This is a genomic window from Hamadaea sp. NPDC051192 (genome assembly GCF_040682475.1).
Taxonomy (GTDB): Bacteria; Actinomycetota; Actinomycetes; order Mycobacteriales; family Micromonosporaceae; genus Hamadaea; species Hamadaea flava.
Map to the genome: position 1 here is coordinate 1 of NZ_JBFBAZ010000036.1, position 56,476 is coordinate 56,476.

General features: G+C 70.0%; 51 protein-coding genes, 1 tRNA gene and 1 other RNA gene (1 of these 53 cut by a window edge). 34 read left to right on the forward strand and 19 right to left on the reverse strand.

Features of this window, described 5'->3' with window-relative positions; genetic code table 11:
- From AB0M47_RS17575 to manA, 3 genes are all read left to right on the forward strand, one after another.
- Positions 1-965: SIS domain-containing protein (locus tag AB0M47_RS17575; RefSeq protein ID WP_363414334.1), on the forward strand; the 965-nt coding region annotated here is incomplete at its 5' end.
- Positions 966-1,074: 109 nt separating this feature from the next.
- The gene (locus AB0M47_RS17580) at positions 1,075-2,022 is read left to right on the forward strand and encodes a cation diffusion facilitator family transporter (RefSeq protein WP_363414337.1); all 948 of its coding nucleotides are present in this window, start codon (positions 1,075-1,077) and stop codon (positions 2,020-2,022) included.
- Between the two features lie 53 nt (positions 2,023-2,075).
- Positions 2,076-3,215 carry a mannose-6-phosphate isomerase, class I gene (manA, locus tag AB0M47_RS17585; RefSeq protein ID WP_363414340.1) on the forward strand — a complete coding sequence of 380 codons (1,140 nt, stop codon included), beginning with the start codon at positions 2,076-2,078 and terminating at the stop codon, positions 3,213-3,215.
- 13 nt (positions 3,216-3,228) lie between these two features.
- Here the strand turns inward: manA and ahcY are convergent, their stop codons facing one another.
- Positions 3,229-4,680 (reverse strand): adenosylhomocysteinase, encoded by a 1,452-nt coding sequence (gene ahcY, locus AB0M47_RS17590; protein ID WP_253760175.1) that lies wholly within the window; start codon positions 4,678-4,680, stop codon positions 3,229-3,231.
- A 432-nt stretch (positions 4,681-5,112) separates the two neighbouring features.
- On the opposite strand from ahcY, the gene efeU reads away from it, so the two are divergent.
- Genes efeU through efeB form a run of 3 tightly spaced genes read left to right on the forward strand, consistent with a single transcriptional unit; the run spans position 5,113 to position 8,398 of the window.
- Positions 5,113-5,979, forward strand: a complete 867-nt coding sequence (gene efeU, locus AB0M47_RS17595; RefSeq protein WP_363414344.1) for an iron uptake transporter permease EfeU — start codon at positions 5,113-5,115, stop codon at positions 5,977-5,979.
- Between the two features lie 18 nt (positions 5,980-5,997).
- Entirely contained in the window at positions 5,998-7,125 is a 1,128-nt protein-coding gene (gene efeO / locus AB0M47_RS17600) for an iron uptake system protein EfeO (protein ID WP_363414347.1), read from the forward strand.
- Positions 7,126-7,135: 10 nt separating this feature from the next.
- Entirely contained in the window at positions 7,136-8,398 is a 1,263-nt protein-coding gene (gene efeB / locus AB0M47_RS17605; RefSeq protein WP_363414350.1) for an iron uptake transporter deferrochelatase/peroxidase subunit, read from the forward strand.
- Positions 8,399-8,505: 107 nt separating this feature from the next.
- On the opposite strand, the gene AB0M47_RS17610 is transcribed toward efeB, so the two are convergent.
- Positions 8,506-9,465, reverse strand: coding sequence for an RDD family protein (locus AB0M47_RS17610; RefSeq protein ID WP_363414353.1), 960 nt, complete (start codon positions 9,463-9,465; stop codon positions 8,506-8,508).
- Between the two features lie 150 nt (positions 9,466-9,615).
- On the opposite strand from AB0M47_RS17610, the gene AB0M47_RS17615 reads away from it, so the two are divergent.
- Together AB0M47_RS17615 and AB0M47_RS17620 are read left to right on the forward strand one after the other, a co-directional pair.
- Positions 9,616-10,593 carry a stage II sporulation protein M gene (locus AB0M47_RS17615; RefSeq protein WP_363414356.1) on the forward strand — a complete coding sequence of 326 codons (978 nt, stop codon included), beginning with the start codon at positions 9,616-9,618 and terminating at the stop codon, positions 10,591-10,593.
- A gap of 35 nt (positions 10,594-10,628) precedes the next feature.
- Positions 10,629-11,180: a GNAT family protein gene (locus AB0M47_RS17620; protein WP_363414359.1), complete on the forward strand. Its 552-nt coding sequence runs from the start codon at positions 10,629-10,631 to the stop codon at positions 11,178-11,180.
- Positions 11,181-11,186: 6 nt separating this feature from the next.
- On the opposite strand, the gene AB0M47_RS17625 is transcribed toward AB0M47_RS17620, so the two are convergent.
- From AB0M47_RS17625 to AB0M47_RS17645, 5 genes are read right to left on the reverse strand one after another with little or no spacing between them, the layout of a single operon-like run.
- Complete coding sequence (locus AB0M47_RS17625; RefSeq protein WP_363414362.1) at positions 11,187-12,500, reverse strand: DUF58 domain-containing protein; 1,314 nt, start codon at positions 12,498-12,500, stop codon at positions 11,187-11,189.
- On the reverse strand, positions 12,497-13,492 hold the full coding sequence (locus AB0M47_RS17630) for a MoxR family ATPase (RefSeq protein ID WP_253760192.1): 996 nt from the start codon (positions 13,490-13,492) through the stop codon (positions 12,497-12,499). Before AB0M47_RS17630 ends, AB0M47_RS17625 begins: the two co-directional genes overlap by 4 nt.
- Positions 13,485-14,873: a DUF4350 domain-containing protein gene (locus AB0M47_RS17635; RefSeq protein WP_363414365.1), complete on the reverse strand. Its 1,389-nt coding sequence runs from the start codon at positions 14,871-14,873 to the stop codon at positions 13,485-13,487. The genes AB0M47_RS17630 and AB0M47_RS17635 overlap by 8 nt, the downstream gene beginning before the upstream one ends.
- On the reverse strand, positions 14,870-15,511 hold the full coding sequence (locus tag AB0M47_RS17640) for a DUF4129 domain-containing protein (protein ID WP_363414368.1): 642 nt from the start codon (positions 15,509-15,511) through the stop codon (positions 14,870-14,872). Before AB0M47_RS17640 ends, AB0M47_RS17635 begins: the two co-directional genes overlap by 4 nt.
- Positions 15,508-16,323 (reverse strand): hypothetical protein, encoded by an 816-nt coding sequence (locus tag AB0M47_RS17645; protein WP_363414371.1) that lies wholly within the window; start codon positions 16,321-16,323, stop codon positions 15,508-15,510. The genes AB0M47_RS17640 and AB0M47_RS17645 overlap by 4 nt, the downstream gene beginning before the upstream one ends.
- 134 nt (positions 16,324-16,457) lie before the next feature.
- Between AB0M47_RS17645 and mtrA the strand changes: the two genes are divergently transcribed.
- The 5 genes from mtrA (at position 16,458) to raiA (ending at position 22,370) form a co-directional block, all read left to right on the forward strand.
- Complete coding sequence (mtrA, locus tag AB0M47_RS17650) at positions 16,458-17,147, forward strand: MtrAB system response regulator MtrA (protein WP_253760207.1); 690 nt, start codon at positions 16,458-16,460, stop codon at positions 17,145-17,147.
- 97 nt (positions 17,148-17,244) lie between these two features.
- Positions 17,245-18,978: an MtrAB system histidine kinase MtrB gene (gene mtrB, locus AB0M47_RS17655; protein WP_363414374.1), complete on the forward strand. Its 1,734-nt coding sequence runs from the start codon at positions 17,245-17,247 to the stop codon at positions 18,976-18,978.
- The gene (locus AB0M47_RS17660) at positions 18,978-20,852 is read left to right on the forward strand and encodes a GerMN domain-containing protein (RefSeq protein WP_363414376.1); all 1,875 of its coding nucleotides are present in this window, start codon (positions 18,978-18,980) and stop codon (positions 20,850-20,852) included. The genes mtrB and AB0M47_RS17660 overlap by 1 nt, the downstream gene beginning before the upstream one ends.
- Before the next feature lie 3 nt (positions 20,853-20,855).
- Entirely contained in the window at positions 20,856-21,617 is a 762-nt protein-coding gene (locus AB0M47_RS17665; protein WP_363414380.1) for a ComF family protein, read from the forward strand.
- Between the two features lie 153 nt (positions 21,618-21,770).
- A complete protein-coding gene (raiA, locus tag AB0M47_RS17670) occupies positions 21,771-22,370 on the forward strand; it encodes a ribosome-associated translation inhibitor RaiA (RefSeq protein WP_253760212.1) in 600 nt (199 codons plus the stop codon).
- 257 nt (positions 22,371-22,627) lie between these two features.
- Here the strand turns inward: raiA and AB0M47_RS17675 are convergent, their stop codons facing one another.
- Both AB0M47_RS17675 and AB0M47_RS17680 read right to left on the reverse strand, forming a co-directional pair.
- On the reverse strand, positions 22,628-23,755 hold the full coding sequence (locus tag AB0M47_RS17675; RefSeq protein ID WP_363414384.1) for a GNAT family N-acetyltransferase: 1,128 nt from the start codon (positions 23,753-23,755) through the stop codon (positions 22,628-22,630).
- A complete protein-coding gene (locus tag AB0M47_RS17680) occupies positions 23,752-24,348 on the reverse strand; it encodes a GNAT family protein (RefSeq protein WP_363414387.1) in 597 nt (198 codons plus the stop codon). The genes AB0M47_RS17675 and AB0M47_RS17680 overlap by 4 nt, the downstream gene beginning before the upstream one ends.
- 151 nt (positions 24,349-24,499) lie before the next feature.
- Between AB0M47_RS17680 and secA the strand changes: the two genes are divergently transcribed.
- Complete coding sequence (secA, locus tag AB0M47_RS17685) at positions 24,500-27,346, forward strand: preprotein translocase subunit SecA (protein ID WP_363414390.1); 2,847 nt, start codon at positions 24,500-24,502, stop codon at positions 27,344-27,346.
- A gap of 49 nt (positions 27,347-27,395) precedes the next feature.
- On the opposite strand, the gene AB0M47_RS17690 is transcribed toward secA, so the two are convergent.
- A complete protein-coding gene (locus tag AB0M47_RS17690) occupies positions 27,396-27,902 on the reverse strand; it encodes a hypothetical protein (protein ID WP_363414393.1) in 507 nt (168 codons plus the stop codon).
- A 148-nt stretch (positions 27,903-28,050) separates the two neighbouring features.
- Here AB0M47_RS17690 and AB0M47_RS17695 point away from each other — a divergent pair, with 148 nt between their 5' ends.
- Both AB0M47_RS17695 and AB0M47_RS17700 read left to right on the forward strand, forming a co-directional pair.
- Positions 28,051-28,299 carry a helix-turn-helix domain-containing protein gene (locus AB0M47_RS17695; RefSeq protein ID WP_253760223.1) on the forward strand — a complete coding sequence of 83 codons (249 nt, stop codon included), beginning with the start codon at positions 28,051-28,053 and terminating at the stop codon, positions 28,297-28,299.
- Positions 28,300-28,399: 100 nt separating this feature from the next.
- Positions 28,400-28,882, forward strand: a complete 483-nt coding sequence (locus tag AB0M47_RS17700) for an Rv3235 family protein (RefSeq protein ID WP_363414396.1) — start codon at positions 28,400-28,402, stop codon at positions 28,880-28,882.
- A gap of 33 nt (positions 28,883-28,915) precedes the next feature.
- On the opposite strand, the gene AB0M47_RS17705 is transcribed toward AB0M47_RS17700, so the two are convergent.
- On the reverse strand, positions 28,916-29,833 hold the full coding sequence (locus AB0M47_RS17705) for a hypothetical protein (protein ID WP_363414399.1): 918 nt from the start codon (positions 29,831-29,833) through the stop codon (positions 28,916-28,918).
- Positions 29,834-29,994: 161 nt separating this feature from the next.
- Between AB0M47_RS17705 and pruA the strand changes: the two genes are divergently transcribed.
- Positions 29,995-31,623, forward strand: coding sequence for an L-glutamate gamma-semialdehyde dehydrogenase (gene pruA / locus AB0M47_RS17710; RefSeq protein ID WP_363414487.1), 1,629 nt, complete (start codon positions 29,995-29,997; stop codon positions 31,621-31,623).
- Positions 31,624-31,755: 132 nt separating this feature from the next.
- The gene (locus AB0M47_RS17715) at positions 31,756-33,987 is read left to right on the forward strand and encodes a helicase-associated domain-containing protein (RefSeq protein WP_363414402.1); all 2,232 of its coding nucleotides are present in this window, start codon (positions 31,756-31,758) and stop codon (positions 33,985-33,987) included.
- Here the strand turns inward: AB0M47_RS17715 and AB0M47_RS17720 are convergent.
- The 6 genes from AB0M47_RS17720 to AB0M47_RS17745 all read right to left on the reverse strand — a co-directional run bounded on the left by AB0M47_RS17720 (position 33,957) and on the right by AB0M47_RS17745 (position 40,782).
- Complete coding sequence (locus tag AB0M47_RS17720; RefSeq protein WP_363414405.1) at positions 33,957-34,946, reverse strand: BadF/BadG/BcrA/BcrD ATPase family protein; 990 nt, start codon at positions 34,944-34,946, stop codon at positions 33,957-33,959. The genes AB0M47_RS17715 and AB0M47_RS17720 overlap by 31 nt on opposite strands.
- Positions 34,943-36,265: a 6-phospho-beta-glucosidase gene (locus AB0M47_RS17725; protein WP_363414408.1), complete on the reverse strand. Its 1,323-nt coding sequence runs from the start codon at positions 36,263-36,265 to the stop codon at positions 34,943-34,945. Before AB0M47_RS17725 ends, AB0M47_RS17720 begins: the two co-directional genes overlap by 4 nt.
- Position 36,266: 1 nt before the next feature.
- A complete protein-coding gene (locus tag AB0M47_RS17730; protein WP_363414411.1) occupies positions 36,267-37,088 on the reverse strand; it encodes a carbohydrate ABC transporter permease in 822 nt (273 codons plus the stop codon).
- Positions 37,089-37,110: 22 nt separating this feature from the next.
- Positions 37,111-38,088: a sugar ABC transporter permease gene (locus AB0M47_RS17735; protein ID WP_363414415.1), complete on the reverse strand. Its 978-nt coding sequence runs from the start codon at positions 38,086-38,088 to the stop codon at positions 37,111-37,113.
- Positions 38,089-38,090: 2 nt separating this feature from the next.
- A complete protein-coding gene (locus AB0M47_RS17740) occupies positions 38,091-39,401 on the reverse strand; it encodes an ABC transporter substrate-binding protein (protein ID WP_363414418.1) in 1,311 nt (436 codons plus the stop codon).
- Positions 39,402-39,504: 103 nt separating this feature from the next.
- Complete coding sequence (locus tag AB0M47_RS17745; RefSeq protein ID WP_363414421.1) at positions 39,505-40,782, reverse strand: ROK family transcriptional regulator; 1,278 nt, start codon at positions 40,780-40,782, stop codon at positions 39,505-39,507.
- Between the two features lie 270 nt (positions 40,783-41,052).
- On the opposite strand from AB0M47_RS17745, the gene AB0M47_RS17750 reads away from it, so the two are divergent.
- The 8 genes from AB0M47_RS17750 (at position 41,053) to AB0M47_RS17785 (ending at position 48,753) form a co-directional block, all read left to right on the forward strand.
- A complete protein-coding gene (locus AB0M47_RS17750) occupies positions 41,053-41,568 on the forward strand; it encodes a PadR family transcriptional regulator (RefSeq protein WP_363414424.1) in 516 nt (171 codons plus the stop codon).
- Positions 41,569-41,676: 108 nt separating this feature from the next.
- Positions 41,677-42,798, forward strand: coding sequence for a peptide chain release factor 2 (gene prfB, locus AB0M47_RS17755; RefSeq protein WP_363414427.1), 1,122 nt, complete (start codon positions 41,677-41,679; stop codon positions 42,796-42,798).
- 97 nt (positions 42,799-42,895) lie between these two features.
- Complete coding sequence (gene ftsE / locus AB0M47_RS17760) at positions 42,896-43,576, forward strand: cell division ATP-binding protein FtsE (RefSeq protein ID WP_253760252.1); 681 nt, start codon at positions 42,896-42,898, stop codon at positions 43,574-43,576.
- Positions 43,577-43,627: 51 nt separating this feature from the next.
- Positions 43,628-44,647 carry a permease-like cell division protein FtsX gene (locus AB0M47_RS17765; protein ID WP_363414430.1) on the forward strand — a complete coding sequence of 340 codons (1,020 nt, stop codon included), beginning with the start codon at positions 43,628-43,630 and terminating at the stop codon, positions 44,645-44,647.
- A gap of 55 nt (positions 44,648-44,702) precedes the next feature.
- Positions 44,703-45,965, forward strand: a complete 1,263-nt coding sequence (locus tag AB0M47_RS17770) for a M23 family metallopeptidase (RefSeq protein ID WP_363414433.1) — start codon at positions 44,703-44,705, stop codon at positions 45,963-45,965.
- 50 nt (positions 45,966-46,015) lie between these two features.
- Positions 46,016-46,492 (forward strand): SsrA-binding protein SmpB, encoded by a 477-nt coding sequence (smpB, locus tag AB0M47_RS17775; protein ID WP_363414436.1) that lies wholly within the window; start codon positions 46,016-46,018, stop codon positions 46,490-46,492.
- Positions 46,493-46,575: 83 nt separating this feature from the next.
- Positions 46,576-47,394 carry a cellulose binding domain-containing protein gene (locus tag AB0M47_RS17780; protein ID WP_363414439.1) on the forward strand — a complete coding sequence of 273 codons (819 nt, stop codon included), beginning with the start codon at positions 46,576-46,578 and terminating at the stop codon, positions 47,392-47,394.
- 60 nt (positions 47,395-47,454) lie between these two features.
- Positions 47,455-48,753 (forward strand): SRPBCC domain-containing protein, encoded by a 1,299-nt coding sequence (locus AB0M47_RS17785; RefSeq protein WP_363414441.1) that lies wholly within the window; start codon positions 47,455-47,457, stop codon positions 48,751-48,753.
- 51 nt (positions 48,754-48,804) lie between these two features.
- Here AB0M47_RS17785 and ssrA read toward each other — a convergent pair.
- Positions 48,805-49,177: a transfer-messenger RNA gene (gene ssrA, locus AB0M47_RS17790) on the reverse strand.
- 202 nt (positions 49,178-49,379) lie between these two features.
- Here ssrA and AB0M47_RS17795 point away from each other — a divergent pair.
- The 4 genes from AB0M47_RS17795 (at position 49,380) to AB0M47_RS17810 (ending at position 54,307) form a co-directional block, all read left to right on the forward strand.
- Entirely contained in the window at positions 49,380-51,104 is a 1,725-nt protein-coding gene (locus AB0M47_RS17795; RefSeq protein WP_363414444.1) for a hypothetical protein, read from the forward strand.
- A 32-nt stretch (positions 51,105-51,136) separates the two neighbouring features.
- Positions 51,137-51,784: a hypothetical protein gene (locus AB0M47_RS17800; RefSeq protein ID WP_363414446.1), complete on the forward strand. Its 648-nt coding sequence runs from the start codon at positions 51,137-51,139 to the stop codon at positions 51,782-51,784.
- Positions 51,785-51,847: 63 nt separating this feature from the next.
- Positions 51,848-53,746: a cell wall-binding repeat-containing protein gene (locus AB0M47_RS17805; RefSeq protein WP_363414449.1), complete on the forward strand. Its 1,899-nt coding sequence runs from the start codon at positions 51,848-51,850 to the stop codon at positions 53,744-53,746.
- Between the two features lie 168 nt (positions 53,747-53,914).
- The gene (locus AB0M47_RS17810) at positions 53,915-54,307 is read left to right on the forward strand and encodes a hypothetical protein (RefSeq protein WP_363414451.1); all 393 of its coding nucleotides are present in this window, start codon (positions 53,915-53,917) and stop codon (positions 54,305-54,307) included.
- Positions 54,308-54,366: 59 nt separating this feature from the next.
- Here AB0M47_RS17810 and AB0M47_RS17815 read toward each other — a convergent pair whose 3' ends face one another.
- A complete protein-coding gene (locus AB0M47_RS17815; RefSeq protein ID WP_363414454.1) occupies positions 54,367-55,170 on the reverse strand; it encodes an S-methyl-5'-thioadenosine phosphorylase in 804 nt (267 codons plus the stop codon).
- 48 nt (positions 55,171-55,218) lie between these two features.
- On the opposite strand from AB0M47_RS17815, the gene AB0M47_RS17820 reads away from it, so the two are divergent.
- From AB0M47_RS17820 to AB0M47_RS17835, 4 genes are all read left to right on the forward strand, one after another.
- Entirely contained in the window at positions 55,219-55,791 is a 573-nt protein-coding gene (locus AB0M47_RS17820; protein WP_253760282.1) for a YqgE/AlgH family protein, read from the forward strand.
- 72 nt (positions 55,792-55,863) lie between these two features.
- Positions 55,864-55,936 (forward strand) — tRNA-Ala (locus AB0M47_RS17825).
- Between the two features lie 187 nt (positions 55,937-56,123).
- Positions 56,124-56,366 (forward strand): hypothetical protein, encoded by a 243-nt coding sequence (locus AB0M47_RS17830; protein ID WP_363414457.1) that lies wholly within the window; start codon positions 56,124-56,126, stop codon positions 56,364-56,366.
- A 61-nt stretch (positions 56,367-56,427) separates the two neighbouring features.
- A protein-coding gene (locus tag AB0M47_RS17835) for a hypothetical protein (RefSeq protein ID WP_363414460.1) crosses the window boundary here: on the forward strand, positions 56,428-56,476 show its 5' portion. The gene runs 236 nt beyond the window's last position; 49 of the gene's 285 nt are visible here — the first part of the coding sequence; its start codon is at positions 56,428-56,430; the stop codon falls past the right edge of the window.

Sequence of the window (56,476 nt, forward strand, 5' to 3'; positions counted from 1 at the left end):
CCCGCAGCGGCGACGTCCTCGCGACCGTCGCCGGGCCGCGCTGCCCGGTGCCGGTGCTGGCGCATCGCAGCTCGGGCGTACCGGGCTGGGTCGGCGCGGCCGACGTCGTGATCGCCGTGTCGGCCAGTGGCCGGTCCCCGGAAGCCCTGGCGGCGGCCGAGGCGGCCACTCGGCGGGGTGCTCGGCTCGTCGCGATCGGCGCACCCGACTCGCCCTTGCAGTCGGTGGCCGAACGGGGCCGGTCGCCGTTCGTTCCGGTGCCCCGGCGGGCCCCGGCGCGCGCCAGCCTGTGGGCGCTGACCGTCCCGGTGCTGCTCGCGGCGCGGGCGCTCGGCCTGGTGAAGGTCACGGAGGCGGACCTCGCCGAGACGGCGTCGCGGTTGGACGCCGACGCGGACCGGTGCCGCCCGACGGCGGAGAGCTTCGTGAACCCGGCCAAGACGATGGCGTTGTCCCTGGCCGGGTCGGTGCCCGTGGTCTGGGGTTCGTCCCCGCTGGCCACGATGGCCGCGCGCCGGTTCGGCGACACGTTGTCGGCGAACGCCCGCTATCCCGTGGTCACCGGCGAACTCGGTGAGGCCGGCCGGGGCCGGGTCGGTCTGCTCGACGGCTACTTCGGCGCGCTCGCAGAGTCGCAGCGCGACATCTTCGCCGACCCCGACGACGAGGAGGAGGCGGGCAGCCGCCTGTCCGTGACGCTGTTGCAGGACGGCGGTCTGGCCGACGACGAGATCAGCGCGCCGGCCGGCGTCGAGGAGCGCCGGATCGAGGCGGTTCAGGAGATCTGCGAACGCCGGGGGATTCGCTGGACCCTGCTCACCGCGGAGGGCGGTTCGGTGCTGGAGCGGTTCGCCTCACTGGTGGCGGTACCCGATTTCGCGTCGATCTATTTGAGCCTGGCGCACGGGCTCGACCCGATGGCGGTGCCGGCCGTCACGGAACTGAAGGAAAAGCTGCGCGGCTGAGAAAGCGCCGGTTCAGGGTTCAGTGTCTTGACGCAAGATCGGACACTGAACCCTGTTCTGCCGCCGGGGGGAGCCGGAGGCACGTGATCAGAGAGGGAATGAAGCAAGCGTGAGCGCTGGTGGAGGCACCAAAGCGGTCGTGGCGGCACTGGCCGCCAACTTGGGCATCGCGACCACGAAGTTCATCGCGGCGGCGCTGAGCGGCTCGTCGTCGATGCTGGCGGAGGCGATCCACTCGGTCGCCGACTCCGGGAATCAGGTGCTGCTGCTGTTCGGCGGGAAACGCGCCCAGCGCGCGGCGACTCCCCAGCACCCGTTCGGGTACGGACGGGAGCGGTACATCTACAGCTTCATCGTCTCGATCGTGCTGTTCAGCGTCGGTGGTCTGTTCGCCCTGTACGAGGCGTACCACAAGTGGCACGACCCGCACCCGATCACGGCGTGGGCGTGGCTGCCGATCGCCGTCCTGGTCGTCTCGATCATCTTGGAAGGCCTGTCGTTCCGGACCGCCATCAAGGAGTCCAACCTCATCCGCGGCCGGGTGAGCTGGGTGCAGTTCATCCGCCGGGCCAAGGCGCCGGAGCTGCCGGTGGTCCTGCTGGAGGACCTGGGCGCGCTGATCGGCCTGGTCTTCGCCCTGTTCGGCGTCTCGATGACGCTGCTGACCGACGACGGTCGCTGGGACGCGGCCGGCACGGCGATGATCGGCGTACTGCTGGTGGCGATCGCGGTGGTGCTCGCCGTCGAGACCAAGAGTCTGCTGCTCGGCGAGTCCGCGACAGACACCGACGTCGCCGCCATCGAGCAGGCGATCCTGGCCGGCGACGAGGCCGAGCGGATCATCCACATGCGAACGCTGCACCTCGGTCCCGAGGAGTTGCTGGTCGCCGCGAAGATCGCGATTCGGCACGAGGACTCCGCCGACCACATCGCGCATGGCATCGACGCCATCGAGCAACGCATCCGCGCGGCCGTGCCGATCGCCCGGGTCATCTACCTGGAGCCGGACATCTACGAGGCGGGCCGCCAGCCGAAGCAGGCCGTCGAGGAACACTGAAAAGCACCGACAAGCACAGCCGAGCACCGAGAAGCACAGAGGAAACACTGAGCATGCGACCCCTCGCCAGCCCGATTCAGCCCTACGCCTGGGGTTCCCGGACCGCCCTCGCCACGTTGCAGGGGCGGTCCGTGCCCAGTGCCGGTCCGGAAGCCGAACTGTGGATCGGGGCGCATCCCAGCGCGCCGGCCCGGCTGCCGGACGGGCGCGGGCTGGACGAGGCGATCGCCGCCGACCCGCGCCCGGCGCTGGGCCCAGCTCTCGACCGCTTCGGCCCGCGGCTGCCGTACCTGCTCAAGGTGCTCGCCGCGGAACAGCCGCTGTCCTTGCAGGCCCACCCCGACCTGCCGACCGCCCAAGCGGCGTTCGCGGCCGGGCATCCGAGCTATGTGGACGCCAATCACAAGCCGGAGCTGCTGGTGGCGGCCACGGAGTTCGATGCCCTGTGCGGCTTCCAGCCGGCCTCCGTGGGCGCGGCCCGGCTCGCGGGGCTCCAGATCGCCAAGCTCGACCCAGTGGTACGCGCACTGGCGGCCGGCGATCTCCGGTCAGCGGTCGAGCAGTTGCTGACGTGGCCGGAGCCCGACCGGGCCGGGCTGGTGGCCGACGTCGTCGCGGCGGCCGGCGAGCACCCCGAGTACGCGGTGGCCCGGCGGCTGGCCGAGTACTACCCGGGTGACGTCGGCGTCGTGGTCGCGTTGCTGCTCAACTTCGTCACACTCCAGCCGGGCGAGGGCATCTGGATGCCGGCCGGCAACCTCCACGCGTACCTGCGGGGGACCGGTGTGGAGATCATGGCGGCCAGCGACAACGTCCTGCGGGGCGGTCTGACGCCCAAGCACGTCGACGTCCCCGAACTGTTGCGGGTGCTGGTCTTCGAGCCGCTGCCCGACCCGGTGCTACGGCCCGTCCGGCTGGCCGAGGGCGAAGGGTGGTCCGTCGACACCTGGCCGGTGCCGATCGAGGACTTCGCGCTGCGCCGGGTCACCTTGACCGGAGCAGCGGTGCGGCTCGATCCGGTCGGCCCGCGTACCCTTCTGTGCCTGAGTGGCGAGGTGGTGGTCGCGGACCGCGCGGGCAGTGTGGACCTGAAGCCGGGTTTCGCGGCCTTCGGAAACGCCGACGCCGGCCAGCTGGAGCTGACCGGCGCCGGAGAGGTGTTTCTGGCTGAGGTGTCTCAGCCGCGGAGCTGACTTAGCCGATTGGCTAGTAGCGGTAGTGGTCCGCCTTGTACGGGCCCTCGACCGGGATGCCCAGGTAGTCCGCCTGGTCCTTGGTGAGCTGGGTGAGCTTGACGCCCAGCGCGTCCAGGTGCAGGCGGGCGACCTTCTCGTCCAGGTGCTTCGGCAGCACGTAGACGCCGATCGGGTACTGGTCCGTCTTCGTGAACAGCTCGATCTGGGCGATGGTCTGGTTCGTGAAGCTGTTGCTCATCACGAAGCTCGGGTGACCGGTCGCGTTGCCGAGGTTCAGCAGGCGGCCCTCGGACAGCACGATGATCGAGTGGCCGTCCGGGAACACCCACTCGTCGACCTGCGGCTTGATGTTGACCTTGTGGACGCCCGGCAGCTTCGCGAGGCCGGCCATGTCGATCTCGTTGTCGAAGTGGCCGATGTTGCCGACGATCGCGTTGTGCTTCATCTGCGCCATGTGGTCGGCGGTGATGACGTCCTTGCAGCCGGTCGAGGTGACGAAGATGTCCGCAGTGGACACGACGTCCTCGAGCGTGGCGACCTGGTAGCCGTCCATCGCGGCCTGCAGCGCGCAGATCGGGTCGACCTCGGTGACGATGACCCGGGCGCCCTGGCCGCGCAGCGACTCGGCGCAGCCCTTGCCCACGTCGCCGTAGCCCGCGATGACCGCGACCTTGCCGCCGATCAGCACGTCGGTGGCGCGGTTGATGCCGTCGATCAGCGAGTGGCGGCAGCCGTACTTGTTGTCGAACTTGCTCTTGGTGACCGAGTCGTTGACGTTGATCGCCGGGAAGAGCAGCGAGCCGGCGGCCTGCATCTCGTAGAGCCGGTGCACGCCGGTCGTGGTCTCCTCGGTGACGCCCTTGATCTGCCCGGCGACCGTGGTCCAGCGCTTCGCGTCCTCGGTGAGCGACCGCTGCAGCACCTTGAGGATGATCGCGTATTCCTCGGAGTCGGCGGTGTCGGGCGACGGGACGGCGCCGGCCGCCTCGAACTGCGCGCCCTTGTGGACGAGCAGGGTGGCGTCGCCGCCGTCGTCCAGGATCATGTTCGGGCCTTCACCGCCCGGCCAGAGCAGAATCTGCTCGGTGCACCACCAGTACTCCTCCAGCGTCTCGCCCTTCCAAGCGAAGACCGGCACACCTGAGGGCTGCTCGACGGTGCCCTCCGGGCCGACGACGACCGCGGCCGCCGCGTGGTCCTGCGTGGAGAAGATGTTGCAGCTGGCCCAGCGCACCTCGGCGCCGAGCGCCACGAGCGTCTCGATGAGGACGGCCGTCTGGATCGTCATGTGCAGCGAGCCGGTGATCCGAGCGCCGCGCAGCGGCTTCGTCTCGCCGAACTCACGGCGCATGGCCATCAGACCGGGCATCTCATGCTCGGCGAGCTGGATCTCCTTACGCCCGAAGGCGGCCAGAGAGAGATCGGCGACCTTGTAGTCACCGGTGGTCAGGATGCGGGTCATGTACAGAACTCCTGTCGGTCGGCTGACCAGTGCCGGGCTTCCCGGCGGTGCTTCCGAGTTGAGCGTACCGGCCGGTCCCCGGCCGCCTCGTCTCGGCAGGTACTGACGTCAGTTCCTCGACAGACATGCGTACGCCGGTGGTCAGCCGCTCGTGGACCTTCCACGATCGGGCGACCACCGGCGTACATCCCCCCGGTTTGGTTCCCCGCGCGTACCGCCGGGATCGCTCCCGGGTTAACGCTGCGTGGTTACAGCCTCACACCACGTAAGGGACATGTCAAGCAAAACGGAGAAATCACCGTCGCGTCCGGTGTGGTGCGGTTCATGTGCCGTTCCTCAACGGCAGCTTGACGTCCCCCGGGCCCTTGGCCTTAAGGTATGGCTGCCCTAACTTAGGTTCAGCTAACGTCCCTCGATTCTCCGGAGTGCGCCATGTCCGGCAACGTCTTCCTCCCGGCGTACCTCACCGGTCTCCGTGAGGGGCTGGAGGCCGCGCTGGTCGTCACGATCCTCGTCGGCTTCCTCGTCAAATCCGACCGCCGCCGTCAGCTCCCGCTCGTCTGGGCCGGGGTCGGGGTGGCGGCCGCGCTCTCGATCGGGGTCGTCCTCGCCCTCGGCTACGCCTCCGAGGTGCTGACCGGGCCGGGCCGGGAGCTGTTCGAGGCGATCACCTCGGTCGTCGCCGTCGTCTTCGTGACCTGGATGATCTTCTGGATGCGCAAGGCCGCCCGGTCGATCGCCGGTCAGCTGCGCGCCAAGCTCACCGACGCGATCAACCTCGGCCCGATCGCCGTCGTCGTGGTCGCCTTCCTCGCGGTCGCCCGGGAGGGCGTGGAGACGGCCGTCATCTTCATGGGCATCGTCCAGCAGTCCCCGACCGTGTGGCCGGTCCTCGGCATCACCGGCGGCCTGCTCACCGCGGCTGCGCTCGGCTTCGGCCTGTACGCCAGCATCCTGCGGATCAACCTGACCAAGTTCTTCACCTGGACCGGTCTGCTGCTGATCCTGGTGGCCGCCGGGATCTTCAAGTACGGCGTACACGACTTCCAGGAGGCCGGCGTGCTGCCGGGGCTGTCGACGAAGGCGTTCGACATCAGCGGCGTGCTCGACCCCACCACCTGGTACGCCTCGTTGCTCTCCGGGATGTTCAACATCACCCCCGAGCCGACCGTGCTCGAAGTCGTCGCCTGGGTCGCCTACGTGATCCCGGTCCTGATCCTGTTCCTGTTGCCCGCCAAGGCCAAGCGGCCCGCCCCCACCGGGCAGCCCGCCGGAGCCGCCCCCACGTCCGCTCGCTGAGCTCTGGAGACCCCGATCATGCGTAAGCACCTTCTCGTACCGGCCGCGCTGCTGGGCCTGACCGCGTTCGGCCTGACCGGCTGTGGCAAGGACGAGCCCACCTCGACCGGCGAGGCCGGCGGTCCGATCGCGGTCACGGCCAGCGACTCCGCCTGTGAGGTCGGGCGGGCCGAGAGCGCCGCCGGCACGGTCAGCTTCAAGATCAGCAACACCGGCTCGAAGGTCAACGAGTTCTACATCTACGCCTCGGGCGACCGGGTCATGGGCGAGAAGGAGAACATCCTGCCCGGCGTACCGGTGGAGCTGCACGTCGAGCTGCCGGCCGGGACCTATGAGGCGGCCTGCAAGCCGGGCATGGTCGGCGACGGCATCCGCAGCAAGTTCACGGTGACCGGGTCGGCCGCGCCGTTGACCTCCGACCAGAAGCTCGCCGACGCCACCACGAGCTACCAGCGTTACGTGAAGAGCCAGACCGACGCCCTGCTGGTGAAGACGGAGGAGTTCGTCAACGCCGTCAAGGCGGGCGACGTCGCGAAGGCCAAGGCGCTGTTCCCGGTCGCCCGTACCTATTGGGAGCGCATCGAGCCGGTCGCGGAGATCTTCGGCGACCTCGACCCGAAGATCGACGGCCGCGAGGACGTCGTCACCGAGGGCATGGCCTTCACCGGATTCCACCGGATCGAGAAGGACCTGTGGACGAGCGGGGACATCAGCAAGGACGGCCCGATCGCCGACCAGCTGCTGACCGACGTCAAGGAGATCGTCACCAAGGCCAATGCGGAGAAGTTGTCCCCGCTCCAGCTCGCCAACGGCGCGAAGGAGCTGCTGGACGAGGTCGCCACCGGGAAGATCACCGGCGAGGAGGACCGCTACTCGCACACCGACCTGTGGGACTTCGCCGCCAACGTCGAGGGCTCGAAGGCGGCCGTCGCCGCTCTGCGCCCGGCGCTGGAAGAGCGCAGCCCGGACCTGGTCACCAAGCTCGACGCCGCGTTCAAGACGGTGGAGACCACGCTGGCCAAGCACCGCGCGGGCGACGGCTGGAAGCTGCACAACCAGCTGAGCCAGGCCGAGTTGAAGGAACTGTCCGACGTGATCAACGCCCTGGCCGAGCCGATCAGCCAGGTCGCGGGCGCGATCAAGTAGGGGGCTGGGCATGGTTTCTCGGCGCAAGGCGCTGACGTTGGCCGGAGTCGGCGTGGCAGGCGCGGCCGGCGTCGCCGCCACCGCGTCGGTGCTCAGCGGCGGCGGCGAGTCCGCGACCGCGTCCGGCACGGCGGCGGACGCCATCACGTTCTACGGCGAGCACCAGGCCGGCATCGTCACCCCCGCACAGGACCGCCTGCACTTCGTGGCGTTCGACGTGATCACCAAGGATCGCGCCGACCTCATCGAGCTACTGCAGAAGTGGACCGCGGCGGCGGCCCGGATGACCGCCGGGCACGACGCCGGCGTGATCGGCGCCGTCAGCGGGATCGCCGAGGCGCCACCGGACGACACCGGCGAGGCGCTCGGCCTGCCGCCCAGCGGGCTCACGCTGACCATCGGCTTCGGCCCGAGCCTGTTCCGGACGGCCGACGGCGTGGACCGCTTCGGCCTCGCCGCCCGGCGTCCGGCCGCCCTCGACGAGCTGCCCGCCTTCCGCGGCGACGCGCTCAAGCCGGAGATCTCCGGCGGCGACCTGTGCATCCAGGCCTGCGCCAACGATCCCCAGGTCGCCGTGCACGCCATCCGGAACCTCGCCCGGATCGGGTTCGGCAAGGTGACCATGCGCTACTCGCAGCTGGGCTTCGGGCGTACCTCGTCGACGTCGCGCGCCCAGGCGACCCCGCGCAACCTCATGGGCTTCAAGGACGGCACGAACAACCTCAAGGCCGAGGACGGCGACCTGCTCACCGAGCACCTCTGGGCCGCGCCCGCCGATGGGACACAGTGGATGGCCGGCGGCAGCTACCTGGTCACCCGCAAGATCCGGATGGTCATCGAGACCTGGGACCGCACCTCGCTCGGCGAGCAGGAGGCGATCATCGGCCGGAACAAGGGCGAAGGCGCACCGCTCGGCCACGCCAAGGAATTCGACCAGATCGACTTCGCCCGCAAGGGAGCCGACGGCGGACCGGCGATCCCGATGGACGCCCACGTCCGGCTCGCGCACCCCGAACAGAACGGCGGCGTACGCCTCCTCCGGCGCGGCTACAACTTCGTGGACGGTTCGGACCCCCTCGGCCGGTTGGACGCGGGGTTGTTCTTCATCGCGTACCAGCGGGATCCGCGGAAGCAGTTCGTGCCGGTGCAGCGCGGGCTGGCCAAGTCGGACACGCTCAACGAGTACATCCGCCACGAGTCGAGCGCGGTGTGGGCGTGCCCTCCCGGCGTCACCGGACCGCAGGATTTCTGGGGCCGCGCCCTCTTCGCCTGACCGAGTTCCGTCGCCTCCGGCGTCGGCGCTGGATCACGGTTCTCAGTCGAATCTTGGCCCAAGATTCGACACGGAACCCTGATCCAGCGCGAAAGCAACCCGCGCGGCTAGGAGTGGGGGGCGGGCGAGCGGGGAGCCGGCGGGCGCACGGTGCCCGGGCTGCCGGTCGGGTAGGCCGTCGGCCAGGGGGCTGGGGCGGTCCACGGTTGCTGCGTCAGCGGCGGAAGCTGGGGGAACAGTTCGGGCCACAGGGTCGCGTGGGCGGCGCGGGCGGCCGACAGCCGCGCAGCGGTCCGGCGATGCCGCTCGCCCAGCACCGCGGCCAGGTACGCCCAGCCCGGGGTGTTCGGCGGGGGCGGCGGGTTCGTCTTGGCGAGCACCTCACCGGCCAGCCGCATGCCGAGCCTGGTCCGGAACGGTTCCTTCAGTTGCCGGCTGCGGGCCAGGAAGTGGCGTACCGACAGGGCCAGTTCGTCGTCGAGACCGGTCAGGTCGAGGGTCGCCGCCCAGGCCGCCAGCGGTGGTGGGGTGACCGGGATCCAGCCCCAGGTCGCCGGGGAGCGCTCGTGGATGACCAGCGTCCCGGCGGCCAGGTCGCCGAGGCGTTTGCTCTGTGGATTCGTGGCCATCGTGATGAGGCTGGCGGCCCAGGTGACCAGCGGCATCAACAGGCCGGGCCATTCGACCGCCGCACCGATCAGCGCCCGGACGACCGCGTGCCGGAACCTGATCGGGCCCCCGTCGTCCCGCACCACGCGCAGGCCCATCACGAACTTGCCGGGCGTGCGGCCTTGCGTCACTGTCTCCCACACCGCCTGATGCCCGACGAACACCGTCACGATGATGAGCACCCAGGCGGTCCCGCCCAGGGCGGCGTCGGCCAGCCCGGTCGCGGCCAGCCCGATCAGCGCGACGAGCGCCAGCACCACGAACGTCGCGAACTGCGAGATCATGTCGATGAGCAGGGCCAGCACCCGCGATCCGGCGCGTGCCACCCGGATGTCCAGGTGCACCGCCTCGCCGCTGACCAAGCCGTCCGTGGGCGGCTCGGCGATCGCCGTGGTCATCTGTCTCCCCATGTCGTACGCGGAACGCTCCCCAGGTCGTACGCGGACAGCGCGAGGGTCTGCCGAGCGGGCAGCCGCAGTCTACGCTGTGGCTGCCGCCGGGGAGTGCTCGCGCGAGCCGCCAGGAGTGCAGTCGGCCGGGGAGGACAAGTGGATCTTGACGCGTTCGTCGCGGAGCACACGGCCGAGTGGCGGCGGCTGGAGGTGCTCAGCCGGCGGCGTCGGCTGACCGCCCGGGAGGCCGACGAACTCGTGGTGCTCTACCAGCGCGCGGCCACCCACTTGTCGGTCGTTCGCAGCCGCCTGCCCGATCCCTCGCTCGTCGCGCGGCTGTCCCGCCTCGTGCTCACCGCGCGGGCGGCGGTGACCGGCGGCTCGGCGTTCTCCTGGCGCTCGGTCGGCCGGTTCTTCACCCACGGCTTTCCGCTGGTCGTCTACCGGGCCCGGCGCTGGTGGATCAGCGTCGCCCTGATCTTCGTCGCGGTCGCCGGGTTCTTCGGCTTCTGGTTCGGCACTCATCCCGAGGCGCTGGCCGTCCTGATGTCGGACGACGCCGCGCAGGCCATCGTGGACGATCAGTTCGAGAGCTACTACAGCACGTACGCCGCACCCAGTTTCGCGGCGCAGGTGTGGAGCAACAACGCCTGGGTCGGCGCGCAGTCGTTCGCCGGCGGCATCCTGTTGCTGCCGGCGGCGTACGTGTTGTTCCAGAACGCCTTGAACCTCGGGCTGATGGGCGGCCTCATGGTCAGCCGGGGGAGAGGCGACCTCTTCTTCGGGCTCATCGCGCCGCACGGCCTGCTGGAGCTGACCGCCATCTTCGTCGCGGCCGGACTGGGTCTGCGGATCGGCTGGTCGGCCATCGCACCGGGGCCGGAGTTGAGCCGGGCCGCCGCGGTCGCCCGATCCGCCCGGACCGGGATGGTGGGCGTACTGGGGTTGGTGGCGGTCTTCGCCGTCGCCGCGTCGCTGGAAGCCTTCGTCACGCCGTCGCCGCTGCCGCTGGTGGTCAAGGACGCGATCGGCGTACTGGTGTTGATCGGCTTCTTCGCGTACGTCACGATCCGGGGCCGGGCGGCCGAGGCGGAGTCCTTCGAAGCCGACGTTCCCGACGTTCCCGACGCCTGATCCCGCCACCAGCGCGGCCGTGATAGGAAGCTCGCATGCTGACAGGTGGCAAGGTCGGGCTCCGGGCCCGGCATGAGGACGACCTCCCGATCCTGCGGACCGAGCTGTTCAACGACGTGGTCAACGCCGCGCGGGCGGACGGCTCGCCGTGGCGGCCGATCGCGCCCGGCTCGACGGATCGACGGCTCGTCGTGGACGACAACAACCAGAGCGTCGTCCCGTTCTCCGTGGTGGAGCTGGCGGGCGGGACGCTGGTCGGCACGGCGACGCTGTGGGGAATCGACAACCATCACCGATCCGCACACATCGGCCTGGGGCTGCTGCCGGCCGCCCGGGGAAAGGGTTACGGCACCGACGTGGTCTCTGTGCTGTGCTACTACGGATTCGCCGTCCGCGGCCTGCATCGGTTGCAGATCGAGACGCTGGTGGACAACGCCGGGATGCTGCGCGCCGCCGAGCGCAACGGTTTCGTCCGCGAGGGGGTACTGCGGTCCTCGGCCTGGGTGCTGGGCGAGTTCCTGGACGAGGTGCTGCTCGGTCTTCTCGTCGAGGACTGGAAACCGGCCGCCCCGGACACCCGGAGCTGACCCGGATCAGAGTTTGCCGGTCGCCTTCAGCTCCAGGTAGACGTCGGTGACCCGGGAGGGGAACACGTCCGCCGCGGCGTCGAGGACGCGTACGCCGTGCCGCGTGAGCGAGCGGACCACGCGGTCGCGATCCTCCCGTGCCCGCAGTCCGGCGACCCGGCGGTAGACGGCGGTGGCGTCGGCCGGAGCCGTGCCGACCAGCTCGCCGATGACCGGGTCGTGCAGCGCGGCGACCAGGACGGTGTGCCGGGCGGCCAGCCGGGGCAGCACCGGCAGCAGACCCTCGCCGAGCGCACCCGGTTCCAACGCCGTGAACAGCACGATGAGGCTGCGCTTGCGTTCGGTCCGCAGCACTTCGCTGATCACCAGCTCGAAGTCCGTCTCGGCGGTCGCCGGATGCAGCGGCGCCAGCGCGTCGACCAACCGGGGCAGCAGCGTATGCCCGGTCGACCGGGTCACCTGAGCGCGTACGCGCTCGTCGGCGGCGATCAGGTCCACCTGGTCCCCGGCGTGCTGGGCGACCGTGGCGAGCAGCAGCGCCGCCTCGATGGCGTGCTCGATCCGGGGCTCGTCGCCGATCCGGACCGCGCTGGTCCGCCCGGTGTCGAGCACGCAGACGACTCGGCGGGACCGTTCCGGACGCCACGTACGCACGACGACGTCGTTGCGGCGAGCGGTGGCGCGCCAGTCGATCGACCGGACGTCGTCGCCGACCACGTACTCCCGCAGGGCGTCGAACTCCGTGCCCTGGCCGCGCCCGCGAATGGTGGTCGCCCCGTCGAGCGTACGCAGCTTGGCCAGCTTCTCCGGCAGGTGTTTGCGCGACTCGAACCGGGGCAGGACGCGTACCGTCCAAGGTGGAGTCATCGCGTCCGCCCGCGCGTGGCGTACCTGTCGGAAGGCGAAGCCCAAGGGACCGTAGGCCCGCAGCGTGACGCGCACCGCCGGGCGGTCACCGCGGCGCGTGGGCGTGATCGCGGTCGTGACCACCGCGGTGGCCTCCGCGGCCAGCTCGACCCGATGTGAGTAGGGCGTGGCGCCGGCCGACGGGGTCCACGCGTCGCGGACGTCGAGCCGGTACGCGTCCCCGGTCGGATTGCCCAGGACGAGCTGGACCTCGCCGGTCTCGCCGAGCCGCAGCACCGTGGTACCGGCGCGGCTGAGCCGGATCGCGCCGGGGTCGGCGGTGAGCAGCAGGTCCAGCAGGCACACGCCGGCCACCACGACGGCGACGCCGAGCAGGGCGAGCCACGGCCAGGGCCAGATCCACACGGTGGACAGGCCCAGCCCGAACAACAGCACCGGCCGCCAGGTGATCATCGGGGCGTCGGCACTCCGGCGAGGACGGTGTCGAGCACCGCGTCCGGGGTGACGCCTTCCAGCTCGGCTTCGGGCCGCAGCCGCAGCCGGTGCCGCAGGGTCGGCCGGGCCATGATCTTGACGTCGTCCGGGGTGACGTGATCCCGGCCGGACAGCCAGGCCCAGGCCTTGGCCGTGTTCAGCAGGCTGGTCGCACCGCGCGGCGACGCGCCCAGCTCGACGCTGGGCGTCACTCGCGTGGCACGGCACAGGTCCACCAGATACGCCAGTACGCCGTCGGCCACGGTCACCTTGCGGACGGCGTCCCGGGCCCCGGCCAGGTCGGCCGCGCCCGCCACGGCGGTGAGCCCGGCGCCGTCGAGGTCGCGCGGGTCGAAGCCGAGGTGGTGGTTCCGGACGACGCCCAGCTCCTCGTCGCGAGTGGGCAGCGGCACGGTCAGCTTCAGCAGGAACCGGTCGAGCTGCGCCTCCGGCAGGGGATAGGTGCCCTCGTGCTCGATCGGGTTCTGGGTCGCCGCGACGAGGAAGGGGTCGGGCAGCTTCCGGGCGACGCCGTCGACCGAGACCTGCCGCTCCTCCATCACCTCCATCATCGCGGCCTGCGTCTTCGGCGGCGTGCGGTTGATCTCGTCGGCGAGCAGCAGGTTGGTGAAGACCGGCCCCTCACGGAACTGGAAGTTCGCGCCGCGCGGGTCGTAGATCAGCGAACCCGTGACGTCGCCCGGCATCAGGTCGGGGGTGAACTGCACTCGCTTGAAGTCCAATGACAGCGCGGCCGAGAACGATCGCACCAGCAGCGTCTTGGCCACCCCGGGCGGGCCCTCCAGCAGCACGTGCCCACCGCAGAGCAGCGCGATCGCCAGACCCGCGACAGTGCCGTCCTGCCCGACGACGGCCTTGCCGACCTCGCCACGCAGCCGCGCGAAGGCCGCGCGGGCCGCGTCGGCGTGCACCGGGGCGGTGACCGGTTCGGCGGTGTTCAGCTCAACCACGGTTCTCTCCTTGGGGTGGTGCGGTCACCAGGGCCAGCAGGGCGTCCAGCCGGGCGGCCAGCGCCACCAGCTCGGCGTCCTTCTTCGGCAGGTCGTCGGCCAGAACGGCCAGGTAGTCGGCGGGATCGCCACCATGCTGGGTGGCGATCGCGGTGGCGACCGCTTCGGCCTCCGCCGTCGGCGGCAGTCCCACCGCGACCGCGATCTGCGGCCCGACGGTACGCCGCATGGTCTGCGCGCCGCTCAGCATGGCGCCGGCGCGTTGATAGAGCCGGGCGCGCCCGAGCACCGTCTCGGCACCGCGTACGCGGAACGGCAGGGGCTCGGCGACGGGCGGGCCGAGCCGACGGGCGGCCGCCACGGCGAGCAGCACGACGAGGAGCGCCAAGCCGGCCAGAGTCGCCCAGAACCACGGCGGAAGCGCGTCGAACAGCGTCGGCGGATCGGGCGGGGACGCACTGTCCTCTTCGGGTTGGCCGGATGCCTCGCCGGAGCCCTGCTCGGTCTGGCCTGTGCCGGATCCGGAGCCCGAGCCCTGGCCGTCGCCGGAACCTTCACCGGTTCCGTCACCCGTGCCCCCTCCGCCCGGCGCCAGCGACGGCGGTACGCCGTCCGAACCGGGCGAGGCGTTCGGGTCGACCTTCGGGCCGGGCTCGGTCTGGTGCACGTCCAGCCAGACGAGCTTCGGCTGTTGACCGAGCAGTCCGAGGGCGAACCCGAGGTTGTCGTTCTCGTCGAGCCGGTCGTTGCGGAACGGGTCGGCCGAGCCCACCGCGATCAGCTCGGTCAGCTGCCAGCGGACCGCCACGACGCCCTGCTCGTAGCAGTAGCGGCCGTCGTCGAAGGCGGCGTACGCCGAATGCCGGACGGCGGCCGGACCGGCCTGCGTCAGACCGGTGACGACGCAGCCGCCGGGCGGCACGACCGCGGTGGCCCACCGCCGGTCGACCTGCTCGATCGGGGCGTCGGACCGGGTGAGCACCCCGTTGTCCGGCTCGACCAGGACGACGCGCGTCGACGGCGGCATCGAGCGCAGCATCCGCAGATAGTCACGATGCATCAACTCGGGCGCGGGGATCAGCAGCGTCGCGTCCCCCTGGTACGCGGACAGCAGCGCGTCGGACGTGCGAGTCTGCCGCTCCACGTGGACGCCCCGCTCGATGAGGCGGTCGGCGAGGGTCGCCGAGCCCAGCCCGGCCGAGCTGATCGGGGACAGGAAGTCCGGGTCGTCGACCTCCGGCTCGTTGAGCGAGTGGAGGACGAGGGTCGCCACGATCAGCGCCAGGACGACGCCGAACGGGATCGCGATCCGGTGCCATCGACGCTTGGGCTTGGCGACCGGCTTCGCCGCTACCGGAACGGGCTTCTCCAGGACGGTCATCGCGGCGTCACCACACCGTGTACCGGATCGAGTCCACGATGGACCTCGTCGGCGAGCGTACGCATCTGGTCGTCGTGGCCGGCGGTGGCCGGGTGTTCGGCGTACCAGACCTCGCTGAACAGCGCGCTCGCCGAGCGCAGCGACCCGTCGACCTGCGGACGCGCCGAGCCGGCCGCCCGCGCCAGTTCGGTCACCGTCCACCCCGGACGGTTGTCGATCACGCCGTGCTGCACGAGGTCGCGGATGGCCGACCGATACCGCTCACGCAGCGCCTCGGCGTACCGGCCTTCGGCGGCGAGCCGGTCGGCCAGCGTCTGGTAGACGGCGGGCGGCACCTCGGGCAGCTCCTCCTCCGACGCGATCAGCTCCTCGATCTGCTGCTCGACGGTCACGCTCTTGGTCTTGGCCTTGCGCTTCCACGGCCAGCGGAACCTGGGCCGCCGCCACCGCCAGCGCCACTTGGGCCAGCGCAGCCGCCACTTGCGCTTCTCGCCCCGGCGGCGGCGGGGCAGCCAGGCCGGGAAGTAGTACCAGAGCAGCGCCACCGCGGTCGCCAGCAGCAGGAGGATCAGCAGGATCAGGGGCAGCGAGACGAGGTCGCTCAAGAGGGCGACGAACTCGCTCCAGGTGCGGCTCATCGGGCCACCACCAGATGCCCGGGCGTCAGTGCGCCGGGCACCCGGGTCAGCGCGATGTCCAGGCCCTCGGTCCGGATCCGCGTCTCCAGGTGCAGGACCGCGTCCAGACTCGCGAGGTTCGCGTACGCCATGGTGTTGACCAATGCGAAGCAGGCCGCGGTCGCCCACGGTCCGCTGACCCCGACGAGGTCGAGCGCGCTCGCGGCCCCGAATCCGAAGCCCAGGCGCAGCAACAGCCAGGCGAAATACCCCAGCAGGCGGATCGCGGCCGCGCGGGCGCCCGACCGCAGGACCATCTTGACGCCCCGCCCGATGGCCCGCAGTGGTCCGACCCCGTCGATCACCAACGCGGCCACGGTCAGTCCCATCAACGGGTACGCCGGAAGCCATCCCAGAGGCAGCAACGTGAGAGTGAAGGTGACCAGGAACGTCACGAGCACCAGGAGAGCCGCCGAGCCGATGCCGCGCGGCCGGAGCAGGTCACGTGCCCGGAACGGGACGCCGACGGCGGTCGCCGCGACCGCCCGGGCCGCCGGTACGCCGACGAGCGCGATCACGGCCGACTCCATTCCGGTGCCGAGGGCGACGCCCAGCCAGGCCGGGCCGACGATCTCGCCGATCCAGGGGAAGACCGAGCCGTCGAAGAAGTTCTCCCGGATCCATACCATCGCCAGCTGCTCCAGGACGGCCAGCCCGAAGGCGACCGGCAGCAGCACCCGGCCGGCGCCGCGGGTCACCTCCATCGCGGCGTCCAGAAGCTCGCCCACCGTCAGCGGGCGAAGGGGGAGGGAGGGGGAGCGCACGGCGGACATCGTGGCACGATGGCGCCAGCCGTGGGGGTCGGCGCAGGTCTTCTGGGCGAAATGCCGGAAATATCGATCGGCCGATGGGGAAGATCCGCCCGGCGGCTGCGGGAATCGCCCGCCAGGGTGCAATATTGGACGCCATGAGACCCCGGGTCCTGGTAGTCGACGATGATCCCGCGCTGGCCGAGATGCTCGGCATCGTGCTGCGCAGTGAGGGATTCCTGCCCGCCTTCGTAGCCGACGGCGAGCGGGCGCTCGCCGCGTTCCGTGAGGCCAGGCCCGACATCGTCCTGTTGGACCTGATGCTGCCGGGGATGAGTGGCATCGACGTCTGTCGCGCGATCCGGGCCGAATCGGGGATCCCGATCGTGATGCTGACGGCCAAGAGCGACACCGTCGACGTCGTGCTGGGCCTGGAGTCCGGCGCCGACGACTACGTGGTGAAGCCGTTCAAGCCCAAGGAGCTGGTCGCGCGGGTCCGGGCGCGACTGCGCCGCGGCGAGGACTCCGCACCCGAGCTGCTCACCATCGGCCCTCCCGGCAACCAGATCACCATCGACGTCCCGGCGCACACCGTCACCCGGGACGGCGAAGAGGTCAAGCTGACCCCGCTGGAGTTCGACCTGCTGGTCGCGCTGGCCCGCAAGCCCCGTCAGGTCTTCACCCGCGAGGTGCTGCTGGAGCAGGTCTGGGGCTACCGGCACGCCGCCGACACCCGTCTGGTCAATGTGCACGTCCAGCGGCTGCGGGCCAAGATCGAGCCCGATCCGGAGCGGCCGGAGATCATCCTCACCGTCCGAGGTGTGGGGTACAAGGCCGGAACGAGCTGAGCGTCCCACTCCGCCACCGGTCCTCCGCCAGCTACGCGAAGATTCACCCAAATGTCCAGGTGGCTCGACGCGGAATCGGAATTAGGCTGGGTGCCCCATGGACAACCCCTCGACCACCCCCGAGTCCAGCCCGGCCCAGCAGCTGCGCCGGGCTGTCGTCGTGGCCGTCAAACGGACCCTGCGCGCGGCCGGACCCGCCGGTCGGCGTACGGCGAGAGCACTGACCTCGGCTCATCGAGCCTGGCGGCGGTCGCTCCAACTGCGAATGGGATTGATCACGCTCGTCCTGTCCGGATCGCTGGTGGCCGGATTCGGGCTGCTCGTCGCCGAGCGGAACACCACCGCCCAGATCGACGGTGTCCGCCAGGCCACCCGGGAGCAGCTTCGGCTCGGCGCGGAGTACGCCCGCGACCAGCTCTCCAACTACTCGCCGGGGACCGCCGCGAACCGGCAGATCACCGCGATCGTCAACCAGCTCAAGATCACCCCTGAGCAGGGCGGCGGCGTGGTCATCGCGCTGCTCGACGAGGGCGGCCAGGCGACCGACGCGGTCTATCCGGACAAGGCGACGGTTCAGAACGCGATCACCTCCGGGCTGCGTCGCGAGGTCGTGACCAACCACAAGGTCGCCAGCCAGATCGTGTCGGCCGACATCGGCCAGAACGGCATCCGGACCTACCTCGTCTACGGCACCCCGGTGCCGACCCGGTGGGGATACCTCCAGCTCTACTACTTCCAGCCCATGGACAACGCCGAGAGCATCACCAGCGACTTCCGGACGTCGATGGCGTTGCTCGGCATCCTGCTGGTGGCGTTGCTCGTCCTCGTGGTGATGCTGGTGACGCGGCTCGTGGTGAATCCGATCCGGATCGCCGCCCGCACCGCGCAACGTCTGTCGGCCGGCCTGCTCGATCAGCGCATGGAGGTCCGCGGCGAGGACGACCTCGCGATGCTCGCGGCCTCGTTCAACCAGATGGCGGCCAGCCTCCAGCGGCAGATCGTGCGTCTGGAGGAGATGTCGCGGCTCCAGCGCCGGTTCACCTCCGACGTCTCCCACGAGCTGCGTACGCCGTTGACCACCGTCCGGATGGCCGCCGACCTGCTCTACAGCGAACGCGACACGTTCGACCCGGGCATCGCCCGCAGCGCCGAACTGCTTCAGCACGAGTTGGACCGGTTCGAGAACCTGCTCAGCGACCTGCTGGAGATCAGCCGGTTCGACGCCGGGTTCGCCATGCTCGACGCCGAGCCGACCGACCTCGGGCCGATCGTCCTGCGGGTGGTGGACCGGCTCGAATCGGTCGCCGAGCGGGCTGGGGTCGAGGTGGAGATCGCCGTGCCGGAGACGCCGGTCATCGCCGAGGTCGATCCGCGCCGGATCGAGCGGGTGCTGCGCAACCTCATCGGCAACGCGGTCGAGCACGCCGAGGGCCGCCCGGTCGTGGTCACCCTGGGCGTCGACGAGCACGCCGCCGCGGTGACCGTGCGCGACCACGGCATCGGGCTCAAGGACGGCGAGGAGAAGCTCGTCTTCAACCGCTTCTGGCGAGCCGATCCCTCGCGGGCGCGGCAGACCGGCGGCACCGGCCTCGGCCTGTCCATCGCGCTGGAGGACGCCCGGCTGCACGGCGGCTGGCTGGAGGCCTGGGGCGAGCCCGGCAACGGCGCGCAGTTCCGCCTGACCGTCCCGGTACGCGCGGGCGACCGGCTGGCCTCGTCGCCGCTCCAGCTCATGCCGTCGGCCGACGCACCGGTCGCCGACCTGCTCGACGCCGTCCCGAAACAGCCGTCCGAGCCGCCCACCCCCGCCCACCCCGCCGGAGTCGCCTGATGGATCGCCGTACGCTGCTGCGCCTGGCCGGAGCGGGCGCGACCGTCGGCGGACTGAGCGCGTGCGGCATCGCCTCGCACGACGGGATCGTCGTCGACGGCACCGGCCCGGCCCCGATCGGCGGCGCGAGCGGTACGCCGGCCCGTCGCCCCACCTGGGGCGTCGGACTCGAGGCGAAGGCGGTCATCCGCGACTTCTTCTATCAGCCGGCCGGCGACGACGGGCCGGAGCAGGCCCGCGCCCGCTGCCGGGCGTACCTGGGCGGCGAGATCGCGCCGACCTGGAAGCCGGGGAACGAGATCACCGTCATCTGGCTGGATCAGGAGCAGTTCGACGTCGCGATCCCGACGAGCAACGGCGACTCGACCGTGGTCCGGATCGAGTTCTATCCGCTCGGGCGGCTGACCGCCAAGGGCCTCACCCCACTGCCGACGACTCAGCTGATCACTGCGGACGTCTGGGTGACGCCGCGTACGCCGAACGGCAACGACAACGTCATCACGAAGATCGAGTACAAGTCGGGGAGCACCGCCGACGTCAAGAACACCATGCTGTTGTCCTCGTTCGCGCTCTCGCAGCTCTACGACTACCGGGCGCTGTACTTCTTCTCGGCGACCGCGACCAAAGAACTCGTCCCCGACGCGCGCTACGTCTACAAGGCGCCGGACACCCCGTCCCATCGCAAGGCGATCGAGCTGCTGGCGGCGGGCCCCTCGGACTGGCTGGCGGGCATCGTCGCCCAGCCGCTGGAGATGAAGCTCAAGGACACCCCGACCACCGACGGCGGGAAGATCGTCGTCAACCTCAGTCAGTTCGACGTCAAGGAGCCCGAACTCTTCGACCCACTGGTCGCGCAGCTGAGCTGGACGCTGCTCCCCGAGGTCAAGACGATCACCACGCGGGACACCTCGCCGGTCCAGATCAAGGTGGAGAGCGTCGTCAAGGCGGACGCGGGCAAGCCGTACAAGTCCTACAACGCCGCCGCGACAAGGCATCCGGCCAATCGGCTGTTCGCCGTGGCGGACGGCAAGGTACGCCGGATCCGGATCGGCGAGGCCCTCGACCCCAAGGTCACCTTCCTGGACGAGACCATCCCGAACCAGAACCAGGGCATCGAATGGGCCGCCTGCCTGGCGTCCAAGAACGCGCCGGAGGACATCGGCGCGCTCGCGGTCGTGCGGATCGAGGGCAACCGGCCGAAGCTCATCATCTATCCACGGACGGATTCCTCCTCCGAGCCGCGGCAGATCAGGTTCCGCTCGACGCCGGACAAGATCCTCCGGCCGGTCTTCGTCGATCGCGAGAACCTGCTCGCCGTCGCGGACGGAAAGCTGTTCCACGTCCGGACGACTATCGACGCGAATCCGGATCAGATCTCGATTCCGTCCATCAGCGATCCGATCACCGCGTATGCGTTGTCGCCGGAGCGCCGACGGCTGGCGGTGGTCACCTCGGACGGGCTGTTCGTGGTGGCGCTGAGCCGGGAGCTCGAAGGCGACAAGATCAGCGCGGCGGGCGTACGCCGAGTGCCGACCGTCCCGAGCAACCTGACCGGCGTCGGATTCACCGGCGAGTCCTGGCTGGTCGTCGCGGGCTTCCACCGGGGCAACGCGGGGATCATGGAGATCTCGTTGGACGGCGGCGTCATCGGCCGCTCCGGTGGGCAGACCTGGTTGAAGTACCAGGGATTCCCGTCGATCACCTCGCTCATGGCGTACCCGGACAACCCGGATCCCGAGCGGGGCGCCGGGATCGGCCGCGTCGTCTACACCGCGAACAACAGCGCGTACGAGACGCAGACGATCTCCCTCTCGGCGGACGTGATCGGCCCGAAACCCGAGGGCAGAGTGATCAACCCGTTCTTCTTGGAGTGACGCATGCGGGCGTACGAGGCACTGGTGGATCTGCTCCTTCCGACCTCCTGCGCCGGCTGTGACGCCGCCGGGATCTCGTTGCGCGGCGGGGTGTGCGGCGACTGCGTCGCGACCGTGGCCGCGATGCGACCGCACGAGACCCGGCCCACGCCCGCCCCACCCGGATTGCCGCTGTGCGTCAGCCTCGGCCCGTACGCCGACCCGCTGCGCTCGATGATCGTGAGCTTCAAGGACCGGGGCCGCCACCGGCTGGCCAAGCCGCTCGGCGCGCTGCTCGGGGCGGTGGTGGCCGAGGTCGCCGCCGGACGCCCGGTGCTGCTGATCCCGGTGCCCGACACGCCGGGCGCGGCCCGGGAACGACACGGCGACCACATGGCCCGGTTGACCCGGGCGGCTGCCCGGCACCTGCGCGCTGCGGGGACGGCCGCCCTGGTCGCGTACCCGTTGGCGGCGATGCCCCGCGCGGACTCGGCGCATCTGAGCGCCGCGGACCGGGTGGTGACCGCGCAGAGCGCGTTCATGATCCGCGACACGCGGGTAAACAATTTGCGCGCGGCGGCCCGGGGCCGATTGATCTTCGTGCTGGATGATGTGCTCACGACGGGATCGACGCTCGCCGTGGTCTCCAAACGCCTGGCCGAGGTGGATGTCGAGGTGGCGGCGGGGGTGACATTGGCGGCCACCGAACTACGTCGAGACCGTGCCGATTCATGGAGTATGGGGGGTGCCGACCCGAACGGGCGAATCCCAGTAAAACGGTCTTGAGACAAGGGATGACGAGAAGGCGACGAACAGCTAGCGTCAGAGGCCAGAGCAGTTCCACCCGAGAGGGTGAGGGACCAGCGGGAGGGGTTTAGAGACATCGCCCCGAGCGCGGACGCCGGGGCGCCACCACAGGTAGACCGTGGGAGGTCAGGCGTGGACATCGTCGTCAAGGGACGCAACGTCGAGGTGCCCGATCACTACCGGGTGCATGTCGCCGACAAGCTGAGCAAGGTCGAGCGATATGACCAGAAGATCCAGCGAATCGATGTCGAACTATTCCACGAGCGCAATCCGCGGCAGGCGGAGCGCTGCCAGCATGTCGAGATCACGTGTGTGAGCCGGGGGCCGGTCGTGCGGGCCGAGGCGATCTCCGGGGACTTCTACAGCGCGCTGGACCTCGCGAGCACCAAGCTGGAGCAACGTCTGCGCCGGGCGGCCGACCGCCGCCGCGTGCATCGCGGGCGTCGTGCGCCGGTGTCGGTCGCGGCCGCGACCGCCGGACTCGCCTTCGTCGAGCCGGAGCCGCTGGAGTCCGCCGTCCTCGACGACGCCGCCGAGCAGAGCGACGAGCCCTGGCACATCGTGCGCGAGAAGGAGTTCTCGTCCGAGCCCATGACGATCGACGACGCCCTGTACCAGATGGAACTGGTCGGGCACGACTTCTTCCTGTTCAACGACAAGGAATCGGGCCGTCCGAGCGTCGTCTACCGACGCAAGGCCTACGACTACGGCGTGATCACACTCGCGCCCTAGCTCTTCCATCGTCCGCCGTACCGCCGGCCCGCGCCGCGCTGGCCTGCCCGCCTCCGCCGCGCGGGCCGCGCGCCTCCGCCGCGCCGCGTGCCCGCCGTGCCGGCCGCGCGCCGGCCGCCGCGTGCGGCCGCCGCGTTGATCATGGAGTTAACTGTGGTCTCGACGGTGTGTCGTGACCGGAAACTCCATGATCAACGAAGGGGGCGGAGCCGGCGCGAGGCGCAGCGGGCGGCGCGAGGATCGCAGCGGGCGAACCGCTATGGCAGACGAACCCACTGGATGTCGTCGAGCCGGGTGCCGTCCGGGCCGGGCAGGCGGTGGCGCATGTGCGCCTCACGCTCGAACCCGGCCCGTTCGAGCACCTTCTGTGACGCGATGTTGCGCGGATCGGTGCCGGCGATGACGCGGGCCACCCCGGCCTCCTCGAACGCCCAGCGGGCGACCAGATCGGCGGCCCGGGATGCGAAACCGCGACCCCGGAACTCCCGGCGCAGGCTGTAGCCGATCATGCCCTCCTGGAGCCCCCGCATGAAGTAGTAGAAGCCGATGTCTCCGGCGAACTCCCCGGTGGCGGCGTCGAGGATGGTCATGTCGGCCCGGTCGCCGGCCAGCCACAGGGAGCCCACGTGGGCCGCCTTGGCCGTCATGTTCGCCAGGGTGACCTCGGCGTCGCCGAAGTTGGTCTCGGCCACCTCGGGCAGGGTGAACAGCGCCAGCAGGTCGGCGGCGTCCTGCGTACGCTGCGGGCGCAGGGTCACCGCCCCGTCGGTGAGCTGCCCGCCCGGCAGCGGGGGCAGTCCCGGCGGGACCGGGTCGCCGCTGTCGGACGCGAGGCGGACGAAGGCGATCAGGTCGTGCCGGGTGTCGCCGTCCCGCGAGAGCGCGGCCGATCGGCGTACGCCTTCCCGGCGGAAGCCCGCCCCCAGCGCGACCTTCTGCGACCCGACGTTCTCCCATTCGGCGCACAGTTCGATCCGGGCCAGCCCGGCCTCGAAACCAGCAGCCGCGACGGCGCCCACGGCGGCGGTGCCGACGCCTTTGCCGCGTGCCCAGGGCGCCACCCAATAGCCGGTCTCGGCCTGCGCCCGGTCGGCCTGCGCCCGGTCGGCCTGCGCCCGCTGCAGGCTCACCGCGCCGAGCAGGTCCCCGGTACGCCGATCGGTGGCGACGAACCGCACCCCACCGGCCGCCTCCAACTGGGCGTTGCTGTCCGGGCTCGCCCAGTCCTCGGCGAACGCGGCGGTCATCGGGATCGGCACGGTGGGCAGGAAACGGACGGCCTCGGGGTCGTCGAGCGCCCGCGCGACCTCCGGGGCGTCCGTCGCCCGGGGACGGCGCAGGAGGAGGTCACCGGCCTCGATGACCTCCCGGTAGACGTAGCTCACCCGAGCACCTCCACGGCGGCGTCGGCGGGCAGGTCGGCCGGGAGGAACGAGGCGATCCACTCGTCGACCCGGCGCCCGTCCTTGCTCCCGTACGCCCGCAGCGTCCCCTCGAAGGTGAAGCCGGCCTTCTCGGCGACCCGGCGGCTGGCGGCGTTGCCGACGTGCGCCTTCCATTCGACGCGCTCCAGCCCCAGGTGGAGCAGCCCGTACGCGGTCGCCGCCCGGAGCGCGGCGGTCATGTAGCCCTTGCCGCGGGCGGCCGGCCCGGTGAGGAAGCCGACGTCAGCGATCTTCGGATCGGCCAGCACCCGGAGGTCGAGCTGGGCGGCGTACGTGCCGTCGGCGTCCGCGATCACCCAGGCGGCGCCCTGTCCGCGGGCCCACCAGCCCGGGGCGTAGTCGGTGACGAAGCCGACCGCGCGGTCGCGGTCGTAGCCCGGCGACAGGGTGGTCCACCGCTGGCTCTCGGGGTCGGTGCAGGCGGTGAGAATGGCGTCCACATCGCGCATCTCGGCCGGCCGAAGCATGATCTTCTCGCCGCGGTCGGTGATCGCGCCGAGCACCGGTTGCGGCTGGTCATAGGGGCTGCTCATGGGTCGAGTCTGCCAGCTCGGGCAAGCCGATAAGTGTATGCCCAGACGCGAGGTTTATGCCGCTTTAGGGGCACCCGGCCGGGCGGGGGTGGGTGAACGGCGAAACTCCGCCTAGGATGGGTCGGCAGACCATCTAGGGGAGCGCTGACCCGTGTCGATTTTTGAGAAGATCCTCCGCGCCGGCGAGGGTCGCATGGTGCGCCGCCTTCAGGCGATCGCGACCGCCGTCAACTCGATCGAGGAGAACTACACCGACCTCACCGACGACGAGCTGCGCGAGCTGACGGTTCAGTACCGGGAGCGACTGGCCGACGGCGAAACCCTCGACGACCTGCTGCCCGAGGCGTTCGCCACGGTCCGCGAGGCCGCTCGCCGCGTCCTGCACAAGCGCCACTACGACGTGCAGATCATGGGCGGGGCCGCCCTGCACTTCGGCAACATCGCCGAGATGAAGACCGGTGAGGGCAAGACGCAGACCGCGCTGCTGCCGGCGTACCTGAACGCGCTGTCGGGCAAGGGCGTCCACATCATCACCGTCAACGACTACCTCGCCCAGCGCGACGCCGAGTGGATGGGCCGGGTGCACCGCTTCCTCGGCCTGACCGTCGGGGTGATCCTGCCGAACCGCCCGGCCGCCGAGCACCGCGCCGCGTACGAGTGCGACATCACCTACGGCACGAACAACGAGTTCGGCTTCGACTACCTACGCGACAACATGTCCTGGTCGCACGAGGAACTGGTGCAGCGCGGCCACAACTTCGCGATCGTGGACGAGGTCGACTCGATTCTGATCGACGAGGCGCGGACGCCGCTGATCATCTCCGGCCCGGCCGAGCAGTCGGCCCGGTGGTACCAGGAGTTCTCCAAGGTCGTCGCGCGCCTGGAGCGCGGTGTCGACGGCGAGGGCGACTACGAGGTCGACGAGTCCAAGCGCACGGTCGCGATCTCCGAGCGCGGCATCGGCCGGGTCGAGGACCGCCTCGGCATCGACAACCTCTACGAGTCGGTGAACACCCCGCTGGTCGGCTACCTCAACAACGCGATCAAGGCCAAGGAGCTCTACAAGCGGGACAAGGACTACATCGTCAACGACGGCGAGGTCCTGATCGTCGACGAGTTCACCGGTCGCATCCTGCACGGCCGCCGCTACAACGAGGGCATGCACCAGGCGATCGAGGCGAAGGAAAACGTCGAGATCAAGCAGGAGAACCAGACGCTCGCGACGATCACCCTCCAGAACTACTTCCGCCTCTACGAGAAGCTCTCCGGCATGACCGGTACGGCGCAGACCGAGGCGGCCGAGTTCAACAAGGTCTACAACGTCGGCGTCGTCTCGATCCCGACCCACCGCCCGATGGTCCGCAAGGACCAGCCCGACGTCATCTACAAGTCGGAGAAGGCGAAGTTCGAGGCGGTCGTCGAGGACATCGCCGAGCGGCACGACAAGGGTCAGCCGGTCCTGGTCGGCACGGTCTCCGTCGAGAACTCCGAGATCCTCTCCCAGATGCTGCGCCGGCGCGGCGTCCCGCACTCGGTCCTGAACGCGAAGTACCACGCGAAGGAAGCCGAGATCGTGGCGCAGGCCGGTCGCCGCGGCGCGGTCACGGTCGCGACGAACATGGCCGGTCGAGGCACCGACGTCCTCCTCGGCGGCAACGCCGAGTTCCTGGCCGCGGCCGAGCTGCGGCAGCGCGGCCTGACCGAGGAGGAGCACGAGGACGAGTACCTCAAGGCTCTCGAGGAGATCCTCCCGACCTGGGAGGAGGCCTGCGCCACCGAGGCCGAGGAGGTCACCGACGCCGGTGGGCTCTACGTCCTGGGCACCGAGCGGCACGAGTCCCGCCGCATCGACAACCAGCTGCGCGGCCGTTCCGGCCGGCAGGGCGACCCGGGCGAGTCCCGGTTCTACCTGTCGCTGCAGGATGAGCTGATGCGCCGGTTCCGGTCGGGCGCGGTCGAGGCGGTCATGGACCGGCTGGGCCTGCCGGACGACGTGCCGATCGAGTCCAAGATGGTCAGTCGTCAGATCAAGGGCGCGCAGACGCAGATCGAGGCGCAGAACGCCGAGATCCGCAAGAACGTCCTCAAGTACGACGAGGTCATGAACAAGCAGCGCCAGGTGGTGTACGCCGAGCGCAAGCGCGTACTCGACGGCGAGGATCTGAACGACCAGGTCCGCAACATGCTCGACGACGTGGTGTCCGGTTACGTCCAGGGCGCCACCGCCGAGGGCTACGCCGACGACTGGGACCTCGACCAGCTCTGGTCCAGCCTCAAGCAGCTGTACCCGGTCGGGATGACCGTCGACGAGCTCGTCGAGGAGTCGGGCGGCGAGAAGTCCAGCCTGGACTCCGACTTCATGCTGGAGCAGCTGAAGACCGACGTCAACGAGGCGTACGACAACCGCGAGGAGCAGCTCGGCACGGAGGCGCTGCGGGAGCTGGAGCGGCAGGTCCTGCTGGCCGTCATCGACCGGAAGTGGCGCGAGCACCTCTACGAGATGGACTACCTCCAGGAAGGCGTCGGCCTGCGGGCGTACGCCCAGCGCGATCCACTGGTCGAGTACCAGCGCGAGGGCTTCGACATGTTCGCCCAGATGATGGAGGGCATCAAGGAAGAGGCGGTCGGCTTCCTCTTCAACCTCGAAGTCCAGGTGCAGGAGGAGCAGCCGGCGCCGGTCGAGGTCGCGCAGCCCGGCCTCGCGGTGCCGAACTTCGAGTCGAACGTGGAGATCAAGGCCAAGGGCCTCGGCGGCAGCTCGCAGCCGCGGAACCTCAGCTACACCTCCCCGTCCGAGGGTGGCGGGACCAAGGTGGAGCAGGCTCCGGCCCTCGGCCTCGGCACCGCGGCGGCCCAGGGCCGCAAGCCCTCTCCGCGGGGCGGCGCGCGTACGAACGGCGCCGCGTCGGGCGAGTCGGTGGTCGCCACGTCGCGCAACGCGCCCTGCCCCTGCGGCAGCGGCAAGAAGTACAAGCGCTGCCACGGCGCGGCTTCCTGATCGAATCGGCCGACAGCCCCTCTCCAGTGCGGAGAGGGGCCGTCGTCGTTCACCGCTCCAGGACCTCGGCCAGCTCGCTGGGGGCGTACCAGAGCAGCTCGTGATCCTCCGCGCCGTCCACAATGAACTGAGCGTCCGGATCGCCGGCGGCCGCCTGGTCGACCACCTCGGCCGCCGCCGCCACGGCGGACTCCGCGTCGGCGTCGTCGACGTGGATAGCGGCCACGTCGGCGAGGCTCACCGCCGCCGCCACCTGGACCGCACTCGAACCCAGGTCGCCGTCCTGCTGCCGGACCGTCCGCCCGGCCACGTCGGCGGAGACCACCACCCGGCGCCGGGGCGCTCCCGCGTCCGCGTGTAGCAGCCGGAGCGCGTCCTGCGCCGCCCGGGTGAACGCGACGTACTCCAGCTCCTCCTCGTCGCCCTCGACGTACCACTCCCGCAGCGCGGGCGTGACCGCGTGCGCGGCCACCGCCGCCACCTCGCCGGCCGTGCGCGCCTCGGCGAGCATCGGCAGCGTCGCGGCCAGGTAGACCCGGACCTTGTCCTCGGCCACCCTTCCTCCTCCAACGTCGTTTCCCGCACTTTGTGCGGTGGTGCACGTTCTTCCTACACCCCGCCGCCGAGCGCCGGGGGGCGACTGGCTTGCATCCTTACCGTCGCATGGCAAACTGAAGCAAACGCAGGCTGGTGAGGTCTTCCGGATGGAACAACGCCGTTTCCTCGAACTCAACGACGTGGCCGAGGAGCTGAACATCTCCTTCGCCCAGGTCTACGCGCTCGTCCGGCGAGGGGATCTGCCCGCGATCAAGATCGGTGGGCGCGGTCAGTGGCGCGTGGAGCGCGCCAAGCTCGAAGACTTCATCTCCAGGATGTACGCCGAGACCGCCGATTTCATCCGCGACAATCCATTTGTCGGCGGCGATCTACCGGAGCTTGACAAAGGGCGCTAGTCTGTCTACACCACATTCTTGCAAAGGCAAACTGACGCAAACTGAGGGAACGCCGACAGCGGAACTCGGTAGGCGACTGAGGCGAAACGGAGGGTCTGCGATGACTCCCGTGCACCGGCTGCTCCCGGCACCGGCCCACGAGCCGCCCTGCGCGGACGAGATCGCACCGGCGACTGCGGCGGTGGCCGTGGCCGCCCCCGAGGAAGCGCTGCCGCTCGCCGCGCTCGTCGGCGCCTCTGGAGTCTGCCAGACCGCCGCGCGCCGTTTCCTGATGCTCTGCCTTGAGGTCTGCCAGGGCTTCCGGCCCAGCGCCCAGCTGGCGCGGATCTGCCGCCCGGCCGAGGCCGTCCAGATCACCGAGGAGATCTCCCGCCTGGCCAAGCGCGTCGGCGAGCTGCGTCCGCGAAACGCCGCGCGCGGTGCCGCCGTCAAGCCCCGCCGCCTGCGCGTCTGCGAACCGCGTCCGGGCATCGGCGAGGCGGCCGTCGTGCTGAACGCGCACGGCACCGTGATCGCGTTCGCCTTCCGCATCGAGCGGCAGGACGACGGAGCCTGGCTGGCGACCGCCGCCGTCCTGCTCTGATTCCGCTACCGTCCAGCTGTCGAGCCCGTGGCCTCAGGCCGCGGGCTTCTTGATGGTGCGGCCGTAGAGGATCAGCGACGCCAGTGCGCCGATGAAGAACACGACCAGCGCCTGGTTCGCCCGGTTCCCGTTGCCCCAGCCGAAGAGGACCTGGTCGTACTTGCTGAACGTGGTCGTCATGTCGATCAGCCAGGCGGCGCCGCCCCGGGTGAGGACCTCGCTGAGCCCGATGATCAGTCCGGGCAGCGCCCCGGCGAAGGCGTACGCCACGAAGACGATCCGGTTGTCCTTGATCGGGAGCGGGCCGCCCCGGCGTAGCAGGACGAAGGCCACGATGCCGGCGATGAGTCCCTGGATCAGTGCTTCGGTGAAGCCGATGTAGCCCGAGGCGCTGTAGCGCGAGGCGACCGTCCCGTCGTAGCCGAAGAGCTTGAGCAGCGGCTCGGAGAAGTGGCCGACGACGTAGCCGAGGACGATCACCGGCAACGTCACGATCAGCCCGGTCTGGAGCATCCGGGCCGGTCGCAGTGCACCGATGCCACCGCCGAGGAGCGCGGCGACCCCGATCGCGGAGGCGACCGCCGTCTCCAGGCCGCGTTCGAGTCCGTAGCCGAGAAGAACCGTGCCGAACGCGAGCACGCCGACGGCCAGCCCGGTCCCGAAGCCCGCGAGGACCCGCGTACGCGTCCGGGCGATCCCGATGGTCGTCGCGAAGCCGGCGGCGATCCCGGCGAACACCGCCGCTTGCACCAGGGCGGGGAGCGAGAGCGCGGCCGTGCTCAGGGCCACGTCACCGGAGCTGCCGTGCAGCGTCCCGCGGGCGACCGCGAGGGTGACCGCGAGCCAGACCAGGCCGACGGCCGCGAGCGCCGTGGGTACGCCGGTCTTGATCGCGGTGGTGTCCTGCGCGCTCTTGGCGGGGGCACGGTCGGCGATGCCGGTCTTGGTCATGGAATCTCCTTGATGAGGGGCGGCCCAAGCGTATCGACCCGGGCTGAGGGAGACGGATGGCGGTTGTCACACGGGCGTCCGGGACCCGATGTCAGGAACGAACGGGCATGCGAGGATGTATGCGAGACCTTGCCACCGCAGCCAACGTCTGGGAGCACACCATGGATGCCCTGTTCGTCACGCCGGAACCCCGGAACGAACCAGTGCGCGATTACGCGCCCGGCAGCCCCGAACGGGCCGCCCTCGAGAGCCGGCTGACCGAGCTGGCCGCCGAGCGGGTGGATCTGACGATGACCGTCGACGGGCAGCAGCGTATGGCGGGCGGAGAGGCGATCGATGTCGTCCAGCCGCACAAGCATGCGCACGTGCTGGGAGTCACCCACAATGCGACTAACGCCGACGCGGTGGCGGCGGTAACGGCGGCGAAGAAGGCCGCCCCGATGTGGCGCGAACTCTCCTTCGAAGACCGCGCCGGGATCTTCCTGAAGGCGGCGGAGCTGCTGGCCGGACCCTGGCGCAGCACGCTCAACGCCGCCACGATGCTCGGCCAGTCGAAGACGGCGTACCAGGCCGAGATCGACGCGGCCTGCGAGCTGATCGACTTCCTCCGGTTCAACGTCCACTTCGGCCACAAACTCCTCGGTGAGCAGCCGAACTCGTCGGCCGGGATCTGGAACCGCTTCGACCACCGCCCGCTCGAGGGCTTCGTCTACGCCGTGACGCCGTTCAACTTCACCGCGATCGCGGGCAACCTGCCGATGTCGCCGGCGCTGATGGGCAACACCGTGGTGTGGAAGCCGGCGCACACCCAGCAGTTCGCGGCCCACTACATCATGCGCCTGTTCGAGGCGGCCGGCCTGCCGCCCGGCGTGATCAACATGGTGACCGGCGACGGGATCGCCGTCTCCGACGTGACGCTCAGCGACCCGGACCTGGCCGGCATCCACTTCACCGGGTCCACCCGGGTGTTCCAGCACCTGTGGCGGACCGTCGGCGAGAACATCGAGAAGTACCGGTCGTACCCGCGGATCGTCGGCGAGACCGGTGGCAAGGACTTCGTCCTCGCTCACCCGAGCGCCGACGCGAAGGCACTGGCCACCGCCCTCGTCCGGGGCGCGTTCGAGTACCAGGGGCAGAAGTGCTCCGCGGCGTCGCGGGCGTACGTGCCGCGGTCGCTCTGGGACGGGGGCGTACGCGACGAGCTGGCCGCCACGACCGACGCGCTGACCTATGGCGACGTCACCGATCTGAGCAACTTCGGCGGCGCGGTGATCGACGCCCGGGCCTTCGCCAAGCACAAGAACGTGCTGGAGCTGGTGGCCAAGGACGACGCCTGCACCGTCATCGCCGGTGGCACCTGCGACGACAGCGTCGGCTACTTCGTCCGGCCGACCGTCGTGGAATGCTCCGACCCGACCCACGAGATCTTCACGACCGAGTACTTCGGCCCGATCCTGGCCGTCTACGTCTACGACGACGCCGACTTCGAGGCGACCGTACGCCAGGCCGAGAGCGCCGCGCCGTACGCGCTCACGGGTTCGATCTTCGCGACCGACCGGCGGGTCATCGAGTGGGCGTCGAAGGAGCTGCGCTTCGCCGCCGGCAACTTCTACATCAACGACAAGCCGACCGGCGCGGTCGTCGGCCAGCAGCCGTTCGGCGGCGCCCGGGCGTCGGGCACCAACGACAAGGCGGGCTCCTGGCAGAACCTCGTGCGGTGGATGTCGCCGCGGACGATCAAGGAGACGTTCGTCCCGCCGACGGATTACCGCTATCCCCACATGGGGTGACCTCTTCCGTCACCTCCTCGGGGCTACGCTGCGCGATCACGCAGGTCCGCCGGGGTGACGTCACCCCCGATGTTGTCCACAGCCCTCGCCGGGCGATTGACCGGCGAGGGCTGTGCCGTGAAAGTGGGCGACGTGACCGATGACGTTCTGCTGCACTGGCTCGCCGAGATGGACCGCGACCGGCTGGCCGGTCTGCTGCGACTGCGGCCGGGTCTGCTCGGGCTGGATCCATCCGGTGCGGTGGACTCGTTGGCGGAGTTGGCCGGCCGGCTGGCCGAGCCCGAGTCGGCGAGCGAGGCGCTCTCCGGGATGCCGACGCCGGTGTTGCAGGTCGCCGAGGCGGCCGCGGTGCTCGGACCGGGCCCCGTGCCTCGCGACGGGCTGGCGGCCCTGCTCGGGTTGGCCGACGACGATCCCAGCCTGGCGACGGCGTTGGAGCGGCTGGAGCAGATCGGCGTACTGGTGCCGTGTGGTGGGCTGCTGATAGCCCCGGCCGACCTGCGGCTGGTGTTCCGGGAGCCGCTCCGGCTCGGCCCGCCCGCCGCCGAGGTGCTGCATCCGTTGACCGCACCGCAGTTGACCGCCATCGCGCACGCGCTGGGGCTGCCGGCCGCCCGGCGTACGCGGGCCGACACGATGGCGTCGTTGCTGGACTTCTTCGCCGACCCCGACCGCGTCCGGCAGCTCGTCGCGCAGGCTCCCGAGGCGACGAAGGCGTTGCTGGAAGGCATCGCCGTCCGAGGTGTGCAGCCGCCCTACGGCGTGCTGCTGGACGCGTACGCCTCGGCGGCGCGTGAGGTGATCTGGGCGGAGGAGCGGGGACTGCTGACCAGGTTGCACGGCTGGGGCTACGCGCTGCAGATGCCGTCGGAGGTCGGATTGGCCGTGCGCGGCCCGACGTACCGGGCGCCGTTCTCCGCCGAACCGCCGGCAGTGCCCACTGTGGAGATTCCGCGTGGGCTGCCCGAGCGGGAGGCCGCCGCCGCGCTGACCGCCGCGATCGACCACGTCATCGGGGTGGTCGACGCCTGCGATCAGCACCCGGTGGCGCTGCTCAAAGCGGGCGGCGTCGGCGTACGCGAGGTCCGGCGGCTGGCCAAGCGGCTGGACGTCGCGGAGCAGGAGACCCGGTTGTGGCTGGAGATCGCGGGTGAGCTGGGCCTGATCCTCGCCATGGACGCCGCTGAGGCCGCCGTGCTCGTGACCGAGGAGTTCGACACGTTCCGCCGGCTGTCCCCGGCCGAGCAGGCCGATCGGATCGTGCACGCCTGGCTGACCGTCGGCGCGCTGCCGACCTGGCTGCCTCCAGAGGGCCGGCAGGAGCCGCCGTTGTCCTATTTCGCCGGTGGCCCGTTGCCCGCGTTGCGACTGACCGTGCTCGGGGTCGCCGGGCAGGTCCTCATCGACGTCGACGGTGAGCCCAGGGGCTTGTCGGACTTCGCGGACCTGGCGGCGGCGGTGCGGTGGTTCGCGCCCGTGCTGTCGGCCGATCTGGCCGACGGCGTACTGGAGTCGCTGTGGTCGGAGGCCCGGTCGCTCGGGCTCGTCGCGCACAACGCCCCGACGACGGTGGGGCTGGCCGTGCTGGCGACGGCCGATCCCGAGTGCCCCGTCCGAACCGCAGCCGAACAGCTGCTCAGCCCGGCCAGCGCGGCCGGGATCTTCCAAGCCGACCTGACCGTGGTCGTCCCGGGCAGCCCGTCGGCGGAACTGGCCGATCTGTTGGACGCGACCGCCGATCGGGAGGGCCGGGGCGCGGCCTCGGTGTGGCGGTTCAGCGCCGCTTCGGTCCGCCGGGCGCTGGACGACGGGATGAGCCCGGAGGAACTGGAGAAGGCGTTGACGGAGGTGTCACAGTCCGGCGAACTGCCGCAACCGTTGCGCTACCTGATCGGCGACCTCGCGCGGCAGCATGGTGCCGTTCGCGTACGCGCGGCCGGCTGTGTCATCCGGTCGGCCGACGACGCCTTGCTGGCCGAGGTGGCGGCGACGAGCCGGCTGCGGGACCTGGGATTGTGGCAGCCCGCCGCGGGGGTGCTGATCTCCTCGGCGGCGGCCGATGAAACCCTGCGGCGATTGCGTGAGGCCGGGTTCGCCCCGGTGGAGGAGGGGGACCACGGGGAGGTGAAGGTGAGCCACCGGCCGGTCCGCCGTGTCACCGCGCCCGAGCGGATGGCCGCCGCCGCGCTGGAGCTGCCGGAGGTGGCGAACTGGAGTCTGGTCGACCCGGAGGAGCTGGCGGACCGGTTGCTGACCCAACCGTCCGCCGGCTCCGCCGAGGGGCACCGGCACCAGGCACGCCGCCCCGAGGTGGACGATCTGGAAGAGATCGCCTACCTGGAGCGGCTGTTCAAAATGGAGTGACGGGCCGCCGCCTTGGCCGCCGGGGACGCTCCGAGCGCGTCCAGTCCCAGCAGGACGGCGCCCGTCACCGGGGCCGTGTCCAGCACTGTCGGCCGGGCGCGCGGCACCTCCTCGGCCAGTCCGGCCACGACGGCCTCGTGCAGCATCGGGTGCCGTGCGCGCAGGACGCCGCCGCCGAGGACGACGTCCACCGGCCGGTTGCGCAGCCCGAGCCGGCCCGCCGCGACCGACGCCAGGGCCACGATCTCCTCGGCTTGACGCTGCACGACGCAGGCCGCGACGCCGTCGCCGCCGGCCGCCACCTCGAACAGGACCGGGGTAAGTTCGGTCAGCCGGTCGGCGGGGATGTCCCCGAAGTGCAGGGCGATTCCGACGTCCTCGACCGTCGGAAGGCCGAAGTGCGCGGCGATGGCCGCCACCAACTCCGTCCCCGGGCCGCGCCCGTCCTCGCCGCGTACGGCGTGCCATAGGGCCAGCTGCGCCAGGTGGTGGCCGCCGCCCCAGTCGCCGGAGACCGGGCCGAGCGCCGGGAAGCGGGCGTACGCCCCGGCTTTGGTGCGGCCCAGGCAGTTGATGCCGGCCCCGCAGACCACGGCGATGGCATCGGGATGATCCGTGCCCGCCCGCAGCAGCGCGAACAGGTCGTTGTCGACGCGGTGCTCGGCCGCCCAGCCTGCCTCGCCGACCGCCGCCATCAAGGTGGCGACCTCCACCGGCAGGTCGGCCCCGGCGAGGTAGACCTCGGCGCGGTCGAGCGGAACGTCCGGGGCCAGTCCGGCCTCCTTGCGTACGCGCTGGATCAGGTCGCCCAGCAGCGCGATCGTCCCCGGTACGCCGATGTTGTGCGGGGACGAGGTCGGGCCGCGTACCGCCGCCAGCACGACGCCGTCGCCGTCGGCGAGGATCACGTCGGTCTTGGAGTTGCCGCCGTCGACCGCGACCAGGAGCGGGGCGCTCACGCGTCGGCCCAGTTCAGGTACGCGTGGTTGGCCGCGAGCAGCCGGTCGGTGAGTTTCTCGGCGAGGTCGTGCTGCCCGACGAGCGGATGGGCGAGCAGCGCGTGGTAGACACGGTCGCGTCCACCTTGGACGGCCGCCGCGACGGCCAGCTCCTCGTACGCGCTGACGTGCGAGATGAGACCGCGCTGGGACGGTTCGAGCCACCCCCGTGGTTCGGGCGCGGGGCCGTCCGGTGTCACCGGCGCGGTCACCTCGACGACGGCCTCGTCCGGCAGGAACGGCAGGGTGCCCCGGTTTCGGACGTTGACCGAATGGAACCCCCGTACGCCGTGCAGCGACTGCAACAGCCCCAGGGCCGCCTCGGAGTAGAACGCCCCGCCCCGTTTGGCGAGCAGCTCCGGTTTCGTCACGAGCGTTGGATCGGCGTACATGGCGAGCAGGTCGCGTTCGATCTCGGCAACTGCCTGACCCCGGGTCTGCGTACCGCGCGCCGCCGCGACTTCTTCGTCGTGGTGGTAGAAGTACCGCAGGTAGTACGAGGGGATCGCGCGCTGGGCGGCGACGAGATCGGCCGGGAAGCCGATGTCCTCGGCCAGCCGATCGATCTTCTTGTCGCTCTCGGGGTGACCTTGGTCCGTCCTCCCGGCGTGCTTCGCTCGCCGGATCGAGCGATCCAAGTCCACGAGCACCTCGGGCAGCACATCGACGCCGTCGACGTGTGCGGAACGCACCCAGGTCAAATGGTTCAGCCCGAAGTGGTCCAGGCGTACCGTCTCGGGGTCGACGGCGTGGTGGGCGGCGATCCGGCGCTGGACGCCGATGGCGACGTTGCACAGGCCCACCGCGCGGTGGCCGGCGTCCAGCAGCGCCCGGGTCATGATGCCCACCGGGTTGGTGAAGTTGACGATCCAGGCGCCCGGCCGGGCCAACCGCCGGGCCTGCTCCGCGATGTCGAGTACCACCGGCACCGTACGCAACGCCTTCGCCAGCCCGCCCGCGCCGGTGGTCTCCTGCCCCACGCAGCCGCACTCCAGCGGGAAGGTCTCGTCGCTGGTCCGGGCGGCGTGCCCGCCGACGCGGAGCTGGATGAGCACCGCGTCGGCGTCGCTGAGCCCGGCGACGGGATCGCTCGTCCAGGTCACCCGGCCCGGGTGACCGAGATGGGCGAAGATGCGCGCCGCGAAGGAGCCCACCACGCCGAGCCGGTCCGCGGCTGGATCGATCAGCGCCAGTTCGGTGACGGGCAGCCCGATCCGGGCCACCCCGTCCACCAGCTCCGGGGTATAGGTCGACCCTCCGCCGACCACTGCGATCTTCATGTCAACCTTTCACTCCGGTGAGCGTCACGCCTTGCACGAACGCCTTCTGCGCGAAGAAGAACAGCACGATGACCGGAACCATCGTGATGAGCGTGGCGGCGCTGACGAGGTGCCACTCCACGTGGTGCAGCGTCCGGAAGGAGGCCAGCGCCAGCGAGATGGTCCAGTTGTCGGCGTTCTCGTTGGTGTAGAGCAACGGGCCGTAGTAGTCGTTCCAGGCGTAGAAGAACTGGAACATCGCGGCGGCGGCGATGCCCGGCCGGGCCATCGGCAGCACCACCTTCAGCAGCGTCCGCCACTCGCCGCACCCGTCGATCCGGGCCGCGTCCAGGTACTCGTCCGGGATGGTCACGAGGAACTGGCGCAACAGGAAGATGGAGAAGGCGTCGCCCAGCAGCATCGGCAGGATCAGCGGCCACAGCGTGCCGGTCAGATGGCCGCCGGCCCAGAGCATGTACACCGGAACCGTGGTCACCTGCGGCGGCAGCATCATCATGCAGATGATCAGGGTCATCATCAGGTTGCGGCCGCGCCAGCGCAGCTTCGCCAAGGCGTACGCCGCCGGGACGCTCGACAGCAGCATCGCGCCGGTGGCGAGCCCGGCGTACATCGCCGTGTTCCCGAGGTATTTCAGCAGCGGCGTCTTCGAGAAGACCTCCGCGTAGTTCTCGGGATGCCAGGAGTGCGGCCACAGATCGGAGGTGAAGGTCTGGTTGCTGGTCATCATCGAGGTGAGGGCCAGGAAGAGCACCGGGGCCAGAAACATCAGCGACAACGCGATGGCGATGCTGTGCTTGGCCACGAAGAGCAGCGCCCGGTTCATCGGTCACCGCCGGTACTGAGCCTCATGATTCACCTCTGGTGAAAGCTTTGAACCGGCGGATGAGGATGACCGTGATGCTCATCGACACGGCGAACAGCAACAGGGCCAGCACATTGGCGTACCCGAAGAGGTTGTAGCGGAAGCCCTCGGTGTAGAGCCACATCGGGTAGGTGAGCATGGAGTTCTGCGGGTAGCCGAAGGTGCCCGATACGCCGCCTCCGCCGGTGACCTGGTTGGACGCGACGCTCGCGGCCACCGCGGCCTGGGTGAAGTACTGGGCGCAGCCGATGATGCCGGTGATCGTCGCGAAGACCAGCACGGGCTGAATGGTCGGCAGGGTCACGTAGCGGAACTTCTGCCAGCCGTTCGCGCCGTCCAGCGAGGCCGCCTCGTAGAGGTCGACCGGCACGTCCAGCAGTGCGGCGACGAAGATGATCATCAGGTCGCCGATCGCCCACAGGCTCAGCAGGACCAGTGCGGGCTTGGCCCACGCCGGGTCGTTGAACCAGCGCGGCCCGTCGATCCCGAGCCACCGCAGCATGGTGTCCAGCGGCCCGGTCTGCGGCTTCAGCAGCAGGACGAAGGCGATCGTCGCGGTCACCGGCGGCGCGAGGGCGGGCAGATAGAACAGCGTCCGGTACGCGCTGCGCGACCGCTTCATCGCGTTGAGCAGCATGGCGGTGAGCAATGCTCCGACGATGCGAGCCGGGACCATGGCGGCGGTCAGCCACAACGTGTTCCGGGCGGCGATCCCGACGAGGGGGTCCTGGAAGAGATACCGCCAGTTGGCCAGGCCGACCCACTCCGGCGGGTTGATCAGGGTGAATCGGGTGAACGAGAAGTACACGGCGGCGACGAGCGGATAGCCCAGGAAGACGATGAGACCGAGCAGGGCCGGTCCGATGAAGGTGAGCACGACCAGACGGGGGCGGCGCGACCCGCGCGCACCCCGCCGGAGGGCCGAAGTCTTCCGGCCCTCCGTCAGAGTGACTGTGGCCATGGTCAGCCGGCCAGCTTGATGACGTCGTTGATCTGTTTGTCCACTTCCGACAGACCGGCGGGCAGATCCTTCTTCTGCCCGGACTGCCAGGCGTCCACGAAGGTCCCGAAGGTCTCCTGGTACGCCGGCCCGACCGCGCTCGGCGGTGTGGTGCCGCTCTGGGCGTGGGCGAAGATGCTCAGGAAGACCTTGAAGTCGTCGTCCACCTGAAGGTCGGGTGCGGTCAGCGCGGACGTCAGGGTCGGCACGTTGCGGATGCCGTTGCTGAGCTTGACCTGCGCGCCCTGGTCGAGCGTGAGGTACTTGACCAGCGCCCAGGCGGCTTCCGGGTTCTTCGCCGTACGCGAGACGCCGATGACGTTGCCGGAGATGTATCCCGAGCCGTACCGGCTCGCGTCGGCGGTAGGCAGCGGGCTGACGCCGTACTCGACGTTCGGGGCCTGGTCCTTCAGGAACGCCAGCCGCCATTCGCCGTCGACGGCCATCGCGACCTGGCCCTTCTGGAAGGCGTTGTCGGCCGACCACTCGTCACCGAGGCTCGCCCGGAACTTCTCCAGCTTGTCGTAGCCGTACCAGTCGACGAGGTCCTTCTGCCACTTGAGCAGCGCCTGCCATTGCGGGTCGCCGCCGATCGCGGAGGTGCCGTCCGGCTTGAGCCACTGCGCACCGACCATCGGGCCGAGGTGCGACGGCGAGTTCTCGTAGAACCCGAACAGGGGAAGGAAACCGGCGCGCTCGATCGTGCCGTCCGGCTTGCGTACCGTCAGCTTCTTCGCGGCCTCGGTGAGTTCGTCGAGCGTCTTGGGCGGATTGGCGATGCCCGCGTCCGCGAGCATCTTCTTGTTGAAGTAGAAGCCGTACGCGTCGGCGAGGAACGGCATCGCACACCGCTTGCCGCGGAACTCGGTGTAGGACCGCACGACTTCGGGCATGACCTTGAGGTCCACGCCGTCGCGCTGGATGTAGGGGGTCAGGTCGACCCAGCCGCCGGTGGCGCAGAACTTGCCGACGATGTCGGTGGAGTAGCTGATCGCGACGTCCGGGCCGGTGCCGGCGCCGATCGCCTGGACCACCTTGCTGTCGTCCTGCCCGCCCTTGACGGTGACCTTGACCTTCGGGTACTTGGCCTGGAAGTCGGCGATGATCCCGTCGATCGCCTTGGCCTCACGGTCGGTGAAGAAGTGCCACAGCTCGATCTCGCCGGACGGTTCGACGCCCGGGGTGGCGATCGGCTTCGGCTCGGGCGCCGGCGTGCAGGCCGCGGTGACGGCCAGCAGCGCGGCGAGCCCGGCCAGTATCCGGGTACGACGCATCGAAGGTGCTCCTCTCGGAAGAACCCTGAAGAAGGTATGGGGGAACGCGGCGACGGCCCGATGGCCTCGCCGGATGCGGTGCGGTGCTGGGGTGGTCGGCCGGTCAGCCGACTGGAACGTTGGCGCGCAGTGCGTTGATCAGCGAGTCCCGCACGGTACGCAGCCCGGCGTCGACGGCCCCGAGTAGGACCGCGTCGTCGGCGATGCCGGTGACCGCGATGGTGATGTCGAGGGGGATGGTGCTGGAGATGGCGGCGCGGACCCGGCGCGCCAGTTCTTCGCCGCCCGCCTGGGCGACCTCGCCGGCTAGCACGATCAACGGCGGATCGAGTACGCCGGCCACCGCGCCGACGCACTGGCCCATGCGGCAGGCCAGCTCGTCGAGGAACTTCTCCGCTTCGGCCCGGCCACCGGCGCCGGTGGCGGGGTGTGCAGCGGCGTCGACCGCGGCTGCGACGGCGTCGGCCGCCCCGGACGCGGTCAGCCCGTGGGCCGCGGCCAGCTCGACGACGGCCGGGCCGCCGACGAGTTCCTGCATGTCCCGCGGACCCTGGCCGGGCAGTCCTACCGGGACGTAGCCGATCTCGCCCGCTCCGCCGCGTGCGCCGCGAAGCAGGCTGCCGCCCAGGTCGATGGCCAGACCCAGGCCTTCGCCGAACCAGAGGAGGGCGAAGCTGCTCGCCGGGTCGCCGCCGGCGCGCTCCGGCGTACGCAGCCCGGCGGCCACGCCGCGGCCTCGTTCGGCGATGGCGGCGAGGTTGACGTCGTTCTCCACCGCGACCGAGGCGCCGAGGCGTTCGCCGAGCTGGGCGACGAGCCCGGCCCGGTCGAACCCGGCGATGTCGATGTGCCGGATCACTCCGCCGTCGGCGTCGTAGGAACCGGGCACTCCGAGGTGGACGTGCGAGATGCCGGTCCGGTCGAGACCGGCCAGCGTGGTCAGCCGGCCGACGATCTCCTCGATCGCGACCAGCGGATCTGCCTTCACCAGGTCGACCCGGTCATGTACGCGCGCATGCACGGTACCGGCGAGGTCGACAAGTGCTGCGGTGAACTCAGGACGGGCCAGATCGGTCGTCTCTTTGACGGACACGGCCACCGCGTACGCCGCGGCGGGGTTAGCCGCGTAGATCTCGGCGTTCGGACCTGGACCGCCACGGGTATGACCCACCACGATGGCCAGACCGGCATCGGTGAGCCGGCGGAGGACATCGGAGGTGGTCGGCTTGGACAGGCCGGTGAGCTCGCGCAGGTCACCCCGGGTCAGGGTGCCTCGATCGAGCAGGTGGGCGAGCGTGGCGCTCTCGTTCATGGCGCGCAGGAGCTTCGACGAACCGGCCAATCGCCCCGCGGACTCCGTCCGCGGCTGGTGGCGCAGCATCTTCAGCTCCCTCGCTCTCGCCTCGCGCAGTGGCATGCGTGCTACGGCTTGCTGTGCGCGATCCTAGTGGGTCTGAACTGTTAGGCAAACTGACTAACTATAGCGGCAGAGTAAACGAGCAGGATGACACCGTCAAGAGGATAAATCGGACACCGTGACAAGCGGATCGTCCGGACGTCTGGTCCGTCCTGGACTGTCTCCGCAAGACAGTGCACAGTGGAATGAGCGGAAATAGTGGACAGAGGACCGACAAAGTGGCAGCGTAGAGGCATGGCGGAAGCAGGAATCAACGCAACCGCAGCAGCCGTTCTCGGCTTGCTGCATGAGGGACCCATGACAGGCGGCCAGCTCATGGCCGCCGCGGACCGGCGCCTCGGCGCATACTGGTCGATGACTCGCAGCCAGGTCTATCGCGAGCTGCCGGCTCTGGCCGAGCTGGGCTACGTCAAGCTGGGCAAGCCCGGTCCCCGGGCCAGCCAGCCCTACGCGATCACCGCGGCCGGCAAGCGGGCGTTCACCCGCTGGCTCGCCGAGCCGCCCGGGCGCGATCTGCTGCGCAACCCCACCGCCCTGCGGGTGGCTTTCGGGTCGCAGCACACCGCCGGTCAGCTCAAGGAGCTGATGGCGGGGGCCAACGAGTACCACGCCGAGGCACTGGCGACCGCTAAGGAACAGGCCAAGGAGGCGAAGAAGGAGGGGGACGAATACGGCGCCGCTGCGCTGGACTTCGCCGTCGCCTACCACAAGGCCGCCCTCACCTGGTTGAAGACGGCCCCTACCAAGTAGGGATTCGATCCGGTAAAACCAGGTAAACATGGTTAATTCGGTGTGGGCGGTTGCGGACTGCCCACACCGAGGTATTTCTGATTGCGAGTCCGCGTAGTCTTGTTTGACGTGACAGTCGCGGACTACGCCGATCAGTTCAAGCAGCTCGATGCCACGCTGCGCAATGTCGAGCGAGTACTCGACCTCGACCGGCTGCGCCGGGACAAGGCGGGACTGGAGGAGCAGGCGTCCGCCCCGGACCTGTGGGACGACCAGGCCCGAGCGCAGCAGGTGACCTCCCAGCTCTCCTATGTCAACAGCGAGATCGCCCGGATGGAGGGCCTGCGCCGCCGGCTCGACGACGCCCAGGTGCTGCTGGAGCTGGCCGAGGCCGAGTCCGACCCGTCGGCGGTCGCCGAGGTCGGCACCGAGCTGGCCGGGCTCGCCAAGGCGATCGAGGAGGTCGAGGTCCGGACCCTGCTGTCCGGGGAGTACGACTCCCGGGAAGCCTTGATCAACATCCGGGCCGGCGCGGGCGGCGTCGACGCCGCCGACTTCGCCGAGATGCTCCTGCGGATGTATCTGCGGTGGTCTGAGCGCCACGGCTACGCCACCGAGGTCTACGACACGTCATACGCCGAAGAAGCTGGCCTGAAGTCGGCCACGTTCGCCGTGAAGGCCCCGTACGCGTACGGGACGCTCAGTGTCGAGGCAGGCACGCACCGGCTGGTCCGGATCAGCCCGTTCGACAACCAGGGGCGTCGCCAGACCAGCTTCGCCGGCGTCGAGGTGCTGCCGGTCGTGGAGCAGACCGACCACATCGACATCCCCGAGAACGAGATGCGGATCGACGTCTACCGGTCCTCCGGCCCGGGTGGCCAGTCCGTCAACACCACCGACTCGGCGGTACGCATCACGCACATCCCGACCGGGATCGTCGTCACCTGTCAGAACGAGAAGTCGCAGCTCCAGAACAAGGCCGCGGCGATGCGCGTACTCCAGGCCCGGCTGCTCGAACGCAAGCGGCAGGAGGAGCAGGCGAAGCTGCAGGGCCTGAAGACGGACGCCGCCGGCTCCTGGGGCGACCAGATGCGCAACTACGTCCTGCACCCGTACCAGCTGGTCAAGGATCTGCGGACGGAGCAGGAGACGGGTAACCCGACCGCGGTCTTCGACGGCGACCTCGACGAGTTCATCGAGGCGGGCATTCGCTGGCGCAAACAGCAGCAAATGGAGGCGGCCACCAGCTGATCGGACAGCGAGGTCTGTTCGAAAGGGTGAAGGTTTGTCCTCGGCAGGGTGGCCGCGGCGGTTCACAGCCGAGCAGGACCGGCTAGACTCTCGTCCCGTGATTCGGCTCGAGCATGTGACCAAGACCTATCCGAAGGCGTCCCGGCCCTCACTGGACGACGTGTCGGTCTCGATCGAGAAGGGCGAGTTCGTCTTCTTCATCGGTCCGTCCGGCTCAGGCAAGTCGTCCATCATCAAGATGTTGTTGCACGAGATCGCCCCGAACCGGGGCAAGGTCCACGTGAACAACAAGGACGTGACCTCCATCCGGGGCTGGAGCATCTCCAAGTTCCGTCGTTCCATCGGCTGTGTGTTCCAGGACTTCCGGCTGCTGCCCAACCGCACGGCGTACGAGAACGTCGCGTTCGCCCTCGAGGTGATCGGCAAGTCGAAGGCCGTCGCCCGGCGCGTCGTGCCCGAGGTGCTGGAGCTGGTCGGCCTGGGCGGCAAGGAGCACCGGTACCCCCACGAGCTGTCCGGTGGTGAGCAGCAGCGCGTCGCCGTGGCGCGGGCGTTCGTCAACCGGCCGCTGATCCTGCTGGCCGACGAGCCCACCGGTAACCTGGACCCGGACACGTCGATCGAGATCATGCGGTTGCTCGATCGCATCAACCGGACCGGGACCACCGTGGTGATGGTGACCCACGACTCCAACATCGTGAACCAGATGCGCCGCCGAGTGATCGAGATCGAGGGCGGCCGGATCGTTCGTGACCAGGCAAGAGGCGTCTACGGCTGACCTGGCTGACCGACCGATCCGAACCCCCTACCTGGCGGAGGAATATCCCCGATGCGCGCGAAATACGTCCTGACCGAGGTCTTCGTCGGTCTGTGGCGCAACGTGACGATGACGATCGCCATGATCATCACGATGGCGGTGTCGCTGACGATGCTCGGCGCCAGCCTGATGCTCTACTTGCAGGTCGGCGAGATGAAGGACTGGTACTACTCCCGGGTCCAGGTCTCCGTCTTCCTCACCACTGACATCACTGAGCAGCAGCGGGCCGATCTGAAGACCCGGCTGGAGCAGGACCCGGCGGTCGAGAAGGTCTTCTATGAAGACCAGGAGACGGCCTACAACCGCTTCAAGCTGCAGTTCAAGGACCTGCCCGACCTGGTCAAGTCGGTGGAGCCCACGTCGCTGCCGGCGTCGTTCCGGGTCACGCTCAAGGACCCCGAGAAGTCGGCCCAGTTCGCGGCGGCCATCGAACAGGCCGCCGGACTCAACCAGGGCGAGACCGACGGCACCGGGACGACTCCGTCCCCGTCGGCCAGTGCATCGGCCGGCGCCTCCGCCGGTACCACTGCGGGCACGACCGAGAACTCGACCACGGCGGCCGGAGCGGCAGACCAGCCGATAGCCGGGATCAAACAGGTGGTCGACCAGAAGAAGCTGCTCGAGAAGATCTTCGGGATCATCAGTTCGATCCAGAGCATGTCGCTGATCGTCTCGATCGCCATGGGTGTCGCCGCGCTGTTGCTCGTCGCGAACACGATTCAGGTCGCGGCGTACAGCAAGCGGCGAGAAGTCGCCGTCATGAAACTCGTCGGCGCGTCGAACTGGTTCATCCAAGCGCCGTTCGTCCTGGAAGCGGTCTTCGCCGCCGTCCTCGGTTCGCTGCTGGCCTTCCTGGCGCTGATAGCCGGCAAGGTCTTCCTCATGGACGGCTCACTCAAGAGTCTCCAAGAGATCATCACTCCGATCCAATGGGGCACGGTGTTGCTGATGCTGCCTGTCCTGGCCGGCATCGGAGCCCTGATCAGTGCGGTCACCGGCTGGGTCACGCTCCGGGCGTACATCAAGAAGTAGCTCCCTTTTAGGGGTATTTCGCCACTGCGGCGTCGTATATCGGTAAGCTGCCGATATGCGACGCCGCAACCGGTTTCAGCGGTCGGTCATCGTGCTCGTGGCCGTGGCAGTCGCGCTGCAGATCGGCGTGCCGTCCGCGTACGCGAGACCGGACGATCCGCGTGGGGACTACAACCGGATCCAGGCCGAACTGAAGCGGACCGGGGCGGCGCTGGAGGGTGCCACCCAACGTGCCGCCGACGCCGTGGCCCGCTATCAGGCGGCTGTGGCGGCGCTTCCGGCGGCCGAAGACCGGATCGCGGTGGCCAAGGGTTCGGTGACGGCCGCGACGGTCCAGTCGGCGACCGCCGAGCGGAAGGCGGCCGAAGCCGCGCAGACTCACCAGGCCGCCGAAACGGTCGTGCAGACGAAGACGCAGGCGGTGACGGCCGCCCGGGAGCGGCTGAGCGCGTTCGCCGTGGCGGCGTACACCGGGAGCGCGGTGGCCGAGTTCAACATGCTCCTAGAGGTCCGGTCGCCCGAGGAGATGGTCCAACGGGTCGGCTACCTCCAGCGGATCGCCGAGCACGAGCAGGCCGCGATCGGGCAGGCACGAGCGGCGCGCCTGGCCGCCCGCGCCGCCGCCAACGAAGCCGAGCTGGCCCGGCGGGCGGCCGCCGACGCCGAGCAGCTCGCCCACGATCGGCTCGCCGAGGCGCGGGCGGCCGAGCAGGAGGCGGCCGACGCCCAGGCCGATCTGGTCAAGCTGGTCGCCGAGCGGAAGTCCGCCAGCGACGTCGCCGACTCGGAGCGCGCCACCGTCCTGCGGCAGTACCGGGAGCAGCAGGAGGAGTCCGATCGGATCTCCGATCGGCTGCGCGCCTGGGAGGCGGCGCAGAAGAACCGGGGACCGGTGCTGCGCCCGGGCGCCCGGCTGCTCATCCCTGTCCGCAACGCCTGGAAGTCCAGTGACTTCGGCAATCGCTACGACCCGTACTACCACGTCTGGCAGCTGCACGCCGGGGTCGACCTGGCCGCCGACGGCGGTACGCCGATCTACGCGGCCGCCGACGGGGTGGTCTCTTACGCCGGATGGGCCGGCGGCTACGGCAACTACACCTGCGTACGCCATGGGCAGGCGCGGGGGAAGACGATGAGCACCTGTTACGGCCACCAGTCCCGCATCCTCGTGTCGGACGGGCAGCGCGTACGCCAGGGGCAGTTGATCGGCCGGGTCGGCACCACCGGCGCCTCCACCGGCAACCACCTCCACTTCGAGGTACGCCTCGACGGCCGCCCGGTGAACCCCCTGCCGTATTTGCCTGGGTGTCTTTGCTAGCGCCCGAGTAGACTCGCACGGTTGATTAAGCACCAGGAGGATGAGCAGCCGTGCCACGGGAGAAGGGCCGCAAGGTCGTCGCGACGAACCGCAAGGCCCGCCACGACTACGCCATCCTCGACACGTACGAGGCCGGGATCGTGCTGACCGGCACCGAGGTCAAGTCGTTGCGGATGGGCCGGGCGTCGCTGGTCGACGCGTTCGGCCAGGAGCGTGACGGCGAGATCTATCTGCATCAGCTGCACATCCCGGAGTACACGCAGGGCACGTGGACCAACCACGACCCGCGGCGTACGCGGAAGCTGCTGATGCACCGCACCGAGATCCAGAAGATCCTCGGGAAGCTGACCGAGTCGGGGCTGACCCTGATCCCGCTCAGCCTCTACTTCTCCGACGGCTGGGCCAAGGTGGAACTCGGGCTCGCGCGCGGCAAGAAGTCCTACGACAAGCGGCAGGATCTCGCCACCCGGGACGCCAACCGCGAGATCCAGCGGGCCCTCGGCCGCCGGAACAAGGGAATCGAATAGCCGACCGGGCAAGGGTTCGCGGCGCGCGCAGACGGTAATCTCCGCTGAGGCTTCATCCCCTCGGCCTTGGGAGGACGTGCGCAGTGGCTAGGCACCGGCGTGACGACGAGCAGTTCGCCGCGGCGGATCCGACGGTGGTGTTGCCGGCGGTCACCGCGGCGGCGGAACCGTCCGACGAGGACGCCGCGCCGGCCGGGGACGCCGATCACGCCGATCATGCCGGGTACGCCGAGGACTTCGCCGACGAGCCCGCCACCGAGCGCCGCCGGGGTGGCCGCACGGTTAGTCCGCTGCTGATCGGCGCGGGCGGCGTCGCCTTGACGCTGATCATGGTCGTCGGGGGCTGGGCGCTCGCCGGTGGCCACGGTGGCGGCGATCCGCTGGTCTACCCGTGGAGTTCGGACACTCCGGGCCCGATCGACGTCTCGATCAGCCTGGAGCCCACGGTGCTGCCGTCGCCCACCGTCGACCCGACGGCGAGCCTGAGTCCCAGCCCGGCCACGCCCCGTCCGACCCGGAGCCGGTCGGCGAGCCCGAGCCTGTCGGCGTCGGTCAGCCCGTCGGCCGAGTCCATGACCGCCACGACCACCGCCGAGGTGATGTCCAGCCAGGTGTGGTCGGACGGTTTCGTGGTCCACTACAAGATCACCAACAAGGGCTCGTCGGCGGCCACCTGGCAGGTGAAGATCGTCTTCTCGAAGGCCGTCCGCCTCGACTCGCCGTGGAACGCCACCGCCGATACGCTCAGCGGGGCCGAGATGACGTTCACGGCCAAGCAGGCGCTGGCCGCCGGCACATCCGTCGACTTCGGATTCGTGGCGTATCGCACTCGGGGTGCGACCCTCGGCCTTCCGGCCACCTGCACCATCGACGGAAAGCAGTTTCCCTGCGCCTTGTCGTGACGCGGCATCCGGCAAATGCCGGACAGCGTTCCCGGCCGAAGACGGAATATATTTCAGCTCGTGAGCGAGATAAACGTTGATGTCGATCTCCCGCACCCGCCGCACCGCGTGTGGCGGGCGCTGACGGATCGCCGGGTGCTCGCCACGTGGTTCATGGAGACCGACCTGGAGCCGCTGCCCGGCGCGGTCGGCCGTGCCATCCCGAACGGCATCCCGGGGTTCACCGGGCCGTTCGACATCGAGGTCGTCTCGGTCGGCCCGGAGCGGCTGCTCGTGATGCGGTGGCGCGGCGACCAACTGCACGCCGAGGTGCGCTGGGAGCTGGAGGAACTGACCGGCGGCACGCGGTTGCGGGTCAGCCAGACCGGCTTCCTCGGGGTGAACGGCACGCTCCGGCGGCGGGAACTGCGTCGCGCGTACCAGCAGCTCTTCGGAGAGGAACTGCTCGCGGTCCTGGAGCGGGCGGGCGAGCCCGGCGCGATCCCGCGGCAGCGCGTGCAGCAACCGGTGGTCGCGGCGGTGGGCATCGAGAACGAGCTGCCGTCGGCCGCGCCGCCCCGCGCGGACCTGGGCGACCCGTCCGATCCGTGGGCGCTCAGCGACCCGTCGGTCCTGGCCGGGGTGCGCGACCATCCGGTACCGATCGACGAGGACAGCGCCGAGATCACCCCGCCGCCGCACGGCCCTGTGGGCCGGCTCGCCGCCGCGTTCCCCCTTCAGGAGCGGGTACGCGCAACGGCGATCACGGTGACGGTGGCCATGATCGTGGTGACCGTGGGCTGGCTGTGGCTCACCCGGCCGGTGCATGTGGACGGACCGCCCGCCTCGTATCCGGTGGCCACCCACGACCCGGCGTTCGCCCTGCCCGAGCAGTCGCCGTTCGTGCTGCCGAGCGGCGGTCCCACCGGACCGGGCACGCTCTCGCCGAGCGGCACCCCGTCACCGGGGGCCTCCGGCAGCCCGTCGGGTTCGCCGAGCCTGGAGGCGTCGGCCAGCGGTCCCGCCACCGGGAATCCCGCCCTCACCGCCGAGTACGCCACCCAGAGTTCCACCGGCCTGCTGGGCTACCAGGTCGCGGTGACGGTGACCGTGCACAATCCGGGCACCTCGCCGCACAGCGGCTGGACCGTCGTCCTCAAAGTCCCGTCGGGTGCGAGCGTCGACTCGAACTCGGGGTCGGTGCAGGTCTCGAAGTCGGGCGAGCAGGTCACGATCACGCCGAAGGACGCGAGCAAGGTCGTGAACTCGGGGAGCGACGTCGCCTTCATCGTGACCTTCAGCGGCGGGGCGCTGCTCGGCATCGGCAGCGGGGGAGTGACCAGCTGCGAGGTCGACGGCACCACCTGCACCAAAGCCTGACGCTCGCGGGCAGGAGAAAGGCCCCGGACCGGGTGGTCCGGGGCCTTCGCCAAGTGGAGGTGCGGGGAATCGAACCCCGGTCCCTCGCCGCATTGGCAGGGCTTCTCCGAGCGCAGCTCGCTATGCCTTTCTCGGCCCCACCGATCACACGAGCGAGTCGGTGTGACGGGCCCAGTCGCGATTGATCTCGCCGCCCCAGCCCCGCGACAGGACCGGATTGGCCAGCCTACTTACTGATGCCGGTGAACTAGGGCGTAGGCACCCCTAGACCGACAGACCTGCTACTCGCCTCAGGCGGCGAGAGCGAGGTCAGCGCGATTAACCTTGGCGCTTATAGGTTTTCGACGTCGATTAACGAGACGGCGTCGACTTCCTCGGCTCGCTTCTCCTACCGCAACGTACGCGGTCGAAACCTGTCACCCCCTGGAGGGAGCCGCTCTGGATGAACGACTTCGTTAATCCTAGCGTCTCCACCCCACCGAGTCATCCCGTTATCCCCGTCACACCGGTCAAATCGGTGAATAATGCTCTCATTGGTCAACTGGTGAGTTGACGCCCAGGAAACAGCAAGGCGACTAACTTACCGTGACGTCGGTTCCTGACCAGGCCTTTCGACGGAGTCGGACGTGACGCTCAGTGACCCCGCCGAGGCGGGCAAGGAAACCACCGCCGCAGCCGGGCAAGACGGGCCGGCGCGGGCGGCGAAGATGCGGAACCGGACGCGGTGGCTGCCCGCGCTCGCGCTGCTGCCCGCCCTGCTGCTGACGTTGTGGCTGCCGCTCAACGGCGACGTCGCGTACGCGCTCAGCGGGCTCGAAGCCGCCGGCCGCGGCGGGGTGAGCGTCTGGGACGTCTTCGTCGCGCGGCCCATCGCGTACCGGCTGTTCCTGGCGGGCCTCGACGGCTTCCGGGATCTCCTGCCGGGCGCCGACTCGTTCGCCGCGCGGAACGCGATCGTCCGGCTGGAAGCCGACCTCGTGATCATCCTGATCGGGATCGTGCTGTATCTCGGGCTGCGCCGGTTCTGCCGCCCCGCGGTCGCCGCGGTGAGTGCTCTCGCGACGACGGCCGCGCTGCTGATCTCACCGCCCTGGCATTACCTGCAGCCGGACTGGGTCGCGGTGGTGGCCGGGGTGCTGGCGGTCGGGGCGGCGGGTGCGCCTCGCCGCTGGTGGCTCGGTGCGCTGCTGGGCGGCTTCGCCACGTTCCTGACCATCGCCGTGAAGCTCGCGACCGCCCCTATCGCGGTGATCGCGCTGCTGCTGATCGCGGTGTTGTGCGTACGCCGGGCGCTGTGGACGGCCGTGGCGGCGATCGCCTTCACCGGAATCTGGTACGTCCTGACGAAACAGTTCCTGCCCTGGGAGTGGATCTGGTTCAACGACCAGGCCGCGTTGGTGCACAACTCGCCGATCCACCACGCGCCCAACCTGACCGACTTCCGGAGCTTCCGGAAGGCGGCGTACGACGTCATGATCGTGAGCCCGATCGTGGTGCTCGCACCGGCGGCGGTGGTCGTCCTGGCTCGCCGCCGTCTCCGGTACTACGCCCTGGCTGTGGTGATCGCCGGGCTGTCCGTCTCCTCGGCGTACGCCCAAGGCGAGTGGTTCATGTACCACTTCGCGGTGGTGCCCGTGCTCGCGGCCGGCGTCTGGGGAGCCGCCTTCGGCGCGAATCGGCGAGCCCGGCTGCCGCTGGGGATCGGGCTGCTCGCCGCTTCGCTCGCGAGCGCCGTCCTGCTGCGGCAACCCGTCGACTGGCGGTTGACGCAGCTCGGCCTGGTCTCGAAGGCGTACCTGCTGGGCGCGGTGTTGATCGCCGTCTGGGCCGGTCTCGCCGCCCGAGGTGCTCGCACGGATCAGCCCAGCCGGTGGACGGCGGTCGCCGGGACGGCCGCAGCGACCCTGGCCATGCTGCCGGCCAGCCTCCCGGGCAGCGCGTACGCCTTCAGCGGCTACAACGCCAACGCCTGGAACGGCCTCGGGGTCGACAACTCGGCGTTCGACGGCTTGAGCACTCGGCTCGGCCGGGACACCCCCGTGCTGTACCTGGCGTTCGGCAACGTCGCGTACAAGATGGGAAATCCGACGGCCTGCCGCTATCCCTCGCCGCAGTGGTTGCAGCGCAGCACCTATCTGCCCCAGGTCCGCGACTATCCCAGCTACAGCGACAACCTGCGCTGCCTGACCGACGACAAGACCGCGCGCTATGTGGTCATCAGCTCCTCGTGGTTCCGCGTCACCAGGGCCGACGCGGAGGTCCAGGGGCTGATAGCGGCGCGCTTCGACTGCTCCGATCAGGCCCGCGTGCCGGCGCCGAGTGATCTGGTGGTCTGCCCCGCCCGGTCTTGACGCGGATCGCGCCGGCCGGTAGGAACTGGCTGGTGCGCCCGGCCGACGTTCCCATGCCCGCCGCCGTCGCGGCCCGCCCCCGCGACGATCGCGGCTACCCGGTCCTCGCGATCACCCCCTGGGCCGACGGGCAGCCACGCTTCGCGGCCACCGGCACCGCGCGCAGCTATCTCTGCGCGGTGGAACGGCGTTGCTCCATCTGTGGTACGCCGATGGCAGCCGGACCGGTCTGGCGAGTGGTCGGCGGGGCCGAGGCGGAGGCCATCGCGGCGGCGATGGCGGCCGGGCGGGCGTACCGGAACGAGGCGGCCACTGTGGAGGCTCCGGGGCATCGCGACTGCATGCTGTACGCCGCCGTCGTCTGCCCCTACCTCGCCCAGTCGACCGCCCGGCGCGGCCAGGACGGCACCCACGCCGGCATGGTGCGGGGCGAACGCAAGAGCGCGGGCGGGGCCGTCGTCGGCTTCGGGAGCCTTGAATTCCGGTACGCCGACGTCATGATGTTCCGGTTCGTCGACGTCGTCGAGTTCCTGCCGCACGACAGTGGCGAGGAACAGTTGCCGGTGTTGGTGTCGGCTATCTCGCAATCCACCGCGGCAACGCCCGAGTGCCCGGACTATCTCCTGTCGGATGAGGAATCGGCGACCCGCCGCTTCACCACCTATCTGGACGTTCGCTGATACCGTTCCGCTCGGCATCCGCCGTGAGTTCGGGGATGCGGTGCCCCTCAGCCAGGAGAATCAATGCGTACTCTGCTCGCCCGTCAGCGGGCCGCCACTGCTGCTGTCCTCATCGCCTCGGTCGCCGTCCTCGCCGCCTGCGGGGAGAAGAAGGACCCCGGGGCCGAACCGAGCGCCTCGTCCACCCCGGCCATCACGGCCGGCGCCGTGCTCATCTCGGACGGCACCGCCGTCGTGCGGATCGGCGACCGCAAGGTCACCTTCCCGACGACGGTCAAGGACGCCGCCTGGTCGCCCGACGGCAGCCGGATCGCGTTCGTCGACGGGGACGGCAACATCTCGACCAGCCGGCCCGACGGCAGTAGCCGCGTCGCGGTCACCAAGGCGAAGGCGGGGGCCACCCGGTCGGAGCCGACCTGGTTCGGCTACCGAATCCTGTTCACCGAGACCGACGCCAAGGGCGTCTCCCGGCTGATGCAGGTCGGTTCCAACGGCTCCGTCGTCACGACTCGGAAGGAGACGGTCACCGAGGCGTACCTCGGCCCGGACCTGCCCGAGACCGGGGCGGCCGAGGCCAACGCCGTGATCGGCACCGAGTTCGTGGCCGGGGTGGGCGAGGTGGCGTACACGGCGACGACCTCGAAGGGCAGCGACGTCTGGGTCATCGACGTCAACCAGCGGGAGCCGTACGGCACCAAGATCGCCGCCGGTAAGGACCCGGCGCTGTCGCCCGACGGCAAGCAGGTCGCGTACGTGGCCAAGGACGGTCAGGTCGCCGTCGCAGCCGTCGAGTTCAGCCAGAAGAAGACCTCGAAGCCCCACACGATCACCACCGGCGCCCAGTCGCCCAGCCACCTCGTCTGGTCGGCCGACGGCAAGCGGGTGGCGTACTCGACCTCGACGGGCATCGAGAGCGTGGCCGCGGCCGGTGGCGACAAGCAGGAGGTGTCCGCGACCCCGGGAGTGGCCGCCTACCTGCCGGTGGCCCGCGACAAGGTGTCCCGGGTGACCGGCGCGGACCCGGTGGCGATGTCCATCGCCGCGTCCAAGCTGCGCTACCCGACGATGAAGCAGTACATGCAGACCGAGGACGTGCACCCGGCGAACGGGGCGGTCCTCACGTCGGCCGCGAAGCCCGAGACCGCCCTGCTCGCCGCGCAGCTGTCCTGGGCGGCGCACGGCCCGACGCTGTTCACCTCCGGCCCGAACCTGGACGCGCCGGTCCAGGAGGAGCTGACCCGGATCTTCGGCAAGATCGACAAGTCGTTCGACGGACCGACCGTTTACCTGGTCGGCGGGACGGACGTGGTGTCGGCCGCGACCGAGTCGGCCCTCAAGAAGGCTGGCTACCGCACCCAGCGCATCACCGGCGCGGACCCCGTCGCCCTCGCCGCGGCCGCTGCCAAGGAAGTGCGTTACATCGACAACGTCTACGTCGTGGACAGCAAGGACGCCAAGCTGACCGCCGCCGTCGCCGGTGTGGCCAACACGGGCGGCATCCTCTTCACCGACGGCTCCACCCTGCCCGCCGCTACGAAGACGGCGCTCCAGGGGCTCTATGAGGGCTCCGAGGTGTACGCGATCGGCAGCGCCGCGCAGCAGGCGCTCGCGGGCGGCTGGCCCGGCAAGTCCTCGAAGACCGAGGTCATCCCGGTCGCCGTCGAAGGCGACTCCGCGGTGGCCACACTGGCCGACCTGCTGTCTGGCGGCCCGCGGGTCGCGGTCGCGGCCGACCCCGCCTCCCCGATCGAGACCGCGCTCGCGATCGCGCTCGCCCACACGTTCGGCGGGCAGGTGCTCCTGGTCGGTCCGTCCGGTGTGGACGACGCGACCAAGCAGTGGCTGGTCAAGACGTCTGGTTCGATCGACACGGTGTACGTCGTCGGAGCCGGCGTGCCGGCCGACGCCGAAGCCGCGATCGCCACCGCCGTCAGCGGCCCCCTCGGCCACACCCAGTCCTAACCCACCCCCCTTCACGCGTTGATCATGGAGTTAACCGTGGTCTCGACGGTGTGTCGGGACTGGAAACTCCATGATCAACGCCACGGTTGACCCACCTCACCCCTGGACAGCGCGGCCGGAGCGCGGGACCATCGAAGTTCCAGCCCCGCTGTTCCGGGGAGGTGCGGGATGTCGTACGAACTTCCACTCGCCGTTGGAGGCCTGGCCAAGACGGTGGCGATGCCACCCGCCGGGGACGGCTGGACCCATCGGGTCGTCGCCGGAGTACAAGCCCTCCGCGAAGAACTGCTCGCCCACGTACGCGACACCGAAGGTCCCGGCGGTGCGTACGCGAAAGTGCTGCGGGACGCGCCACGGCTGGCGCCGGGCGTACAAGCCCTCGTCGAGGACCATCGAGCGATCCTGGCCGCATTGGACGCCTCGCCGCCGACCGAGCCGGTGGACGTCGACCGCTTACGGGACTGGGCCCGCGACATCGTCGAGGACGTCAGTTCCCATCGCCAACGTGGCGCGAATCTGCTCTACGAGGCCTACTGCACGGACCTCGGCGAGCCGGGCTGACTCTTCCCGGCGGTGTGCTTCCCGGCCGGGTGATCGCCGACCGGGTGGCGATTATCCGATCAGGGCAGCTCGAACGGAAGCGTCAGGCCGTCCAGAGTGGACGGGCACGGGCACGTGCGCTCCGCCGGCAGCTGCGCGAGCGTGGCGACTAGTAGATCACGCAGCCGTTCGGTGTTCTCCCGGAAGACTCGGAAGACCTCTTCCTGTGTGACTCCGTGGTCGCCCTCGACCCCCGCATCCAGATCCGTCACGAGCGCGATCGAGGTGTAGCAGAGCCCCAGTTCCCGGGCGAGGGTCGCCTCGGGCTCGCCAGTCATGTTGATCACACTGCCGCCCGCAGCGGTGTACGAGCGCGACTCGGCCCGGGTCGAGAACCGCGGTCCCTCGATGACGAACATCGTGCCGCCGTCGACGATCGCGTGATCCCGTTCCGCCGCCGTACGCAGCACCGCCGACCGCCCCGCCGGGCAGTACGGGTCGGCGTAGTTCACATGCACCGCCCCGACGTCGAAGAAGGTGCGTACGCGGGACGTGGTGCGGTCGATCACCTGGTCCGGCAGGACGAACGTGCCCGGCCCCAACTCCGGCCGCAGCCCGCCGACCGCGCACGGGGCCAGGATCTGGCGTACGCCCAGCGACCGCAGCGCCCACAGGTTCGCGCGGTAGTTGATCCGGTGCGGCGGCAGCCGATGATCACGCCCGTGCCGCGGCAGGAAAGCGACGCTCCGGCCCCCCACATCAGCGATCGTGATCACGTCGGACGGGTCTCCGTAAGGAGTGTCGACTTTCTGCTCGACCGCGTCGGGGAGCAGTGCATATAGTCCTGATCCGCCGATCACTGCGAGGTCTGCGCTCCGGCTCATGGAGCATGACCTTATCCGCAACCGGGGCGGACGGATATGGTGCAAGCCATGACATCGGGCGTGGAGCGCATGGAGCTGACGGGTCATCTGCTGGTCGCTACGCCCGGCCTGCGCGATCCCAACTTCGAGCGCAGCGTCGTCCTGATCCTCGGTCACGAGCAGTCAGGCGCCCTCGGTGTCGTCCTCAACCGCGCGACCGGCACGTCCGTCCGCGAAGTCCTGCCCGGTTGGGAGAGCCTCACCCCCGATCCGGCGGTCCTGTTCGAGGGAGGCCCGGTCCAGCCCGACTCGGCGATCTGCGTCGCCCGCGCGCGCTCCGGGGTCGCCGGGTTTCTCGGCTTCAGCCGGGTCGTCGGCCAGATAGGGACCGTCGACCTGTCCCGCGATCCGGCCGGCATGCGCGAGCGCCTCGACACCGTCCGGGTCTTCGCCGGGTACGCCGGCTGGGAACCCGGCCAGCTGGAAGGGGAGATCGCGACCGGCTCCTGGCACGTCTGCCAGTCGCTGCCCTCCGACGCCTTCTCCGCCCGGCCGGATGATCTCTGGGGCATGGTGTGGCGGCGCCAGGGCGGCCTGCTCGCGGCGGTCGCCCACTACCCGTCCGACCCGTCGCTGAACTAGTCATACCCGATTTCGCCGTTGGTCGGCGGCCGTGTAATATCGTGCGAGTGCTCGGGCGACCGAGCGACCTGCGGGGACGTGGCGCAGCTGGTAGCGCACCACACTGGCAGTGTGGGGGTCAGGGGTTCGAGTCCCCTCGTCTCCACCCGTAGTAAGTACCAAGACGCCCTGGTCAGAGGCTTAGCCTCCAGCCAGGGCGTTTCTGATTTCGCTTCCTCTGATGCCCTGCGTGCCACATCCGTGCCACTTCGGCCGATTCAGGGCGTCGGCGTTGCGCCGACCGGCGAGAAGGCGGTCGACCGTAGTCGGCTCCGCCTGCTATCAACAGCCTCATGAGCTTCGAGACCGCTGAGCCTCGACAGCAGCTCGGCCCGTGGGGGTCGCTGCTCGTCGGTCTCCTTTTCGTCCTCATCGGCGTGGCCAGAATTTGGTGGTCGTACCGAGTCGGTGACCGCTTCGAGCACGTCAAGCCGCTGCGCATCGCTGCGAAGAACCCGGGGATCACCCGCTTCATGGGCGGGGTCTCCATCGTCTTGGGCCTGGCGGTCATCGTCATCGGTGCCGTCGCCGGCTGAGCGCCCCGAGTCGTCATGCCAACTGTAACGGCACTTATATAAGTGCTGTTACAGTGAGCCCATGAAGGTCACCCACTCGGCGACGAGCCAGACCATCGCCGCGATGCGTC

What these genes read in the sequence shown, in the direction of transcription:
- AB0M47_RS17645 (WP_363414371.1), bottom strand. Translation starts at nt 16,323, where the DNA reads ATGTCCGCCGTGCGCTCCCCCTCCCTCCCCCTTCGCCCGCTGACGGTG.
- AB0M47_RS17770 (WP_363414433.1), top strand. Translation starts at nt 44,703, where the DNA reads ATGCGACGCCGCAACCGGTTTCAGCGGTCGGTCATCGTGCTCGTGGCC.
- AB0M47_RS17620 (WP_363414359.1), top strand. Translation starts at nt 10,629, where the DNA reads ATGCTGACAGGTGGCAAGGTCGGGCTCCGGGCCCGGCATGAGGACGAC.
- AB0M47_RS17635 (WP_363414365.1), bottom strand. Translation starts at nt 14,873, where the DNA reads ATGACCGTCCTGGAGAAGCCCGTTCCGGTAGCGGCGAAGCCGGTCGCC.
- pruA (WP_363414487.1), top strand. Translation starts at nt 29,995, where the DNA reads ATGGATGCCCTGTTCGTCACGCCGGAACCCCGGAACGAACCAGTGCGC.
- mtrB (WP_363414374.1), top strand. Translation starts at nt 17,245, where the DNA reads ATGGACAACCCCTCGACCACCCCCGAGTCCAGCCCGGCCCAGCAGCTG.
- AB0M47_RS17820 (WP_253760282.1), top strand. Translation starts at nt 55,219, where the DNA reads ATGACATCGGGCGTGGAGCGCATGGAGCTGACGGGTCATCTGCTGGTC.
- AB0M47_RS17680 (WP_363414387.1), bottom strand. Translation starts at nt 24,348, where the DNA reads ATGAGCAGCCCCTATGACCAGCCGCAACCGGTGCTCGGCGCGATCACC.
- efeU (WP_363414344.1), top strand. Translation starts at nt 5,113, where the DNA reads ATGTCCGGCAACGTCTTCCTCCCGGCGTACCTCACCGGTCTCCGTGAG.
- efeO (WP_363414347.1), top strand. Translation starts at nt 5,998, where the DNA reads ATGCGTAAGCACCTTCTCGTACCGGCCGCGCTGCTGGGCCTGACCGCG.
- AB0M47_RS17740 (WP_363414418.1), bottom strand. Translation starts at nt 39,401, where the DNA reads ATGCGTCGTACCCGGATACTGGCCGGGCTCGCCGCGCTGCTGGCCGTC.
- AB0M47_RS17610 (WP_363414353.1), bottom strand. Translation starts at nt 9,465, where the DNA reads ATGACCACGGCGATCGCCGAGCCGCCCACGGACGGCTTGGTCAGCGGC.
- AB0M47_RS17765 (WP_363414430.1), top strand. Translation starts at nt 43,628, where the DNA reads ATGCGCGCGAAATACGTCCTGACCGAGGTCTTCGTCGGTCTGTGGCGC.
- AB0M47_RS17735 (WP_363414415.1), bottom strand. Translation starts at nt 38,088, where the DNA reads ATGGCCACAGTCACTCTGACGGAGGGCCGGAAGACTTCGGCCCTCCGG.
- AB0M47_RS17700 (WP_363414396.1), top strand. Translation starts at nt 28,400, where the DNA reads ATGACTCCCGTGCACCGGCTGCTCCCGGCACCGGCCCACGAGCCGCCC.
- AB0M47_RS17730 (WP_363414411.1), bottom strand. Translation starts at nt 37,088, where the DNA reads ATGAACCGGGCGCTGCTCTTCGTGGCCAAGCACAGCATCGCCATCGCG.
- AB0M47_RS17640 (WP_363414368.1), bottom strand. Translation starts at nt 15,511, where the DNA reads ATGAGCCGCACCTGGAGCGAGTTCGTCGCCCTCTTGAGCGACCTCGTC.
- ahcY (WP_253760175.1), bottom strand. Translation starts at nt 4,680, where the DNA reads ATGACCCGCATCCTGACCACCGGTGACTACAAGGTCGCCGATCTCTCT.
- manA (WP_363414340.1), top strand. Translation starts at nt 2,076, where the DNA reads ATGCGACCCCTCGCCAGCCCGATTCAGCCCTACGCCTGGGGTTCCCGG.
- efeB (WP_363414350.1), top strand. Translation starts at nt 7,136, where the DNA reads ATGGTTTCTCGGCGCAAGGCGCTGACGTTGGCCGGAGTCGGCGTGGCA.
- AB0M47_RS17660 (WP_363414376.1), top strand. Translation starts at nt 18,978, where the DNA reads ATGGATCGCCGTACGCTGCTGCGCCTGGCCGGAGCGGGCGCGACCGTC.
- AB0M47_RS17665 (WP_363414380.1), top strand. Translation starts at nt 20,856, where the DNA reads ATGCGGGCGTACGAGGCACTGGTGGATCTGCTCCTTCCGACCTCCTGC.
- AB0M47_RS17725 (WP_363414408.1), bottom strand. Translation starts at nt 36,265, where the DNA reads ATGAAGATCGCAGTGGTCGGCGGAGGGTCGACCTATACCCCGGAGCTG.
- AB0M47_RS17745 (WP_363414421.1), bottom strand. Translation starts at nt 40,782, where the DNA reads ATGCTGCGCCACCAGCCGCGGACGGAGTCCGCGGGGCGATTGGCCGGT.
- AB0M47_RS17815 (WP_363414454.1), bottom strand. Translation starts at nt 55,170, where the DNA reads ATGAGCCGGAGCGCAGACCTCGCAGTGATCGGCGGATCAGGACTATAT.
- AB0M47_RS17810 (WP_363414451.1), top strand. Translation starts at nt 53,915, where the DNA reads ATGTCGTACGAACTTCCACTCGCCGTTGGAGGCCTGGCCAAGACGGTG.
- AB0M47_RS17750 (WP_363414424.1), top strand. Translation starts at nt 41,053, where the DNA reads ATGGCGGAAGCAGGAATCAACGCAACCGCAGCAGCCGTTCTCGGCTTG.
- AB0M47_RS17705 (WP_363414399.1), bottom strand. Translation starts at nt 29,833, where the DNA reads ATGACCAAGACCGGCATCGCCGACCGTGCCCCCGCCAAGAGCGCGCAG.
- AB0M47_RS17805 (WP_363414449.1), top strand. Translation starts at nt 51,848, where the DNA reads ATGCGTACTCTGCTCGCCCGTCAGCGGGCCGCCACTGCTGCTGTCCTC.
- AB0M47_RS17625 (WP_363414362.1), bottom strand. Translation starts at nt 12,500, where the DNA reads ATGATCACCTGGCGGCCGGTGCTGTTGTTCGGGCTGGGCCTGTCCACC.
- AB0M47_RS17695 (WP_253760223.1), top strand. Translation starts at nt 28,051, where the DNA reads ATGGAACAACGCCGTTTCCTCGAACTCAACGACGTGGCCGAGGAGCTG.
- mtrA (WP_253760207.1), top strand. Translation starts at nt 16,458, where the DNA reads ATGAGACCCCGGGTCCTGGTAGTCGACGATGATCCCGCGCTGGCCGAG.
- AB0M47_RS17830 (WP_363414457.1), top strand. Translation starts at nt 56,124, where the DNA reads ATGAGCTTCGAGACCGCTGAGCCTCGACAGCAGCTCGGCCCGTGGGGG.